The following is a 55,509-nucleotide window of genomic DNA, read 5'->3' as shown; positions in this document are numbered from 1 at the left end:
CCTCGGCGAGATCATCGGCCCGGCCGGCAACTTCGGCCCCCTGCCCGACGCCGCCAAGTGGCTGTTGTGCATCGGCATGCTGATGGGCCGCCTGGAGATCCTCACGGTGCTGGTGCTGTTTACCCCGATGTTCTGGCGCAAGTAGCAAAGCCGGTGCAAGCGCCCGCGGCGGGTTTGGCCCGCCGGCGGGCTTCGTGGATAATCGAGCCTTCACCCTTCAAACTCGAGCGTCCATGACCGACTCCCAGGACACCGCGACCGTCGATCGCGAGCAGGCCGCCGGCGGCGGTCCGCGCCGCACTCTCCAGGTGGGCGAGACCCGCTATACCCTGCTGGGCACCGCCCACGTCTCCGCCGAGAGCGCCACCGAGGTGCGCGCGCTGATCGACTCCGGCGAGTTCGACGCCGTGGCCATCGAGCTGTGCGACTCGCGTCATCAGAACCTCGCCAATCCCGATGCCCTGGGCGAGCAGGACCTGTTCCAGATCTTCCGCCAGGGCAAGGCCGGCATGGTCGCCGCCAGCCTGGCGCTGGGCGCCTTCCAGCAGCGCGTCGCCGAGCAGTCCGGTATCGAGCCCGGCGCCGAGATGCGCGCCGCCCTGGAGGCCAGCCGCGAGCGCCGGCTGCCGCTGCTGCTGATCGACCGCGACGTCGGCGTGACCCTCAAGCGCATCTACCACAACGTGCCCTGGTGGCAGCGCTTCTCGTTGTTCTCGGGGCTGCTCGGCGGCGTGCTGTCGCGACAGGACGTCTCCGCGGCCGACATCGAACGGCTCAAGGAAGGCGACGTGCTGGAGTCCACCTTCAGCGAGTTCGCCAGCGAGTCCGAGACCCTCTACACGCCGCTGATCAGCGAGCGCGACCGCTACATGACGCTGCGCCTGGCCGAGCAGTGCCCGCCGGGGCGCTATCGCCACGTGCTGGTGGTGATCGGCGCCGGCCACCTCAAGGGCATGGCCGAGCACCTCGAGCAGCCGCTGCCCGAAGCGCCGACGCCGGAGCGCGAGGCGCTCGAGGCCACGCCGCCGCCCTCGAAGGCGTGGAAGGCGCTGCCCTGGATCATCACCGCCCTGGTGCTGACCGGTTTCGCCATCGGCTTCTCGCGCAACACCGAGCTCGGCTGGCAGCTGGTGGCCGAGTGGTTTTTGATCAACGGCGTGCTCTCGGGCGCCGCCACCCTGGTGGCGCTGGCCCACCCGCTGACGGTGATCGCCACCGTGTTCGCCGCCCCGCTGACCTCGCTCAACCCCACCATCGGCGCCGGCTTCGTGGCCGCCGGGGTCGAGCTGGCCATGCGCAAGCCCAAGGTGCGCGACTTCTCCACCCTGCGCCACGACGTCACCGAGGTGAAGGGCTGGTGGCGCAACCGGGTCTCGCGCACCCTGCTGGTGTTCTTGACCGCGACCCTGGGTTCCGCCGCCGGGACCTGGATCGCCGGCTTCCGCATCGCCGGCGCCCTCTTCGGCGGCTGACGCCGCTGCCACGCCGGCAATGACAAGGGCCCCGGACATCGCTGTCCGGGGCCCTTTTGCTGTCCTATCGCTGTGGCCGGCGAGGTGCGGCCGGCGAGGCGCGACTCAGCGCGACGCCAGTGCCGACGCCGCCTCCTCCTCGGCCGGGCGACGCTTCCAGGCGCCCGCCAGCAGCGAGCCGGAGACGTTGTGCCACACCGAGAACAGCGCACCCGGCAACGCCGCGGTGGCGCTGAAGAACTGGTTGGCCAGGGCCACGGCGAGCCCGGAGTTCTGCAACCCCACCTCGAAGGCGATGGTGCGTGCGGTGCGCTCGTCGAAGCGCAGCGCCCGAGCCAGGCCGTAGCCGCCGGCCAGGCCGATGGCGTTATGGGCGATCACTGCCAGCGCCACGACCGGCCCCAGGGTCGCCAGGCGCCCGGCGTTGAGCGCCACCACGATGGCGATGATCACCACGATGGCCAGCATCGCCAGGCTCGCCAGCGCCGGCTCGACCCGGGCGATGCGCTCGCCCAGCCAGTGATTGACGATCACCCCGATCAGGATCGGTGCCACCACGAGTTGGGCGATGCTGGTCAGCATGCCCGCCACCGGCACGTCGACGCTCTCGCCGACCAACAGCAGGGTCAGCAGCGGCGTGGCCACCACCGAGAGCAGGGTCGAGACCATGGTCATCGACACCGACAGCGCCACCCGGCCACCGGCCAGCCAGGTCATGACGTTGGAGGAGGTGCCGCCGGCGGTGGCGCCGACCAGTACCATGCCGATGGTCAGGGCATCGGAGAGCCCCAGCAGGCGTGAGATCGCCAGCGCCGCCACCGGCATGATCAGAAACTGCAGCACCACGCCCAAGGCGATCGGCGCCGGCGACTTCACCACCCGGGCGAAGTCGGCCTTGGACAGCGTCAGGCCCATGGCGAACATGATGACCACCAGCAGCGTCTTGATGCTGCCGGCCAGACCGTTGAAGAGCTGCGGCTGGAGGGCGGCCACCACGGCCAGCAGCACCGCCCAGACGGGGAAGAGACGATTGAAGCGCTCGAAGAAGTGCATGACGTGTCCTTGCATGGGGAGTTAGTTATTGGCGATCCATGGTGATGGGATCGCGCGGCCCCGTCGGCGTCTCGGGCGCCGTCGACCGCGGCCCTATGGTCGTCGGTCGCCGGGGCGTGGGCAATGGCCACCTTCGGATGACGGCAAAAGCGTGGCCGCGGGTGGGGAAAGCGTGATACGTTCGAGATCAATAATTAGCAACGAAACATTGACACCATGACTGCATCCAACGCCCGAGAGCGCTTCGGCATCCGGCTCTCCACCGTCTCGCGCCGCTGGCGGCGCGCCCTCGATCATCACATGGCCATGGCCGGCCACACCGACACCAGCTGGGCGCCGCTGGTCCATCTCGGGGCCGGCGGCGACGGCCTCAGCCAGAAGGCGCTGGCCAAGCGCGTCGGCATGGAGGGCTCCAGCCTGGTGCGCCACCTGGACCGCCTCGAGGCCAAGGGCCAGGTCCAGCGCGTGAGCGACGAGCAGGACCGCCGCACCAAGCGGGTGTTCCTGACCCCGGTGGGGCGCGAGGCCGTGGCCACCCTGCAGCAGGAGCTGCTCGGCGCCGAGCGGGAACTGCTCAGCGACCTCAGCGACGACCAGCTCGAGACGCTGCTGGCGGCTATCGACCTGATCGACCAGCGTCTGCAGCGGGAGCCCGGCGCCCTGGAAGAGCCTCCCGCCTCCACCTGATCGCTACGCACCGCCTTCCCGGGCCGCCCGCAGCCGCCGCATGGCCGGCGTCGGCGTCTCGATCTTGCCGTGGCGCCGGCTGGCGGCGTAGCTGTCGTTGAACACGTCGAAGTAGTCGTCGAGCCGCTCGGCGGCCTCCCCGTCACCGGCCTGGCGCAGCAGCTCCGCGGCCACCTCGGCGGTGCACAGGTGGGCCTCGGAGGCCGGCTTGCGCAGCCGGTAGCGGGTCAGCCGCTCGGTGGCGAGCGGCAGCACCGGCAGATCGGCCAGATAGGGGCTCTTGCGGAAGATGCGCCGCGCCTGGCGCCAGGTGCCGTCGAGGATCACGAACACCGGAATCCGCCCCTCCTCCTGCCGCGCCGCCACGCGCTCCATGCCGACGACCCGGTGGGCGTAGTCCGCCTGATCGTCGGGGAAGATCACGAAGGGCGCGTAGCGCTCGTCCTCGAGCATCGCCAGCAACCGTTCGTCCGGCTCGGTGCGATACCAGGTAAAAACCTCGGTGGTCGGCAGGACATCGCGGATCAACCGCCCGGTGTTGGTGGGCTTGTAGTGCTCCAGCGGATGGGTGATCAGCCACACCCGGGTGCGGCTGTCCGCCGTCACCTTGTAGGGGCACAGGCAGTTCAGCGCCGGCAGGTTGCAGGTCTCGCAGCGGCGCACGAAGCTGCCGCGGGCCTTGAACTCGCGCCGCGGCGGCCGCGAATGTCCGGTGGCGGGGTCCACGTCGGCGTGGTCGGGGCGTTGGGGGTCGTCCTGCATGGGTCGTCGGGCCGGAGGTGAGGAAGCAGAAAAAGGGCCGGCATTCTATCACGCCCGGCCACCGCTCCCTCAGTCGAGCGGAGCCTCCGGCATCGCAAGCCGCCGCGACTCGCGCCAGTGGCGCACCAGCGCCGGCACGCCCTCGCCGGCGGGCCGAGCGATCTTCGTCACCCCGCGCGGCGCCAGGGCCTCGGCCTCGGGGTCGACCAGCGCGCAGGGCGCGCCGAACGGCGCCTCGTCGAGCAGCATCGCGGCCGGCATCACCGCCAGCGAGGTGCCCACCACCAGCAGCAGGTCGGCCTCGGCGACGATGTCGCAGGCCACGGGATAGGCCGGCACGGCCTCGCCGAACCACACCACGTCGGGACGCAGCTGGCCGCCCTTGTCGCACATATCCCCCAGGCGGATGCCGCCCCGGGGCAGCGGATAGCGCAGCGCCGGGTCGACGCTGGAGCGCGCCATCAGGATCTCGCCGTGCAGGTGCAGCACGTGGCGCGAACCGGCCCGCTCGTGAAGGTCGTCGATGTTCTGGGTGACGACGCTGACCCGGAAACCGTCCGCCTCGAGCTCGGCCAGGGCGAGGTGGGCGGCATTGGGGCGCGCCCGCCGCACCCGCTCGCGGCGCGCGTCGTAGAAGCGCAGCACCCGCGCCGGGTCCCGGGCCCAGCCCTCCGGCGTGGCGACCGCCTCGACGGGCTCGTCGGCCCACAGGCCGTCGGCGGCGCGGAAGGTCTGGATGCCGCTCTCGGCGCTGATGCCGGCGCCGGTCAGCACCACCAGATGGGGGCGGGAGTCGTCGCTCATGATGGTCTCGCGAGTCGGGGAACTCGCCTCAGCTTGCCATATTTCGCCGCGCCGGAGCAGAGGGCGACGGATGACATCCGCCCGCCGCGCGGCGACAATGGGCGCCCTCGCCGCATCCCCGAGCCGCCCGATGACCGAACCGCTGCCCATCCTCCATCACGACGAGCACCTGGTCGCCGTGCACAAGCCGGCCGGGCTGCTGGTGCATCGCAGCGCCCTGGCCCGGGGCGAGCGTCATTTCCTGCTGCAGACCCTGCGCGACCAGCTGGGCCAGCGGGTCTATCCGGTGCACCGCCTGGACCGCCCCACCTCGGGGCTGATGGTGTTCGCGCTGTCGTCCGAGGTCGCCCGCCGCCTGGGCGAGGCCTTCGAACAGCATCGCGTGGCCAAGCGCTACCTGGCCGTGGTGCGCGGCACCGGCCCGGACGCCGAACGCCTGGAGTACGCCCTGCGCGAGGAGGACGGCCGTCGCCCCAAGGCCGAGATGCCGGCCATGGAGGCCGTCACCGAGGTGCGGCGCCTGGACAGCGTCGAGCTGCCGGTGCGGGTCGACCGCTACCCCACCAGCCGCTACTCGCTGATGGAGGCGCGCCCGCTGACCGGGCGGCGCCATCAGATCCGTCGCCATCTGTCCCAGCGCGGCTACCCGATCATCGGCGACGCCAAGCACGGCAAGGGCGTGCACAACCGCTTCTTCGCCGACCGACTCGACTGCCCGCGGCTGCTGCTGGCCGCCGTGGGCCTGAGCTTCGACCACCCGGTGGACGGCCGGCGCCTGGACCTGGGCTGCGCCCTGGATGCGCCCATGACCGCGCTGTTCCGGCGCTTCGGCTGGGCGGGCCACCTGCCCACCAACCGCCGCGCGCCCTCCGCCGAGCCATGTGAACTGCCATGAACGATTTTCCGAGCCCCGCCTCCCTCGAGACCGACGACCACGAGCTGCGCTTCGGCGGCATCCGCCGCCTCTACGGCGCCCGCGCCCTGGAACGCTTCCGCCACGCCCACGTGGCGGTGATCGGCGTCGGCGGCGTCGGCAGCTGGGCCGTGGAGGCCCTGGCCCGCTCCGGCATCGGCAAGCTGACGCTGATCGACCTCGACGACGTCTGCGTGTCCAACGTCAACCGCCAGCTGCACGCCCTGGACGGCACCGTCGGCCGGCCCAAGGTCGAGGTGCTGGCCGAGCGCTGCCGGGCCATCCAGCCCGGCATCGAGGTGGTGGCGGACACCGCCTTCGTGACCCCGACCAACCTGGCCGAGCGGCTGCCCGAGGACCTGGACCACGTGATCGACGCCATCGACAGCGTGGTCGCCAAGGCGGCGCTGATCGCCTGGTGCAAGCGCCGCAAGCTGCCGATCACCGTGACCGGCGCGGCGGGCGGCCAGACCGACCCGACGCGCATCCGGGTGGCCGACCTGACGCGCACCGAGCACGACCCGCTGCTGGCCAAGGTGCGCTCGCGGCTGCGGCGCGACCACGGCTTCTCGCGCAACCCGAAGCGACGCTTCTCGGTGGAGTGCGTCTACTCCGACGAGCAGCTCGTCTATCCCGGTGCCGATGGCGAGGTCTGCCACGCCAAGCCCGCCGCCGGCGAGGCCACCCGCCTCGACTGCGCCTCGGGCTTCGGCGCGGCGACCTTCGTCACCGGCAGTTTCGGCTTCGTGGCCGCCTCGCGCACCCTGGCGCGGCTGGCCCGCGACGCCGCCTCATCCCGCTGAATTCCCTGGAGAGACTCATGGACGTTTCGCATCCCGTGCCCGGCATCTACCGCCACTACAAGGGCCCGCTCTACGAGGTGATCGGCGTGGCCCGTCACAGCGAGACCGAGGAGACGCTGGTGACCTACCGCGCGCTCTACGGCGAGTACGGCCTGTGGGTGCGCCCGCTGGGCATGTTCATGGAAACGGTCGAGGTGGACGGGCAGGTGACGCCGCGCTTCGCGCTGGAGAAGGCCTTCTCCTGAGCCCGCCGAACGCAAGAAGGCGCCCCGTGGGGCGCCTTCTTTGCATTCGCTCGATGAACGGAGCGAGAGATTATTCCGCGTCGTGCATCTGCTTCTGCAGGTAGTTCTCGATGCCGACCTTGTCGATCAGCGAGAGCTCGGTCTCGAGCTTGTCGATGTGCTCTTCCTCGTCGGCGAGGATGTCGCGCAGCAGGTCGCGGGTGACGTAGTCCTGCACCGACTCGCAGTAGGCGATCGCCTCGATGTAGTCCTTGCGGCCCTGGTGCTCGAGCCTGAGGTCGCACTCGAGCATTTCCCTGGTGTCCTCGCCGATCAGCAGCTTGCCGTAGTCCTGCAGATTGGGCACGCCCTCGAGGAACAGGATCCGCTCGATCAGCTTGTCGGCGTGCTTCATCTCCTCGATGGATTCTTCGTACTCGAACTTGCCGAGCGCCGCCAGCCCCCAGTCCTGGTACATCTTGGCGTGCAGGTAGTACTGGTTGATCGCCACCAGCTCATTGCCGAGCGCGGTATTGAGGTACTCGAGAACCTTCTTGTCGCCTTTCATGACACCACCTCATTGCTGTCGTCGGGGTCGTCCTTCAGCTTGGCACGCGCGTCATCGCACCGCCATAGGTGCCGGACAGTCTAGGTGATATCGGGAAAAACTCAAATAAATCAGAACGTTGAAAACGCCAAGAGAAACGATAGCGATTGCCATCAAACGGCGTAGGCGAGCCCTTCGGTGGCCATGCTCATCTCTTCCTTGATCGTCTCGCGGGTGATGGCCTTGCCCATGCAGGCGCACTTGCCGCACTGGGTGCCGCAACCCGTCTCGCGCTGGACCTCGCGCCAGCTGCGCGCGCCCTCTTCCACACTGCGGCGGATCGCCTTGTCACTCACACCCTTGCACAGACATACGTACATACATCACCTCGCGTCGATCATGACCCGAATGTAAATGATTCGCATGGGCTATCGCAAGCATAGAGGATGACAATTCTCACCCGAGTCGCCTCAGGTGACGTCAGCGCCGCCCCGGGAGTACCACCAGCCGGGTGCCGGACGCCAGGTCCGACCAGCTGCGCCGTTCGCCGTCGAACAGCACCCAGAGGTGGCCGAGCCCCAGCGGCAGCCAGCCGAGCGCGCCGACCAGGCAGCGCACCAGGCTCTGGCGGCGGTCGATGGCGTGGCCGTCGAGTGTCTGCACCCGCAGCCGCCAGGCCTGCATGCCCAGCGTCATGCCGCCGCGGGTCCAGAAGTAGGTGAAGAAGGCCAGCGCGGCGATCGCCAGCAGGACGCGCAGCGACCACACCTGGCCGGCGCCGAGCCCGATCCGTTCGGGGGGAATGCCCCACAGCAGGCGGCTGACCGCCACGTGGGCGGCACCGATCACGATCCACAGCGCCAGCACCAGCAGCGCATCGTAGAGCATGGCGCCGAGCCGCCGGCCGAGGCCGGCGGGCCAGACATCGTCGAGGCGATCGAAGCGGCGCGACATGAGGCCTCCGGATCAGCCGGTGCGACGCAGCAGGTAGAGCCCCAGGCCGGCGCAGAGCAGCGTCGGCACCAGCACGGCCCAGGCCGGGGAGAAGCCGAACAGCGTGGAGGCCGGGCCCAGCAGGTCCTGCAGGTACTTGAACACCAACCCGGTGACCACGCCGTAGAACACGCGGGTGCCGGCGGCGACGGTGCGCAGCGGGCCGAACACGAACGACGCCGCCACCAGCACCAGCGAGGCCATGGTCAGCGGCATCAGCATCTTCTGCCAGAAGTAGATCAGCGGCTGGGTGGCGTCCTGCCCCTGCGACTGAAGATCGCGGGCGTAGGCCCACAGCTCGCTGGGGGCCTGGGTCTCCACGTCGCGCAGCAGGCGGTCGAGGGTCTGGGGCGTCAGGTCGGTCTCCCAGGCCCGGGTCGCCTGGTGAGAGGTCTCGGTGCGGCCATCGACGAAGCGGGTCTCGTCGACGTCCTGGAGCTCCCAGCCGTCGCCCTGCCACACCGCGCGACGGGCGCTGAGCGCCTCGCGCAGCTGCTGGCCCTCGAAGCGGTAGCGGGTCAGGTCCAGCACCACCTCGTCGGCGCGGATCGCCCCGAAGCGGTAGAAGTCGTCGCCCTCGCGCTGCCAGCCGCCGCTCTCGGTCAGCACCGCGCCCTCGCCCTGCATCTGCTCGAGCCGCCAGGCGCTGGCGAACTGCTCGGTCCTGGGGCTGACGAACTCGGCGACGAACAGCACCACCGCGATCACCAGGATGATCGGCTTCATCACCCCCCACAGGATACGCACCAGCGAACGCCCGGACGCGCGCATCACGGTGAGTTCGTTGCTCGAGGCCATGCCGCCGAGCCCGATCAGTGCACCGATCAGCACCCCCACCGGGGCGTACTGATAGAAGCGCCAGGGCAGCCGGAAGACCAGGTAGAAGAGCACCTGCAGGGCGCCGTAGTCGCCCTCCACGTCGCCCAGGTCGTTGATGTAGGTGATCACCAGGTCGAGGCCCAGCAGCACCACCTGCACCACCAGGATCGCGCCGAGGATCTGGCGGGCGATGTAACGGTCGAGACGGTCGGCGATCATCCGCTCACTCCCTTGCGTTGCGCCTGCAGCGTCATCACCAGGCCGATGGCCAGGAAGGCACCGTGGATCGGCCACATGCCGAGCCAGGCCGGCCAGCTGCCGCGACCGATGGCATCCAGCGACGCCAGCAGCAGGCTCAGGTAGGCCACGTAGAGAAAGATCGCCGGCAGCAGCTTGGCGAAGCGCCCCTGGCGCGGATTGACCCGCGACAGCGGCATCGCCATCAGGGTCAGGATGAAGACCATCAGCGGCAGCCCCAGACGCCACTGCAACTGGGCCGCGGCGGGCAGCGAATCGGCGGCAAACAGCGCCGGGGTGGAGGCGAACTCGGGCTCGTCGAGGTCGAGGCTCTGCTCATCCCGGGACAGTCGCACCGCGTAGGTGCCGAACTCCAGCCGCTCGGCCTGGGCCCGGCCGGGATCGACGCTGTAGCGCTCGCCGTCGGTCAGCACCAGATAGCGGCTGCCGGTGTCCTCGTCGACGGCCTGGTAGCCGCCGGTGGCGCGGGTCACCACGGTGCCGGGGGTGCCGTCGGAGCGGCGCTGGCGCTCGCTGATGAAGACCTCGTCCATGCGGCTCTCGTCATCGGTCAGCGCCTCGGTATAGGCGGTGCGGCCGTCGCCGAAGTCCTGGAAACGCCCCGGATTCAGCACCGAGAAGTCCAGCTGGCTGCGCTGCTTCTCGAGCATCACCTCGTTGTGCAGCGCGCCGGCCGGGCTCAGCCACAGGCTGCACAGCCCCACCATCACCGCCACCACGGTGGCCGGTATCAGGCTCACCTGCAGCAGCTTGTTGGGACTGGTGCCGCAGGCCACCAGCACGGTGATCTCGCTGTTCAGGTAGAGCTGACCATAGGCCAGCAGGATGCCGAGAAAGAAGGCCAGCGGCAGGATCAGTTCGAGGAAGCCCGGCAGGTGGAACAGCATCAGGGTGCCGAGGATGTTCAGCGGGATCTCGCCGTCCGCCGCGTTGGCGAAGTAGCGGATGAAGCGGCTGCCCATGATCACCAGCAGCAGCACCCCGGCCACGGCGGCCATGGTCTGCAGGATCTCGCGGGTCAGATAGCGGAATATGATCAAGGTTGTCTCCCGGTCCGGGTCCGTCCGGCCCGGCCCTCTTCCATGCAATGAGACGCAGGCCCGGGGGAGTGTCGGGCGCCACAGATCGGTGTGAAGTCCGGCAGGCTCCTGGGGTACACTGGGACGACTCGGCAATATGCCGGCATTATCCAGAATCCCCCACCGCTTGTCTTGTGGAGACACCATGGAATTCCCAGTTCAGACGGCCAATCCCGCCAAGGTCGAGACGGCCTGCCTCGTGGTACCGGTGTTCAAGGATGGCGACCTGCTGCCCGCCGCTGCCAAGCTCGACGATGCCAGCGAGCGGCTGATCGGCCAGCTGATCGAGCGCGAAGACTTCGATGCCAAGCTGGGCAACGTGCAGATGATTCCCTTCGCCCCCGGCCTGAACGCCGACCGCCTGCTGCTGGTCGGCCTGGGAAGCCGTGACAAGTGCCAGGAAGGCGCCTTCCGCAAGGCCGTGGACGCGGCCTTCACCGCCCTGGCGACGCTGCCCGCCGACGACGCCGCGGTGACCTTCACCGACGTGCCGGTCCCCGACCGCGACAGCGGCTGGAAGGCGCGCACGGTCGCCGAGGCCGCCCACCGCGCGGTCTATCGCTTCACCGAATTCAAGTCCGAGCCCGGCCCGGCGCCGAAGCTCGAGCGCGTGTCCCTGCTGGTCAGCGAGGGCGACGACGCCGATGCGGCCCGCGAGGGCGCCCGGGTCGGCGACGGCATCGGCCAGGGCATCAACGCCGCCCGCACCCTGGGCAACCTGCCCGGCAACGTGTGCACGCCGCGCTACCTGGCCGAACGCGCCGAGCAGCTGGCCGCCGGCTCCGACGGCGCGCTGAGCGCCGAGATCCTCGACGAGGAAGCGCTGGAGGCGCTGGGCGCCCACTCGCTGCTCTCCGTGGGCCACGGCAGCGACGAGCCCTCGCGCCTGATCGTGATGAAGTACCAGGGCGCCGAGGACCCCGACGAGGCGCCCCACGTGCTGGTCGGCAAGGGCATCACCTTCGACTCCGGCGGCATCTCGCTGAAGCCCGGCGCCGGCATGGACGAGATGAAGTTCGACATGTGCGGCGCCGCCAGCGTGTTCGGCGCCGTCACCTCGGTGCTCGCCGTACGGCCGAAGATCAACCTGGTGGCCATCGTCGCCAGCGCCGAGAACATGCCCAGCGGCCGCGCCACCAAGCCCGGCGACATCATCAAGACCCTCAAGGGCCTGTCGGTGGAAGTGCTCAACACCGACGCCGAGGGCCGCCTGGTGCTGTGCGACGCCCTGACCTACGCCGAGCGTTTCGAGCCTGCCAGCGTGGTCGACATCGCCACCCTCACCGGTGCCGCCATCATCGCCCTGGGCCACCACGCCACCGGCCTGATGGCCAACGACGACGACCTGGCGCTGGACCTGCTCGACGCCGGCGAGACCTCGTGGGACCGCGCCTGGCACCTGCCGCTGTGGGACGAGTACCAGGAGCAGCTGGACTCCAACTTCGCCGACCTGGCCAACATCGGCGGCCGCCCGGCGGGCACCATCACCGCCGGCTGCTTCCTCTCGCGCTTCGCCGACAAGTTCCCCTGGGCGCACCTGGACATCGCCGGCACCGCCTGGAACTCCGGCGCGCAGAAGGGCGCCACCGGCCGCCCGGTCAGCCTGCTGACCCAGTATCTACTGGACCGCGAGGCCGAGGGCCAGGTCGAAGCCGACGGCGAGGCCTGAGCGCCGCCGCCACGCCCGGGCTTGCCTTTTGGGCGTGGCGATCTTTTCATGTGAATGTCGACATTCCTTGACCGGGCGGCCTCTCGCCCGGTCACCCTGTTCAGCCTGCCGGGGCGCCGGCCGCGCCCCGAGAGAAGCGGAGACCAAGCCGTGTCCACCGAACGTTTTTCCATGCTGCCCACCGCCGATGCCACGGCGACCCCGATCCGTGAGGAGATCCTGAGCGACCCCGGCTTCGGGCGCTACTTCACCGATCACATGGCCCACGTCCGCTGGACCGTCGACGCCGGCTGGCACGGCCATGAGGTACGCCCCTACGGTCCGCTGACCCTGGACCCGGCCGCCGCGGTGCTGCACTACGGCCAGGAAATCTTCGAGGGCGTGAAGGCCTACCGCCATGCCGACGGCTCGGTGTGGACCTTCCGCCCCGAGAAGAACGCCGAGCGCTTCCGTCGCAGCGCGCGTCGCCTGGCCCTGCCGGAGCTCTCCGACGAGGACTTCATCGACTCGCTCAAGGGGCTGCTGGCCCAGGACCACGACTGGGTGCCGACCCCCGCCAGCGAGGCCGACGAGTCGAGCCTCTACCTGCGCCCGTTCATGATCGCCAGCGAGACCTTCCTCGGCGTGCGCCCGTCCCACGAGGTCGACTACTACGTCATCGCCTCGCCGGCCGCGGCCTACTTCAAGGGCGGCATCAAGCCGGTGTCGATCTGGCTGTCCTCGCACTACAAGCGCGCCGCCCCCGGCGGTACCGGCTTCGCCAAGTGCGGCGGCAACTACGCCGCCTCCCTGGCCGCCCAGAAGGAAGCCACCGACCACGAATGCAGCCAGGTCGCCTTCCTCGACGCCGCCGAGAACAAGTGGATCGAGGAGCTGGGCGGCATGAACCTGTTCTTCATCTACCGCGACGGCCGCATCGTCACCCCGCGCCTGACCGACACCATCCTCGAGGGCGTGACCCGCGACTCGGTGCTGACCCTGGCGCGCGACGAGGGCCTGACCCCGGAAGAGCGCCCGATCAGCATCGACGAGTGGCGCGAGGGCGCGGCCAGCGGCGAGATCGTCGAGGTCTTCGCCTGCGGCACCGCCGCCGTGATCACCCCGGTGGGCGAGCTGGTGACCGAGGACGACACTATCCGCCTGTCCGCCGAGGGCGACAACGAGATCGCCAAGCGCCTGCGCACCCGCCTGCTGGACCTGCAGTACGGCCGCAGCGAGGACAAGTACGGCTGGCTGACCCGCCTGGTGTAAGCCTCCCTCCCCGGGCCGGCGCCCGGGGAATCCGCCCCTTCCCGCAGGAGACATCGCATGAATTCCGTGATGCTGATCACCGGTGCCGGCCGCGGCATCGGTGCGGCCACCGCGCGGCTGGCGGCTCGCCGGGGGTATACGGTGGTGGTCAACTATCTCCGCGATCATCGGGCCGCCGAGGACGTGGTCGACGCCATCCGCGAGGCGGGCGGCCAGGCCATCGCCGCCCAGGCCGATGTCGCCAGCGAGGACGGCATCCGAGGGCTCTTCGCCACCGTCGATGCCGAGCTGGGCCGCCTGGACGTGCTGGTCAACAACGCCGGCGTGGTGGACGTCAACTGCCGCGTCGAGGACATGGACTTCGACCGCGTCGAGCGCATGATGCGCATCAACGTCGCGGGGCCGATGATCTGTGCCCGGGAGGCGGTGAAACGCATGTCGACTCGCCGCGGCGGCAACGGCGGCGCCATCGTCAACGTGTCGTCGGTGGCCGCCCGCCTGGGCGGGCCCGACGAGTACGTCGATTACGCCGCGTCCAAGGGCGCCGTCGACAGCCTGACCCGCGGGCTGGCGCGCGAGGTCGCCGGTGAAGGCATTCGCGTCAACGCCGTTCGCCCCGGCGTGATCCGCACCACGATCCACGCCAGCGCCGACAATGCGGGCAAGGTCGACACCGCCGGCCAGCACATCCCGCTGGGCCGCATCGGAGCGCCCGAAGAGATCGCCTCGGCCATCCTGTGGCTGATCGGCAGCGAGTTCTCCACCGGCTCGATCATCGACGTCGATGGCGGCGTGTAACGAGGAACCATGACCCGCATCGATTTCTATATCCTCCCCGAGACCACCCTGGAAGCGCGGCTGGCGTTCGCCTGCCGGCTGGCCGAGACCATCGCCCGCAAGGGCTACCGGCTGCATCTGCACGCCGAGGACGAGGCCATGGCCCGGGAGCTGGACGACACCCTGTGGACCTTCCGGCCCGACGCCTATCTGCCCCATGCGCTGCTCGGCAGCGAGCAGGCCGACAGCGTGCCGATGACCCTCGGCTGGCAGGAACCGCCGCCCGGCGAGGCCGGCGTGCAGGCGATGCTCAACCTGCATCCGGAGATTCCCGAGTGGTTCTCGCGCTTCGAGCGGGTCGCCGAGATCATCAACCAGCACCAGGCGGTGCTGACCGCCAAGCGGCGCTGCTGGCAGACCTACAAGAAGCGCGGCTACCCGGTCACCCCGCACCATCTGCGCGCCGGGGCCTGACGGCACCGATCAGCCACGGCGGGGCGCCGGGGACAGTTCGTAGCGGGGGTTTTTGCCATGGATGGCAAAGGGTAGCGCCCAGGGATGGGTTCACAGCGCCCCCGGAGGGCCGGCCCCGCTCGAAGACCTGTCGCCGGATCAGCCCCGGCCATCCATCTCGCAGACGGCAGCAGGTGGCGCCCTCTCCCGGCCCATGACGCCGCCCGGCCCCTCGGGCTATAATCGACCCCATTTTTCGCGTCCCGCACCGCCGGCCCGAGGGCCCGCCGTGCCGCGTCGTCGCCACCTCCTTCGACCCGGAAGACCCCATGGACAAGACCTACCAACCCGAGCAGATCGAATCCCGCTGGTACGAGCGCTGGGAAGCCGACAACCGCTTCGCCCCCTCCGGCGAGGGCGAGCCGTTCTCCATCATGATCCCGCCGCCCAACGTCACCGGCAGCCTGCACATGGGCCATGCCTTCCAGGACACCATCATGGATACCCTGACGCGCTGGAAGCGCATGCAGGGCAACAACACCCTGTGGCAGGTAGGCACCGACCACGCCGGCATCGCCACCCAGATGCTGGTGGAGCGCAAGGTCGCCGCCGAGGAAGGCAAGAGCCGCCACGATCTGGGCCGCGAGGCCTTCACCGACAAGATCTGGGAGTGGAAGCAGGAGTCCGGCGGGCACATCACCCGCCAGCTGCGTCGCATGGGTGCCAGCGTCGACTGGTCCCGCGAGCGCTTCACCATGGACGACGGCTTCTACAAGGCGGTGCAGGAAGTCTTCGTGCGCCTCTATGAAGAGGATCTGATCTACCGCGGCAAGCGGCTGGTCAACTGGGACCCGACCCTGCACACCGCGATCTCCGACCTCGAGGTCGAGAACAGGGACCAACAGGGCAGCTTCTGGCACTTCCGCTACCCGCTGGCCGACGGCGTGACCACCGACGACGGCAAGGATTACCTGGTCGTCGCCACCACCCGCCCCGAGACCCTGCTCGGCGACAGCGCCGTGGCGGTCAACCCGGAGGATCCGCGCTACGCCTCGCTGGTCGGCAAGTTCGTCGAACTGCCGCTGGTGGGACGCCGCATCCCGGTGGTGGCCGACGAGCACGCCGACATGGACAAGGGCTCCGGCTGCGTGAAGATCACCCCGGCCCACGACTTCAACGACTACGAGGTCGGCAAGCGCTGCGGGCTGCCGCTGATCAACGTCTTCTCCAAGGACGCCGCCGTGCTCGAGGCCGCCGAGGCGTTCGACCTCCAGGGCCGGCCGCTGGCCGACATCGACACCTCGCTGCCCGCCGCCTACGCCGGCCTCGGCCGCTTCGAGGCCCGCGAGCGCATCGTCGCCGACATGGACGCCGCCGGCCTGCTCGAGCGGGTCGAGACCGTCAACAACACCCTGCCCTATGGCGACCGCTCCGGCGACGTCATCGAGCCGCTGCTCACCGACCAGTGGTTCGTGGCCGTCGAGGAGCTGGCCAAGCCGGCCATCGCCGCGGTGGAGAACGGCGACATCGAGTTCGTGCCGAAGAACTACGAGAACATGTACTTCGCCTGGATGCGCGACCTCCAGGACTGGTGCATCTCGCGCCAGCTGTGGTGGGGCCACCGCATCCCGGCCTGGTACGACGCCGAGGGCCGCGTCTACGTCGGTCGCACCGAGGCCGAGGTCCGCGAGAAGCATGGCCTTTCCGCCGACGTCGCCCTTCACCAGGACGAGGACGTGCTGGACACCTGGTTCAGCTCCGGGCTGTGGACCTTCGGCACCCTCGGCTGGCCCGAGCAGACGCCGGAGCTGGCGACCTTCCACCCGTCCAGCGTGCTGGTCACCGGCTTCGACATCATCTTCTTCTGGGTCGCCCGGATGATCATGATGACCCTCAAGTTCACCGGCGAGGTGCCCTTCAAGCAGGTCTACGTGCACGGCCTGGTCCGCGACGGCCAGGGCCAGAAGATGTCCAAGTCCAAGGGCAACGTGCTCGACCCCATCGACCTGATCGACGGGATCGAGCTGGACGCCCTGGTCGAGAAGCGCACCGGCAACATGATGCAGCCGCAGAAGGCCAAGGCCATCGCCAAGGCCACCCGCGGCGAGTTCCCGGACGGCATCGAGCCCCACGGCACCGACGCCCTGCGCTACACCTTCCTGTCCCAGGCCACCACCGGCCGCGACATCAAGTTCGACATGGGCCGCCTCGACGGCTACCGCAACTTCTGCAACAAGCTGTGGAACGCCTCGCGCTACGTGCTGATGAACGCCGAAGGCGAGGACTGCGGCGCCTCTCTCGACGGCCAGGGCGGCGAGATCGAGCTGTCGCTGGCCGACCGCTGGATCCTCTCCCAGCTGCAGAAGACCGAGACCCAGGTCACCCGGGCGATGGAGGAGTTCCGCTTCGACCACGCCTCCCAGGCGCTCTACGACTTCGTCTGGAACGAGTACTGCGACTGGTACCTCGAGCTCTCCAAGCCGGTGTTGTGGGACGACGGCGCCTCCGAGGCCGCCAAGCGCGGCACCCGCCGCACCCTGGTGCGGGTGCTCGAGGCCGTGCTGCGCCTGGCCCACCCGATGATGCCCTACATCAGCGAGGAGATCTGGCAGCGAGTGGCCCCGCTGGCCGGCGTCGAGGGGCCGTCGGTGATGACCCAGCCGTGGCCGCAGGCCGACGAGGCGCTGATCGACGAGGAGGCCACCCGCGACATCGAGTGGCTCAAGGGCGTGATCGTGGCCATCCGCAACATCCGCGCCGAGATGAACATCGCCCCGGGCAAGCCGCTGGAGGCGCTGCTGACCAAGGGCACCGCCGGCGACAGCGAGCGCCTGGAGGCCAACCGGCTGTTCCTCTCCAAGCTGGCCAAGCTCGAGCGCGTCACCTGGCTCGACGACCCCGAGCAGGCGCCGCTGTCGGCCACCCAGCTGGTCGGCGAGATGGAGGTACTGGTGCCCATGGCCGGGCTGATCGACAAGGACGCGGAGCTCGCGCGCCTGGCCAAGGAGATCGAGAAGCAGGACAAGCTGATCGGCGGCATCGAGAAGAAGCTCGGCAACGACAGCTTCGTCGCCAAGGCCCCCGAGGCGGTGGTGCAGAAGGAGCGCGACAAGCTCGCGGACTTCGCCGCCGCCCGCCAGGTGCTGGTGGAGCAGCGCGACAAGATCGCCGCGCTCTAGAGCCACCACCCTGTGCAACGCGAAGGGCCCGCCTGAATCAGGCGGGCCCTTGTCGTATCGGCGCTCTCGACCGCGTCAGTTGGCGCGGCGGAAGCCGCCCAGCACATGCTGGTCGGGGCCGAAGAACACCAGCCGGTCGTGATCGATCAGATAGCGATAGGCCTCGTCCAGCATCTCGGTGACCTGGCGGGCGCCGGCCATGTTCGGGCAGGCGCGGCGGGTCGAGGTCAGCGAGGAGAACTCGATGCGGTTCTTCGCGTCCAGCGCGACGCTGCCGGTGAAGCGGTTGCAGCCGTCGCTGCCGGTGACGCTGCCGTCCGCCGCGACCTGGAACCAGGGCGTGGCCGGCATCTCGAGGCGGTCGCTGGTGCCCACCAGCAGCAGGTTCCAGCGCGGGCCGACCACCGGACCGGAAACGGTGTCGCCGGGCTGGCTGACCGGCGCGGGGCCGGAGGCACAGCCGGCCATCAGGGCGACCAGCAGCAGCGGCAGGGCGAGGCGTAACGTGGCGATCATGTGGCTCATCCTTGATCGTGGCAGGGGGTGGAAAGCAGGGGTGGAAACGTCCCCAAGCTTGCCCCAGGCCGGCCCTTCGGACAATGCTTGCCATGATCCCATCGACACGGAGAGGTCCCATGCTCAACGCCCTGCACAACGATCCCCTCGGCAAGCTGCTGCTGCGGCTCGCCGTGGGCGGCCTGATCCTGCTTCACGGCATCTCGAAGCTGCTCAATCCCGGTTCATTCGACTGGATCGGCGGCCTGCTGGAGGGCTACGGGCTGCCCGCCGTGCTGGCCTACGGCGTGCTGATCGGCGAGATCGTCGCTCCGGTGATGGCCATCCTCGGCTGGCAGACCCGGCTCGCCGGCCTGTTGATCGCCGGCAACATGCTGGTCGCCGTGCTGCTGGCCCACACCGGTCAGCTGTTCATGCTCAACGACAGCGGCGGCTGGCAGCTCGAGCTCCAGGGCATGTTCTTCGTCGGCGCCCTGGCGCTGGTCTTGCTCGGCAGCGGACGCATGGCGCTGCGGCCCGACTGAGCCCCCACCCGACTCACCAGCCACCCGGCGGATGACCCATACACCGAGGGCGCCTCACGGCGCCCTCGGTCATGCCCCTCGATGACGGCGAGTCTCGCCGCTATCCCGGGCGATCGGCACAGGCGCCCCGGGCAATCTCCCAGGACAGGCGAATATGCTCCTCGAGCAGGTCGCTGGCCTCCCGGGTACGCCGGTTCAGTACCAGCTGGGCCAGTTCGCCATGCTGGGCATCGAGACGGGTGCGAATGACCGTATCGCCGGGCGCCAGGCGCCGATAACGATCGAATTGATCGTGCAACTGGCCAATGAAGCGCAACAACCAGGGGGAACCGCAGGGGGCGAGCAGGGTGCGGTGAAAGCGCAGATGGGCCTGTTCCCAATGCTCCAGGTCCTGGGGCGCCTCATCGGCCTTCAGCAGCCGGTGCTGGGCGGCCAGCAACTGCGATTCCCACTCGGCGTCCCCGGCCTCGAAGGCCTGGCTCAGTGCCATGCACTCGAACTGCATGCGCAGCCGGGCGATATCCTCCAGTTCCTCCGCCGCCAAGGGCGGCACACGAAACCCGCGTTGATGGTGCTGCTCGAGCAGGCCGTGCGCGGCCAGACGGTTCAGGGCTTCGCGCAGGGGGCTCAGGCCCACCGCATAGTGATGCTTCAGGGTGCTGATCGCGAGCTTCTCGCCGGCCGCAAAGCGCCCGTTTATCAGGTCTCGCTTGAGGGCATCGAACACCTGACTGGCCGCGGTTTCCCCCGTGCCGGCACCAGGCATCGTTTCAGCCGCTTTCGGGATTGTCATAACGCCACTCTCAACTGTCAGCGTGCAGGGTACGTCGCCGATTGACGTCCGCCAAGCGGTGCGTCATAGTTCAAAAAATCGATTATTCTGTAATATATGTATTTACTGAATATAAATCGAGCGACTGTCACCCGTCGAGCGCGCGGGCACTCCGATTCCCTTGCCGCGCCAGGGGCGCCGTGCGGGCCGGAACATGACCACAATGACGCTATAAGGATCTCCCCGTGTCACAAGACGCCACCGTGGACTTCTTCCCCGACGCCATCCTCTGCTATGGCGCCATCGCTTTCTCGCGGTTGTATGTGGTCAGCGGCTGGCTCCTGAACCACGCCGGCACGCGCACCACGGAAGAGGCACGGCCCCAGGGCCATGCCCCCTAGCCCGACACGCCCGCTCCCGGCGCCTCGCTCGTCCCGCTCACGCCAGTGACCGACGCGGCCCGAGGGGCGGGCGCCCAGCCTCGGCTGGGCTGATACATCGCTCGCGATTCAACGCTCACTGCAGGAGAACGTCATGTCATCCCTGGGCCCCAAGTACTACCCGGACACCACGCCCTATTCGTCCCGTCGCAGCCCGACCTACGCACGCCATGGCATGGTCGCGGCATCACAGCCCCAGGCGGCGCAGATCGGCCGGGACATGCTGGCCCGCGGCGGCAACGCCGTGGATGCCGCCATCGCCACCGCAGCGGCGCTGACCGTGGTAGAGCCCACCGGCTGTGGCATCGGCGGCGACGCCTTCGCCCTGGTGTGGATCGCCAACGACGACCAGGGCAACGGCGAACTCCATGGGCTCAATGCCAGCGGCGTCGCGCCCCAGGCGCTGACGCGCGAGGCGCTCATCGAGGCGGGGCATGAGCAGGTCCCCCTCTACGGCTGGACGCCGGTGACCGTGCCCGGCACCCCCGCCGCCTGGTCGGAACTGTCGCGGCGCTTCGGCAAGCTCGACTTCGCTTCCCTGCTCGAGCCCGCCATTCGCCTCGCCCGCGAGGGCTTCCCGGTATCGCCGGTGATCGCCAGCCTGTGGCAACGCGACACCGCGACCTTCCACAAGCATCTCGAAGGCGAGGCCACCCGCCCCTGGTTCGACACCTTCACCTTCGATGGCCGCGCTCCCGAGGCCGGCGAGTGGTTTCGCAACGAGGACCAGGCTCGGACCCTGGAGGCCATCGCCGAGAGCCAGGCGGAGAGCTTCTACCGCGGCGAGCTGGCCGAGGCCATCGACGCCTTCTCGCGCCACACCGGCGGCTACCTGCACAAGGACGACCTGGCGGCTTACCGGCCCGAGTGGGTCACCCCCATCTCGGCCCGTTATCGCGATGTGGATGTGTGGGAGATCCCGCCCAACGGCCAGGGCCTGGTGGCGCTGATGGCGCTGCGCCTGCTCGACGGCTATCCAGCGTCCCACCGCGACGATCCAGAGCTGCTGCACCGCCAGCTCGAGGCGATGAAGCTCGCCTACACCGACGGCAAGACCCATATCAGCGAGCCCTCCGCCATGACCTACTCGGTCGAGGCGCTACTGTCCGATGCCTACACCGAGTCCCGTCGCGAGCTGATCGGCGACACCGCCATCGATCCGCAGCCGGGCACGCCCAGGGCCGGCGGCACCGTCTACCTGGCTACGGCCGACGCCGATGGCAACATGGTGTCCTTCATCCAGAGCAACTATCACGGCTTCGGCTCCGGCATCGTAGTGCCCGGCACCGGCATCGCGCTACAGAACCGCGGCCACGACTTCAGCCTCGATGAGCGCCACGACAATGTGCTCGTGCCCGGCAAGAAGACCTTCCACACCATCATCCCGGGCTTTCTCACCCGCGGCGGCAAGGCGCTCGGGCCCTTCGGCGTGATGGGTGGCTTCATGCAGCCCCAGGGCCATGTCCAGGTAGTGATGAACCTGGTGGATTTCGGCCTCAACCCCCAGTCGGCCCTGGACGCCCCGCGCTGGCAGTGGCTGGGCGACAGGACCATCGGCATCGAGCACGGCTATCCGGCGCCACTGGTGCGGGCGATGCTCGCCCGGGGCCACCAGATGAAGGTGGATACCGACAGCCGCAGCTACGGTCGCGGCCAGGTCATCCTGCGTGACCCCGACACAGGCATCTACTGCGGCGGCACCGAGCCCCGCACCGATGCCGCCATCGCGGTGCTGTAAACGATGAGTGTACAAGGCTCCCTGTTTGCCGCCTTCTTCCGCATCGGCATCTTCGGCTTCGGCGGTGGCCCGTCGATGATCCCGCTGGTCCATCAGGAAGTGGTCAAGCGCCACGACTGGATGGACGACGACGCCTTCGCCGACGTGCTGGCCATCGGCAACACCTTGCCTGGCCCCATCGCCACCAAGATGGCCGGCTACATCGGCTATCGGGTCGGCGGCACGTTCGGCGCCATCAACGCGGTCGTGGCGACCACCATCCCCGTGATCGTCGCCATGATCGCCCTGCTCGGCCTCTACGGCCGCTACGGCGACCAGCGCTGGGTGCAGGGCATGGGCATGGGCGTGGTGCCGGTGGTCATGGTGATGATGGCGCAGCTGACCTTCGACTTCTTGCAGAAGTCGCGGGCCGGGCTCGGCGTGATCGCCACCCTGATCCTGGGCGGAGTCGCCGGCGGGCTGATCTACGGGCTCGGCGTCCACCCGGGGCTGGTGATCGGCGCGCTGCTGATCGCCGCCCTGCTGCGCCCGGAAAAACCACGCCCCGTCGCCCAGGGAGAACGCGCGCGATGATCTACTGGCAACTGTTCCTGGCCTTCTTCGTGCCCAACATCGTCGGCTACGGCGGCGGCCCCGCGATCATTCCGCTGATCGAGAACGAGGTCGTCGGCACCTACGGCTGGATGACCCATCAGGGCTTCGCCGAGACCCTGGCGCTGGGCAACGCCCTGCCGAGCCCCATCGCCACCAAGATGGCCGGCTATATCGGCTATGACGTAGCCGGGGTCGGCGGCGCCATCGTCGCGGTGCTGGCCACCGTCGGGCCCTCGTTGCTGCTGATGCTGGCGGCCCTCGGCACCCTGTATCGCTATCGCGACTCGCTCAAGGTCAAGTCCATGAGCCAGTGGGTACGCCCGGTGGTGATGGTGCTGATGGCCTTCCTGACCATCAGCTTCCTGCGCGAGGGCATGGCCACCTCCGGCCTCGTGCATACCCTGATCATCGCCGCGGTGGCCGCGTTGCTGCTGATCCGCATCAAGGCGCATCCGGCCCTGGTGGTGTGCTTCGGGATCGCCTACGGCGGCCTGTTGCTGGGAGGCGCCTGACGCCCAGGCTCATCCCTCGGAGCGCCGGCCGGCGCCCCGGATGGCGACCCGGATGGCGACCCGGATGGCGACCCGTCATCCCCACGAGCCGCATCATCGAAGGCTCGATAACAATGACCGACAACCCCCTTGCAAAGGACATTTCCATGATGCGTTCCCAGATCTCCCTCGCTCTCGTGCTCGCCACGACCTCCCTGGCGGCTCCTGCCACCGCCCTGGCCGAGTCGGCCTTTCCCGACGAGCCGGTGGAGTTCATCGTGCCCTGGTCGCCGGGTGGCGGCAGCGACACCCTGATGCGCGTGGTGGCCAATCACGCCGAGGCCCATCTCGACCAGCCGCTGCCGGTCATCAACATGCCCGGCGTCAGCGGCACCACCGGCCTCAAGGAGCTGTCGCGTCGCGACGCCGATGGCTACACCATCGGCCAGGTTCACGAAGGCCTGCTGGTGGCCCACCACACCGGTCTCACGCCGCTCAACCATGACGACTTCGCGCCGGTGGCCGCGGTGACCCAGTCGCCGCAGTACCTGACCGTGCCGGCCGACGCCCCCTACGAGACCTTCGGGGAATTCGTCGACTACGCCACAGAACACCCCGGCGAGGTACGTTTCGGCGTCACCCTGGGCGGCGTGCCGCACATTCATGCCGCCATGATGGAAGAGGCCGAGAATCTGCAGTTCCGCTACGTAGGCTTCGAGGGCACCGGTCCCCGCATTCGCGCGCTGGTCGGGGGCCACATCGATGCCGCCATCGGTGACGTCTCTTCCGCCGGCGAGTTCGTCAAGAACGGCGACCTGCGCTTCTTGGCCGTGGGCAGCGAGGAGCGCCAGGCCGAGACGCCGGAGGTGCCGACCTTCGCCGAGCTCGGTCACCCGGAGCTGAAGCTCAACATCATCCGCGGCATCCTGGCCCCGGCGGGCACCCCCGAGGAGCGCATCGCGACGCTGGCCGACGCCTTCGAGGCCATGAGCCAGGATGAAAACTTCGCCGATGCCATCCGCAACGCCGGCGCCAGCGTCGTCTTCCAGGGCCCGCAGGCCTTCGGCGAGTACCTCGAGGCCAGCGACGCCACCATCGAACGCCTGTCAGGAAAGCTTGCACGATGAACCAGCCCCACACCGCCGGCTCCCCCCAGGGGGAGCCCACCGCGTCCGGCCGAGCCGGGCCGCTGGCTCACCTGATCGTCAACGGCGCCCTGGCGGCGCTGTTCACGGTCCTGTTCTTCCGCGCCCAGGCCCTGCCGGCGTCCATGTGGGAGCCGCTCGGCTCGGGCAGTTTCCCGCGCCTGGTGCTGGCCGTGCTGGTGGTGCTGAACCTGGCCATCATGGTCAAGGAATGCCGCGCCTTCATCGCCCAACCCGCCGGGGAGCGCGGCCAGGTGAGCGCCTGGGTCTGGCGTCACCGCCTGGCCTTCGGCGTGCTGGCGCTGTTCGCGGCCTACATCCTGCTGCTGCCCTGGCTCGGCTTCACCCTGGCCTCACTGGGGTTCCTGCTGGCCGGCCAGTGGCTGCTCGGTGCCCGCTCGTTCAAGGGGCTGGCCATCGCGCTGGTGGTCGCCCTGGTGTTTTCCCTCGGCGTGGACACCCTGTTCCGCGACGTCTTCATCATCAGCCTGCCCCGCGGCCTGTTCGGCTGAGGCGGCCATGACTCCTCGAGGAACCCGCTCATGATGGAAGCGCTGCTCTCCGGCATGGACCAACTCTTCACCGTCTCGACCATGATCGCCATGGCGCTGGGTGTGATCGCCGGGGTCGTCGCCTCGGCGATTCCCGGCTTCACCATCACCATGGCCATCGTCCTGACGCTGCCTCTGACCTTTACCATGGCGCCCCTGCAGGGCATCGCCACCATGCTGGCCGTCTACGTGGGCGGCTACACCGGCGGCCTGATCTCGGCGGCGCTGCTGGGCATCCCCGGCACCCCGTCATCGGTGGCCACCACCTTCGACGCCTTCCCCATGGCCCGCAAGGGCGAGCCAGGCCGCGCCCTGGCGCTGGGCATCTGGGCGTCGTTCTTCGGCGCCCTGGTCAGCGTGATCGTGCTGATCCTGGCGGCGCCCCCGCTGGCGATGATCGCCGTCAAGCTCGGCGCCTGGGAATACTTCTCACTGATCATCTTCGCCATGACCGTGGTGGCAAGCCTGGTCGGCAAGTCCATGCTCAAGGGCCTGATGACCGGTCTGCTGGGGCTGTTCATCGCCACCGTGGGCGCCGACCCGATGATGGGCGTCGCCCGTTTCACCTTCGACTCGGACCTGCTCGCCAACGGCTTCCCGTTCCTGGTGGTACTGATCGGCATCTTCGCCGTCAGCCAGCTGCTCTCCGAGGTCGAGGACGCCGCCGGTGTCAAGCAGGGCAAGGCGCTGATGCCCGACGACGTCAGCTTCGAGCCGCTTGCCGCCCTGAAGGAGACGCTGCGCTATCCGGTCAACCTGGTGCGCTCCTCGCTGGTGGGCGTGTTCATCGGCGCGGTGCCCGGCGCCGGCGGCAGCATCGCCAACCTGCTGGCCTACGACCAGGCCAAGCGCGCCTCGAAGACCCCGGAAGCCTTCGGCACCGGTACCCCGGAGGGCGTGATCGCCTCGGAGTCCGGCAACTCGGCCACCTCCGGCGGCGGCCTGATCCCGATGATCGCGCTGGGCATCCCCGGCAGCGCCGTGGACGCGGTGCTGATGGCCTCGCTGATGGTCCACGGTATCGGCGTCGGTCCGCGGCTGATCATGGATCACGGTGATCTGGTCTACGGCATGTTCATGGCGATGATGGTCGCGGCCATGATGGTGCTGGTGGTGTGCCTGTTCAGCATGCGGCTGTTCCTGCGAGTCACCGAGGTGCCGAAGTCCATCATCGTGCCGGTGGTGCTGGTGTGCTGCGTCATCGGCGCCTTCGCGCTGAACAATCGCGTCACCGACGTCTACCTGCTGCTCGGCATCGGCGTCTTCGGCTACATCCTCAGCAAGCTGGACTACCCGCTGGCGCCGCTGGTGCTGGGTGTGATCCTCGGCCCCATCGCCGAGACCAACCTGCGCCGCGCGCTGATGTCCGACGAGAACTGGACGCTGTTCTTCACCCGGCCGATCTCGCTGGCGCTGCTGGCGCTGGCCGCCCTGTCCATCGTCCTCGCCATCCGCCATCGTCGGCGCGCCGGACGCGCCACCACGGCCCGCGCCTGACCCACGGCGGGCTCGACGCCATTCCGAGCCCGCCTTCGTCCACTACCATCACGACACCGAAAAACAAGAGACTCCACCATGCCCGACCGACGCGCTTCCCTCCTCCGCCGCACGGCCTCTCTCGCCCTGCTGACCCTGGCCACCCTCGGCGTCGGCGGTGCCGGTGCCGACGAACCGCGCACGGTGCGCATCGCCGTGGACGTGCCCTATCCACCCTTCGAATACCGCACCGCCGACGGCGAGCTGGCCGGCTTCGAGATCGAACTCGGCAACGAGCTCTGCCGGCGCGCGGCGCTCGACTGCGAATGGGTGGTCCAGGGCTGGGACGGCATCATCCCCGGCCTGCTGGCCCGCAAGTACGACGCCATCCTGTCGTCCATGCGCATCACCGAGGCCCGCGAACGCCAGGTGCGCTTCACCGAGCCTTACGCCATGTCGCCCAAGGTCTGGGTCGCCCGCCGGGGCGAGGACCTCGATCCGACGACCCCCGAGGCCCTCGACGGCCTGACCGTGGGCATTCAGCGCGGCACGACCCAGGACACCTACGTCACCGATCGCTACGCGGACGTGCTCGACATTCGACGCTATGCCACGGCCGACGATATCGCCCTCGACATGGAGAGCGGGCGGCTCGACCTGGCCTTCATCAACTACCCGATGGCCATCGAAACCCTGGCGATCGATGAGCCGGACAGCGCCTTCACCCAGGTGGGCGAGCGCATCAACCGCCCCGAATCGATCTTCGGCCGCGGCAACGCCATCGCCGTCCGCCAGCGTGACGAGGCACTCGCCGAGCGCTTCAACCAGGCTCTCGACGAGGTCTACGCCGACGGCACCTTCGAGCGCCTGATGACGCACTACTTCGACTACGACCTGCGCCCCGCCAGCCGGCTCTGAGCCTCGCCTCGCCCCCGACGCAAGAGAGCCGCCCTTTGGGCGGCTCTCTCGTGAATATCCGGCGAGCGGGCGATCAGGCACCGATCGGCCATCCTCGGCCGGGGCCGGCCTCACCAGCTGCCGGTGTTCTCCATGGACGCCCAGGGCTCCTTCGGTGCCTGGGGCTCGCCGGCCTGCAGCAGCTCCACGGAGATGCCGTCGGGGCTCTTCACGAAGGCCATGTGACCATCGCGTGGCGGACGGTTGATGGTCACGCCGTTGGCCTGGAGGTGCTCGCACAGCGCGTAGATATCGTCCACGCGGTAGGCCAGGTGGCCGAAGTTGCGGCCGCCGGTGTAGGTCTCCGGGTCCCAGTTCCAGGTCAGCTCGAGCTCCGGCGCCTGCAGCTCCGTGGAGCGCGACTCGTCCGCCGGGGCGGCGAGGAACACCAGAGTGAAACGGCCCTTCTCGTTCTCCTTGCGGCGCACTTCCTGGAGCCCCAGCAGGTCACAGTAGAAGTGCAGCGAGGCGTCCAGATCGCTGACGCGGACCATGGTGTGCAGATATTGCATGTCTCTCTCCCTATTCACGGTTCGTTCGGGTTTCACAAGTCTGGGCAATGGGGGCATCCTGACGCATCCCCCCCGATTCCTTCATCGACGAGCAGGTGTCATGAGCCACTACTGTGACCTGGCCCCCGGCCATCCGTTTCACGGGCCCTATCACGACCACGAGTACGGGTTCCCCGTCGCCGATGACGACACGCTGTTCGAGCGTCTGGCCCTGGAGATCAACCAGGCGGGCCTATCCTGGCTGACGGTGCTCAAGAAGCGCGACGCCTTCCAGGCGGCCTTCGAGGGCTTCGCCGTCGACCGCGTGGCCGCCTACGGCGAGGAAGAGCGCGCCCGGCTGCTGGCCGACGCCGGCATCATTCGCAATCGCCTCAAGGTCGATGCCGTGATCCACAACGCCGGCGTGATCCAGACGCTGCGCGCCGAGCACGGCGGCTTCCGGGGCTGGCTGGAGGCGCATCATCCACGCCCCCACGCCGACTGGGTCAGGCTGTTCAAGCGCACCTTCCGCTTCACCGGCCCGGAGATCGTCGGCGAGTTCCTCATGAGCAGCGGCTACCTGCCCGGCGCCCATCGCGACGACTGCCCGGTCCAGGCCCGCGTCCTCGCCGCCGGCCCCGCCTGGGCCAGGGGCGATGCCTAGCCCGGCGCGCCCTTCTACTCTACCTCCTGACACCACGACGCCCCGAGGACTCTCCCGCCCATGGACTCCCTGACACAGGCCGCGCTGGGCGCGGCGATCGGCGGCACCGTACTGGGCCGACGGCTGGGCCGCAAGGCGGTGCTGATCGGCGCCGCCCTGGGCACCCTGCCCGACCTGGACGTGGCCATCGACTACGGCGACGCGATCGCCGACGTCACCCAGCATCGCGGCTTCAGCCACTCGCTGTTCGTGCTGGCCGGGCTGTCGGTCCTGCTCGCCGGGCTGTCGGCTCGCGTCGCCAGGGCGCGGGACATTTCCCCGGGCCGCTGGCTGGCCTTCTTCGGCCTGTGCCTGCTCACCCATCCGCTGCTGGATGCGCTGACCACCTACGGCACCCAGATCTGGTGGCCGCTGGACGTGCGCCCGGCGGCCTATCCGCTGCTGTTCATCATCGACCCGCTGTACTCGCTGCCGCTGCTGGCCGGCGTGCTGATCGCGCTGTTCGGCGGCCGAACCACCGCCACCCGCTGGGGGCTGGCGCTATCCTGCCTGTACATCGTGCTGTCGCTGGGCGCCCGCACCCTGGTCGAGCAGCGCGTCGAGCCGGTGCTCGCCGCACAGGGCCTCGATGATGCCCCGCGACTGATCCAGCCCACGCCCTTCAACATCCTGCTGTGGCGCGTCAGCGTGGCCGAGGAGGACCGCTACCACGAGACCCTGGTGAGCGTCTTCGACGGCGACCGGCCGCCCCGGCTGGAGAGCTTCTCCCGCGGCGCCGAGTGGGAGGCGATCGCCCTGGACGACGCCAGCGGGCGGCGCCTGGACTGGTTCGCCGGCCCCTTCCTGCGCTACGAGGTCGACGAGCGCCAGCATCCCGCCACCCTGGTGGCCACCGACCTGCGGCTGGGCTTCCCGGGCTTCCATGTCTTCCACTTCGCCCTCGCCGAGCGCAGCGACGACGGCTGGCGGCCGCTCGACGCGACCTACCGGCTCGAGGCGCCACGCCAGGGCGAGGCACCGGGCCAGGACCGCAACACGGCGCTGAGGCGGCTGGGCACGCGAATCCTCTCCACCGAGTCGCTGCTGTGCGTCGGTCAGTTCGTCGAGCCGCGCTGGCGGCTGTCGACGTCCGCCAGCTGCTGACCGGCTCCCCCGGAACGCGAACAGGGCGACCCGAGGGTCGCCCTGTTACGCGATGGTGGGGGCTCGGCCCGGCATCGCCGGCTCAGAGGCGCTCGACCAGGCCGGCGATGGCCTGGCGGGCCTCGCTCATGGCCGCGTCGTGCTTGGCCTGGCCCATGTTCAGGCCCTCGGCGAACACGGTGTCCACCTCGCCGATGCCCATCAGGCCCAGCATGTGGGTGAGGTGCGGGGTCTGGCTGTCGAGCTCGGAGCCGGCGTACTCGCCGCCGCGCGCCGCCAGCAGAATGGCCCGCTTGCCCTCGATCAGGCCCACCGGGCCGTTCTCGGTGTAGCGGAAGGTCATGCCGGCGCGTAGCACGCGGTCGAACCAGGCCTTCATCTGAGTCGGCAGGCCGAGGTTGTAGAGCGGCACGCCGAACACCACCACGTCATGCGCCAGCAGCTCCTCGATCAGGGCGTCGGAGCGGGCCGCCAGCTGGCGCTGTTCGGCGTCGCGCGCTTCCGGCGCCACCTGCCAGCTGGAAAGCTCGGCCAGCCCCAGGTGCGGCAGCTCGTCGGCCACCAGATCGCGGCGGGTGATCTCCACCCCGTCGCGCTCGCCGGCCAGGGCGCTGAAGTGATCGGCCAGCGCCTGGGAGTTGCCGCCGAGGATGGAAGAGGTCAGGACGAGGACGCGGGTCATGGCGATCTCCTTGGAGCTTCGTGAGCGGAAGAATGATCGCCATTATATATTCGTCTTTGGCCACGATAAGCGGGAAAAAACGCAGCTATCGTTCGACCATATCGAATACTGAAGCCCCCTAGGGGGCGATTCCCTGCCCGCAGCCCCGATAGGTCTCGCCGTTGAGCGACAGGGTCACCCGGGCCGGCCAGGGCTGGCCGCTCATGTCGTCGAAGCAGGCCTTGGCCTCGATGCGCAGCGTGAAGGGCCGCGCCGCCTGGCCGCTGGCCAGGATCACCCGGCCGGCGCCGTTGTCGAGGGTGGTCACCCGATAGGGCAGCGTCAGCTCGCGCTCGCCGTAGTCCAGGGTCAGGTCGAGCTCGGGCACGTCGTTGGCCAGCTCCACGTGCCAGCCAGGCTCGTTGCCGCGGCCGTGGAACATCACGCCCGGATGGCCCTCGCGGGTCAGGGCATCGAGGGTGATGTCGCGCCGGCAGTCCAGCCGCCCCCGCTGGCTCTCGACCAGCGCCTCATCGCCCTTCAGCCACACGCTCAGCCCGCCGTTCTGATAGCGGCTGCCGCTGGCCACCACGGACGGCGTGAGCCGGTTGGCCCCGAGGGCCGACCACAGCCGCAGCTCGTCCTCTCCCGCGGCGGTCACCAGGTCCTGGGCCGGCGTGCAGCGCCAGCCGACCAGCTCGTCGGCCTCGCCGGGAAACAGCGTCGAGGGCAGCAGCGGCGCCTTGGGTGCGGCGGCATCATCGGCCGCGGACACCGTGGGAGCGGGTTCGGGGGCAGGCTCGGTGGCCGGCGAGTTGACGTAGGTGATGCAGCCGGACAGGCCCAGCGACATCAGCAGCGGCAGGGCAACCCGGCAGGACGAGAGACGGGGCATGGCAATGACTCCTTGTGCGACGAAACTCCAGCGCTGCCAGCATACCAGCCACCGGCCGGGAGTGGCGCGACGCCGGGCGCGCACCGTTCCCGGCGACGGAAACGGAATCCGGCTGGCCCGAAAGACTGAATAAAACTAAACTTGCTCTTCATCATCATGAAGTTAGCTCAGAATCATGCTCGAACTCCGCCATCTCCGCACGCTCATCGCCCTGCGCGACGCCGGCTCCCTGGTCGAAGCCGCCGAGCGGGTGCACCTGACCCAGTCCGCCCTCTCCCACCAGATCAAGGATCTGGAGGAGCGGCTGGGCAACCCGCTGTTCCTGCGCAAGACCCGGCCGGTGGAGTTCACCCGCGCCGGGCTGCGGCTGCTGGCGCTGGCCGAGCAGGTGCTGCCCCAGGTGCGCCTGGCGGAGCGCGACCTGGCGCGACTGGCCGGCAACGAGCAGGGCCGGCTGCACATGGCCATCGAGTGCCACAGCTGCTTCCAGTGGCTGATGCCCACCGTCGACCACTTCCGCGACCACTGGCCCGAGGTCGAGATCGACATTCCCGGCGGCCATCACTTCGATCCGCTGCCGGCCCTGGCCAGGGAGCAGCTCGATCTGGTGATCACCGCCGATCCCCAACCGCTGCCCGGCGTCCACTACGAGCCGCTGTTCCGCTACGAGGGGCTGCTGGCCGTGGCCCGCCAGCACCGCCTGGCCGGCAGGCCGTTCGCGGTACCGGAGGACCTGGCCGACGAGACGCTGATCACCTATCCGGTGGAACACACCATGCTGGACGTCTTCACCCAGTTCCTCGATCCGGCCGGCTGCCGGCCGCGCGAGGTGCGCACCGCCGAACTGACGATCATGATGATGCAGCTGGTGGCCAGCGGGCGGGGGGTCTGTGCGCTGCCCAACTGGGCGCTGACCGAGTACCTGGAGCGGGACTACGTGAAGGCCGTGCCGCTGGGCGAGCACGGGGTGTGGAGCACGCTGTTCGCGGCGATCCGCGAGGAGACACGCGACGCGCCCTGGATGGAGGATTTCCTGCGTACCGCCCGGGAAACGTCATTCTCGGTGCTGACCGGCATCAAGCCGGCCTGAAGCGCGAACCTCAGCCGTCGCGAGCAGCGGCGCGCTGGGGCAGCAGCAGCGTGAAGCGCGCCCCGCCGAGCGTGGGGCTGGCGTCCACCATCACGCTGCCGCCGTGCCAGGCCATGACCTTCTGCACGATCGAGAGCCCCAGGCCGTAGCCGCCCGAGTGGCGGGCGCGGCTGTCGTCGAGCCGCGCGAAGGGCTTGAAGATCTCGCTGCGCTTGGCCACCGGCACGCCGGGGCCGTCGTCCTCGATGTCGATGCGTACCAGCCGCGGCTCGCCGTGGATGCGGATCACCACCCGGCTGCGGGCGTGGCGGCAGGCGTTGGCCACCAGGTTCTGCAGCGCCCGCTGCAGATAGCGCGACTCCGCCGCCGCCTCCACCTCGTCCCCCGGCAGCAGGCCGAGGCTCAGATGGCCGTGCAGGGGGTGCAGCGCCTCGATGACGCGCTCGGCCATGGCCCGGCACTCCACCAGCGAGGTCTCCATGGGCACGCCGTTGGCCGTCTCGCTGCCCAGGCGCGCGTAGGTGAGGATCTCGTCGACCAGGTCGTCGAGCTCGGTGATGTCGGCATCGATGCCCTGCAGGTGGCGCCGCACGCCCGGCTCGTCGGTCATGTCCTCGACCATCTGCACGGCGAAGCGGATACGCGCCACCGGGGTGCGCAGCTCGTGGGACACCGCGCGGATCATGTCCTGCTGACCACGCAGCAGCGACTGCACCTGGGCGGCCATGCCGTTCAGCGCCATGCCCAGCCGGCTCAGGAAGTCGTTGCCCTCGACCTTGACCCGGGTGTCCAGGCGCCCGGCGGCGATGCGCGTGGCGGCGAGCTCGAGCCGCGCCATGCGGGCCTCGACGCCGCGCACGATCAGATAGATGATCACCGCCAGCATGCCCAGCAGCATCAGCAACAGCAGCAACAGCAGCGAGGCCGGCAGCGGCTCGAAGGCATTGAGCGGGCCGACCTCGACCCACTGGGTGGCGCCCTGTTCGCCCGGCAGCTGGAGATAGAGCGACATCGCCCAGCGCTGGGGCAGCAGGCGCACCACCACCTCGGCATCGTTCAGCGTGACCAGCCGCGCCGGCGCCAGCCCCTCGGGCGGGGTGTCGGTGAGGCTCAGCTGGATCACGCCGCTGCGCAGCCGGTCGAGCCGCGTCGAGCGCCGCTCCGGCGGCACCGCCAGCAGCCACTGGCCAAGCTGACGGGCCAGGCCCATCAGCTGATGTTCGCCCAGCGAGGCCAGCTCCATCCGCAACAGCAGCGGCTCGTCGTCCAGCCGGCGGTGCAGCAGCCAGCCCATGTCCTCGGTCTGGCGCACCAGGGTCTGGCCGCTCTCGAGCCGCGCCCGCTCGAAGTAGCCGTGCGGCCCCTGGGCGATGTCATGCAGGGACAGCTCGATGCCGAGCCGAGCGCTCTGCTCGCGCAGCCAGGCATCACGCCGCTCGGGAGCGAGCGCCTCGAGCTGGGCACTGAACAGCGTCATCGGCGCCTCGGCGAGCTGCTCCTGGTAGTGCTGGCGGCGCACCTTGTCGACCACGGTGATGGCCAGCAGCGCCAGGGCAAAGCTCATCACCAGCGCCAGCGCCAGCAGCACGTAGACGCGCAGGAAGGTGCTGTCGGAGAGGGCGCGGGGCAGCAGGCGGAAGGACGCCATCAGCCGTCCTTGACGAACAGGTAGCCCTTGCTGCGCACGGTCTTGATCCGCTGCGGCTGGTTGGGATCGTCACCGATCTTGGGGCGAATCCGCGAGACGCGCACGTCGATGGAGCGATCCTGACCGTCGTACTTGATGCCGCGCAGCTGGGAGAAGATCTCCTCGCGGGTCAGCACCCGGCCGGCGTTGCTGGCCAGCAGCCACAGCAGGTCGAACTCGGCGCTGGTCAGGTCGACGCGCTCGCCGGCGAGGAAGGCCTCGCGGGTCGAGTTGTCGATCTCCAGCGGGCCGAAGGCCAGGCGGGGCTCCTCGCCGACCACGCCGCTCTCGCGGCGCCGCAGCAGCGCCCGCATGCGCGCCAGCAGCACCCGCGGCTGCACCGGCTTGGCCACGTAATCGTCGGCGCCCATCTCCAGGCCCAGCACCTGATCCATGTCATCGGTGCGGGCGGTGAGCATCAGGATTGGCCCGGGATACTCGGAGCGCACCCGGCGGCAGATCGAGAGGCCGTCCTCGCCGGGCAGCATCAGGTCGAGGACCACCAGGTCGGGCAGCAGGGCGAGGATCCGATCGACGCCGTTGGCCCCGTCGGGCTCGAGAGTCACGCGGAAGCCGTTGGCCTCCAGGTAATCGCGGGTCAACTCGGCCAGGCGCTCATCATCCTCGATGATCAGTACGTGATCCTGCTCGGAAGGGTCCAGGCTGTCGTCCATTTGTGCGTCATCTTCCTCAATGGGCGTGCGGGAAACGAGGGCGTCGGCGCCCGGCCGACCACCAATGGCTAAAGAATACCCGACAACGCTTCCCTTCGCTCGTCGATACTCGACGTGAATCGGCGCCAGCCGCTCAACCATGCGGTCTGCCGCCGGGCCCCGCAATCACCCCCTGAAATACCACAGTTCATCCACAAAGTTATCCACTTGATGATCGCGGTAAAGCACACTATCTTGTGCCCGCTTGGGGCTGGCACACCATATACTGTGCTCTTAGCAACCACTCCAGATTCTGTCAACCGTCGTACCACGGCGGCCTTCTTCAACCGACAAGGTAGGGACCCCGGCGCCATGGATACCACCGCTGCCCAGGACCACTCGTCCGTCTCCGTCACCGCACCGCAGACCCTGCGTGTCATCAAGCGCACCGGCGATGTCGTGCCCTTCGATGCCGGCAAGATCGCCGTGGCCCTGAGCAAGGCCTTCATCGCCGTGGAGGGCGACAACGCCGCCACCTCCTCGCGGGTCCGCGACCTCGTCCAGCAGGCCTCCGAGAGCATCGCCCAGGCCTTCCAGCGCCGCATGCCCGACGGTGGCACCGTGCACATCGAGGACATCCAGGACCAGGTCGAGCTGGCCCTGATGCGCGCCGGTGAGCAGAAGGTCGCCCGCGCCTACGTGCTGTACCGCGAGGAGCACGCCCGTGCCCGCGCCGAGGCCGGCGCCGACATCGAGAAGCCGCACCCGACGCTCAACGTCACCGCGCCGGACGGCAGCACCCGCCCGCTGGACCTGGGCCGGGTCGAGACGCTGGTCTTCGACGCCTGCGAGAATCTCACCAACGTCGATCCGCAGAAGATCGTCGAGGACTCGCTGAAGAACCTCTACGACGGCGTCAGCGTCGACGGCGTCTCCCAGGCGCTGATGATGACCGCGCGGACCCTGGTCGAGAAGGATCCCAACTACACCTACGTCACCGCCCGCCTGCTGCAGGACAACCTGCGCCGCGAGGCGCTGTCGTTCCTGGGCATCGCCGACGAGGCGACCTACCAGGAGATGGCCGACTTCTACAAGCCGGCCTTCCAGGCCTACATCGAGAAGGGCATCGAGTTCGAACAGCTCGACCCGCAGCTCGCCGAGTTCGACCTCGAGCGTCTGGGCGATGCCCTGGACCATACCCGCGACGCCCAGTTCACCTACCTCGGCCTGCAGACCCTCTACGACCGCTACTTCATCCACCGTGACGAGGTCCGCTACGAGCTGCCCCAGGTGATGTTCATGCGCGTCGCCATGGGCCTGTCGCTCAACGAGGACGACCGCGAGGCGCGGGCCATCGAGTTCTACGAGCTGCTCTCCAGCTTCGACTACATGGCCTCCACGCCGACCCTGTTCAACGCGGGCACCGTGCGCAGCCAGCTCTCCAGCTGCTACCTGACCACCGTGCCGGACGACCTGGACAGCATCTACAGCGCCATCCGCGACAACGCCCTGCTCTCCAAGTGGGCCGGCGGCCTCGGCAACGACTGGACCCCGGTGCGTGCGCTGGGCTCCTACATCAAGGGCACCAACGGCAAGTCCCAGGGCGTGGTGCCGTTCCTCAAGGTGGTCAACGACACCGCCGTGGCCGTGAACCAGGGCGGCAAGCGCAAGGGCGCCGTCTGCGCCTACCTCGAGAGCTGGCACCTCGACATCGAGGAGTTCCTCGAGCTGCGCAAGAACACCGGTGACGACCGTCGTCGTACCCACGACATGAACACCGCCAACTGGGTGCCGGACCTGTTCATGAAGCGCGTCTTCGACGACGAGGAGTGGACCCTGTTCTCGCCGGCCACCTGCCCGGACCTCCACGACCTGTACGGCGCCGCCTTCGAGAAGCGCTACAGCGAATACGAGGAGATGACCCGCAACGGCCAGCTCAAGCTGTTCAAGCGCGTCAAGGCCAAGGATCTGTGGCGCAAGATGCTCTCGATGCTGTTCGAGACCGGCCACCCGTGGATCACCTTCAAGGATCCGTGCAACCTGCGCAGCCCCCAGCAGCACGCCGGCGTGGTCCACAGCTCCAACCTGTGCACCGAGATCACCCTGAACACCTCGGTCGACGAGATCGCGGTGTGCAACCTGGGCTCCATCAACCTGGCCCAGCACGTGGTCGACGGCGAGTTCGACGGCGACAAGCTGAAGCAGACCGTCAAGACCGCGGTGCGGATGCTCGATAACGTCATCGACATCAACTACTACGCGGTGCCGCAGGCGAAGAACTCGAACTTCAAGCACCGTCCGGTGGGCCTCGGCATCATGGGCTTCCAGGATGCCCTCTACGCCCAGGACATCGCCTACGCCTCCGAGGACGCCGTGACCTTCGCCGACCGCTCCATGGAGCTGGTCAGCTATCACGCCATCGAGGCCTCCAGCGACCTGGCCGCCGAGCGCGGGCACTACCAGAGCTACGAGGGCTCGCTGTGGAGCCAGGGCGTGCTGCCGATCGATTCCATCGAGAAGCTGAAGGAAGAGCGCGGCGCCAAGTACATCGAGGTCGACACCTCCACGACCCAGGACTGGGACCGCATCCGCGACAAGGTCGCCGCCCAGGGCATGCGCAACTCCAACGTCATGGCCATCGCCCCGACCGCGACCATCTCGAACATCTGCGGCGTCTCGCAGTCGATCGAGCCGACCTATCAGAACCTGTTCGTGAAATCGAACCTGTCCGGCGAGTTCACCGTGGTCAACTCCTACATGGTCAACGACCTCAAGGAGCGCGGCCTGTGGGACGAGGTCATGATCAACGACCTCAAGTACTACGACGGCTCCGTGCAGCCCATCGACCGCGTGCCGGACGACCTGAAGGCCAAGTACGCCAGCGCCTTCGAGGTCGAGCCCAAGTGGCTGGTCGAGGCCGCCTCTCGTCGTCAGAAGTGGCTCGACCAGGCCCAGTCGCTGAACCTCTACATCAAGGGCGTCTCCGGCAAGAAGCTGGACGTGACCTACCGCATGGCGTGGTTCCGCGGCCTCAAGACCACCTACTACCTGCGCGCCCTGGGCGCCACCTCGGTGGAGAAGTCCACCGTGGACCGCGGCAACCTCAACGCGGTGAGCAACGCCTCGCCCGGTGCGGCCCCGGCCCCGACGCCGTCCGCCGCCCCGGAAGCCAAGCAGGAGCCGAAAGGCATCGACGACTTCCTGCAGGGCAAGAACGGCGGCGGCTCCCGCGCGCCCTCGGCCGGCGAGATCGACGAGCTCGGCTGCGAGGCCTGCCAGTAAGCCTCCGGCGCCCGACGCCAGCGCACGAGCCGGAGGGTCACCGCCCTCCGGCTTCGCCCCTTCTACCATCGCCGCAGCCGCTCACTCCGATGCGAACGCCTGCGGACCATCCGGGCAACCACCGGGAGAGACACAGATGATCGATTGGAACGAGTTCCACGAAGACGACACCGCCACCGCCGAAGCGCCCCAGCCGGCACCGCAGCCCGCGCCCAAGGCCGAGGCACCCGCCGAGGAAGTCCGCGACAGCGCCGGCAGCTACGCGGTCGCCGAGCAGGACCGCCTGGCCCGCGCCAAGCAGTCGCTCGAGGAGCTGGACGTGGCCCCCGGCCTCGAGGAACTCGAGATGGGCGCCAAGCGCATCGACGTCGAGCAGAAGCGGATGATCAATGCCCGCGCCGACCTCAACCAGCTGGTGCCCTTCAAGTACGAGTGGGCGTGGCAGAAGTACCTGGACGGCAGCGCCAACCACTGGATGCCCCAGGAAGTGAACATGAACGCCGACATCGCGCTGTGGAAGAGCGCGGACGGCCTCACCGCCGACGAGCGCCGCATCGTCGAGCGCAGCCTGGGCTACTTCTCCACTGCCGACTCGCTGGTCGCCAACAACCTGGTGCTGGCCGTCTATCGCCTGATCACCAACCCCGAGTGCCGCCAGTACCTGCTGCGCCAGGCCTTCGAGGAGGCGATCCACACCCACGCCTACCAGTATTGCGTGGAGTCGCTGGGCATGGACGAAGGCGAGGTCTTCAACATGTACCGCGAGGTGCCCTCCGTCTCGGCCAAGTCCGCCTGGAGCCTCAAGCACACCCAGTCGCTGTCGCGCCCCGACTTCAACACCGGCACCCCGGAGACCGACCAGGAACTGCTGCGCAACCTGATCGCCTTCTATTGCGTGACCGAGGGCATCTTCTTCTACTGCGGCTTCAGCCAGATCCTGTCCATGGGCCGTCGCAACAAGATGACCGGCGTCGCCGAGCAGTTCCAGTACATCCTGCGCGACGAGTCGATGCACCTGAACTTCGGCGTCGACATGATCAACCAGATCAAGATCGAGAACCCGCACCTGTGGACGCCCGAGTTCCAGGACGAGGTCACCCAGATGATTCTCGAGGGCACCGAGCTCGAGATCGCCTACGCCCGCGACACCATGCCCCGCGGCGTGCTGGGCATGAACGCGGCGATCATGGAGGAGTACCTGCACTTCATCTGCAACCGTCGCCTGGCGCAGATCGGCCTCAAGGAGCAGTTCCCGGGCGCCGAGAACCCCTTCCCGTGGATGAGCGAGATCATCGACCTGCGCAAGGAGAAGAACTTCTTCGAGACCCGCGTCACCGAATATCAGGTGGGCGGGGCACTGAGCTGGGACTGATCCCCCACGCCCTCATCTAGATGCGAGCGACACGCTCGGCGGGCCATGTCAGGCGACATGGCCCGCTTTGCGTCACGACGCCGCAATGGGTAGGCTTTGCCGCCGTCCCGCTCCCCCCATCCCGTATCATCGTCAGAGGAATCCCCATGCAACTCGGTATCATCGGACTCGGCCGAATGGGCGGCAACATCGCGCGCCGCCTGGTGCGCGACGGCCACGAAGTCGTCGCCTACGATCAGGACGCCGCCACCGCCACGGCCCTCGTCGACGACGGCATCGGCCACGCCGAGAGCCTCGCCGCGCTGGTCGCGAGCCTCGACGCGCCGCGCGCCATCTGGGTGATGCTGCCCGCCGGCGATCCGACCGAGGCCACCATCAACACCCTGTCCGAGCTGATGGCGCCGGGCGATACCATCATCGACGGCGGCAACACCTTCTACAAGGACGACATCCGCCGCGCCAAGGCGCTCGAGCCGAAGGGGCTGCACTACGTCGACGTCGGCACCTCCGGTGGCGTCTGGGGCCTGGAGCGCGGCTACTGCATGATGGTCGGCGCCGAGGACGCGATCTTCGACCGCCTGGAGCCGCTGTTCGACAGCCTGGCCCCCGGCTACGGCGACCTGGAACGCACCCGCGGCCGCAACGCCCCGGACGAACGCGCCGAGCGCGGCTACATCCACGCCGGCCCGGTCGGCGCGGGCCACTACGTCAAGATGGTCCACAACGGCATCGAGTATGGCCTGATGCAGGCCTACGCCGAGGGCTTCGAGCTGATGCAGAGCAAGGCCTCGCCGGAGCTGCCGGAAGACCAGCGCTTCGACCTGAACCTGGCCGACGTGGCCGAGGTCTGGCGCCGCGGCAGCGTGGTCTCCTCCTGGCTGCTCGACCTCACCGCGCAGGCGCTGGCGGGCGACCCGCGCCTCGACCACTACAGCGGGGCCGTCTCCGACAGCGGCGAAGGCCGCTGGACCGTCGACGCCGCCGTCGAGCAGGGGGTCTCCACCCCGGTGCTGGCCAACGCGCTGTTCTCGCGCTTCGCCTCGCGCCAGGAGAACACCTACGCCAACCGCCTGCTCTCGGCCATGCGCTTCGGCTTCGGCGGCCACGTCGAGCCGCCCAAGCAGTAAGCCGGAAGGCTCATGAGCGCCGGCGCCGAGCCAGGATCAGCGCCAGCCCCACCAGCATGCCCGCCAGGTGCGCGAAGTGCGCCACGCCCTGGCGGGTCCCGGCGACGCCCGACCACAGCTCCACCAGGGCGATGACGATCACGAAGTACCTGGCCTTCATCGGGATCGGCGGGATCAGCAGCAGGATGTCGCGGTTCGGATAGCGCAGGCCGAAGGCCAGCAGCAGCGCATGGACGCCGCCCGAGGCGCCCACCGTGGGCGCGAACGGGCCCGCCGACATCGAGACCACCAGCCGCTGCGCCGCCCCGACCCCAGCACGCACAATACGCAGTAGCAGGCGAAGCGCTGGCTGCCCCAGTCGCACTCCGCGCCCTCCCGGCTGCCGTCTTCTCGGGGTAGCCGCCGGGCGGTCATGTCGTCGTCGCGCCAGGCCATGGCCTGGCCGACGCCGAAGGTCCGGCCACTGCCGGACTTCGATTTGCCTGACACTCGTTAGAATGAGAACATTCGCGCCCTCATTTTCCGCCCCGGAGACTCGACGTCCCATGCCCCGACGGTCACTCGCCCCCACCCTGATGACGCCCCTGTTGCTGCTGCCCGCCGCCGGTCAGGCCGCCGAGCTCGCCCTCGAGCCGCTGACGGTCAGCGCATCGCGTCTCGAGCGTGAGCTCTATGCCACGCCCGCCGCCGTGTCCGTGGTGGACGACGAACCGATCGCCCGGGGCCAGTCCCGCGAGCGCCTCAACGAGTCGCTGGCCACCGTGCCGGGGCTGTATCTCCAGAACCGTCACAACTTCGTCCAGGGCGAGCGGGTGTCGATCCGCGGCTTCGGCGCCCGCACTCCCTGGGGCGTGCGCGGCATCACGGTGCGCGTCGACGGCATTCCCTACACCCTGCCCGACGGCCAGGCCCAGCTCGATGCCATCGATCTGGACGGCGCCCGGCGCATCGAGGTCATCCGCGGCCCGGCGGCGGTGCAGTACGGCAACGCCGCCGGCGGCGTGATCGATGTCACCACCGCCGACGGCGAGAGCGATCCGGGTACCCGGCTGCGCGTCGAGGGCGGCAGCGACGGCTACCGCAAGCTGGCCCTCAGCAACGGCGGCGTCGAGGGCCCCTGGTCGCATCACGTCAGCGTCTCGGCGCTGGGCATGGACGGCTATCGCGATCACAGCGAGGTCGAGAAGTACCAGCTCAACGCCAAGCTGCGCCGCGAGCTGGACGCCGACCGCTCGATCACCGCCATCGTCAACCTGCTCGACAATCCGCGCTCCGAGGATCCGGGCGGCCTGACCGCCGAGGCGGTCAACGAGGACCGTGAAGGCACGATCGACAGCAACTTCTATTCACCGACTCGCATCGATGCGGGACAGTCGGTCGACCAGCAGCTGCTCGGCCTCGAGTACGAGGACCGGGCCGCCGGCCCCGGCGAGCTGACCCTGCGCGGCTTCTACCTGCAACGCGACTTCGAGCAGCAGCTGGCCTACGCCGGCGACAGCTTCGTCGCCTACGACCGTGACTACTACGGCGGCAGCGCCGAGTATCGCCAGTCGCTGACCCTGGGCGGCCTGCCGCTGAGCTACGTGACCGGCGTCGACCTGGCGCGCCAGGAAGACGAGCGCTATCGCGATAACGTCACCATCGACGGCGACCACCAGGGCCGCGCCGCCGACGAGACCCAGACCGCCAGCTCGGTCGGCGCCTTCACCCAGGGCGACCTGGACCTGACCGACCGCTGGACCCTCTCCCTCGGCACCCGCTTCGACCACACCACGTTCGATATCGACGACCACTACCTCGCCGATGGCGACAACGGCGGTGATCGCAGCTTCGATCAGTGGAGCGGCAGCGCCGGGCTGAACTATCGCTACCTGCCCAGCCACCAGGCCTATCTCTCGACCGGTACCGCCTATGAGACGCCGACCTTCACCGAGTTCGCCAACCCGGCCCGTGTCGGCGGCTTCAATCCGGACATCGAAGCGCAGAAGGCCTGGAACCGCGAGATCGGCCTGCGCGGCACCTTCGTCGACGCCGGCCTCGACTACGACGTGGCGCTGTTCTCGACCCGGGTACGCGACTCGCTGATCGCCTATCGTGATAACGCCGGACGCGACTTCTATCGCAACGCCGGCCGCAGCCGCCAGGACGGCCTGGAAGTGGCCCTGGGCTGGCAGTTCGCCGAGGACTGGCGCCTCGACAGCGCCCTGACAATGGCGCGCTACGAGTTCCAGGACTACGAGGACGGCAACGGCAATGACTTCGCCAACAACCGCATCCCGGGCCTGCCCGAACGCACCTGGGTCAACCAGCTGACCTGGCAGGGCATCGGCGAGCGCTTCGCCACTCTGGAGACCCGCTACGTCGGCTCGATGTTCACCGACGACGCCAACCGCGTGGAGGTCGACGACGTCTGGCTGGCCAACCTGCGCGCCGGTGACGGCTGGCGCCTCGGCGACGACACCCTGCTCAAGGCCTACGTGGGCGTGCAGAACCTGTTCGACCGTGAGCACTACGACAACATCGTCATCAACGATCAGCGCGGACGCTACTTCAACACGGCGCCGGACCGCAGCGTGTACGCCGGCGTGGAGCTGGCCTTCTAGGCCGGCCTCGACCGCGTCTCTCGGGGCCGCCCTTTGCCGGGGTGGCCCCGCGTCGTTTTCACCCGAGGATGCCCCGATGCATGACACCCCCATCCTGCATATCGCCGCCGCCCTGATCGAGGACGCCGAGGGCCGCCTGCTGCTGGTGCGCAAGCGCGGCACCGAGGCCTTCATGCAGGCCGGCGGCAAGATCGAGCCCGACGAGTCTCCCGCCGAGGCCCTGGCCCGGGAGCTCGAGGAGGAACTCGGCCAGCCGCCGACGCGCCTCGCGCCGCTGGGCGAGTTCCACGCGCCCGCCGCCAACGAGCCCGGCCACGGGCTACGCGCCCATCTGTTCCGCGCCGAGCTCGAAGGCCCGTTGCAGGCCGCTGCCGAGATCGCCGAGCTGCGCTGGGTGACGCCGGCCGAGGCCCTGGTGCTGCCGCTGGCGCCGCTGACCCGCGACGAGGTGCTGCCCCGCGCCGGCCTGGCCGAGGCCTGAGATGGAACAGCCGATCGTCGGCTATCACCGCGACGACGAGGGCCACTGGGTCGCCGAGCTGGCCTGCGGTCACCATCGGCACGTGCGCCACCAGCCGCCCTGGGCCGAGCGCCCCTGGGTGACCACCGAGGCCGGCCGCCGCTCGCGGCTGGGCCTGGCGCTGCCCTGCGTCAAGTGCGACCGCGGCGAGCCGCGCGACGCACCGTCTCTCCACCCCCAAGCCAACGGGGCGCATGCGATAGGATAGAGAGACCGCCCTCCCACCATTCCGCCATCGAAGGAGCCCGACGTGGCCATCGCCCTGCTCTACAACGCCCTGATCTTCCTCGCCTCCGCGGTGCTGATCGTGCCGCTGGTCAAGCGGCTTGGCCTCGGCGAGGTGCTCGGCTATCTGGTCGCCGGCGTGGTGATCGGCCCCTCGGCGCTGGGCCTGGTGCCGGACGCCGACGCCGTGCTGCAGTTTTCCCAGGTCGGCATCGTGTTCCTGCTGTTCGTGATCGGCCTGGAACTCAAGCCGGCCCGCCTCAAGCTGATGCGCAAGGCGGTGTTCCACTTCGGCAGCCTGCAGGTGGCCGTGACCACGGCGCTGCTCACCGGCCTGGCCCTGCTGGCGGGCCTCTCGCCCGCCGCGGCGCTGGTGGTCGGCTTCAGCCTGGGGCTGTGCTCCACGCCGCTGGTGCTGCAGCTGCTGGGCGAGCGCGGCGAGCTGGGCAGCCGCCACGGCCGCTACGCCTTCGCCCTGCTGCTGTTTCAGGACATCGCCGCCATTCCGGTGCTGGCGGCCATTCCGCTGCTGGCCGGCGGCGCCTCCCTGGGCGGCGGCTGGACCCACCTGCTGGCCGAGGCGCTGATCGCCATCGGCGCCTTCGTCGGGCTGATCGTCGGCGGCCGCTACCTGCTGCGCCCGCTGTTCCGCTTCGCCGCCGGCACCCGCAGCCGCGAGGTGTTCGCCGGCACGGCGCTGCTGGTGGTGATCGGCGCCGCCCTGCTGATGGAGCTGGCCGGGCTGTCCATGGCCCTCGGCGCCTTCATCGCCGGGGTGCTGCTGGCCGACTCCGAGTACCGCCACAGCATCGAGGCCGACATCGAGCCCTTCCGCGGCCTGCTGCTGGGGCTGTTCTTCATGGCGGTGGGCATGACCGCCCAGATCGGTCTGCTGGCCGAGCGACCCGGCCTGGCGCTGGGCCTCGCCGCCGGCCTGCTGGCCGCCAAGTGGCTCTCCATGACGCTCGCCGCGAGGCTCTACCGCAGCGACTGGAAGACGGCGCTGAACCTCGGCGCGCTGCTCTCCCAGGGCGGCGAGTTCGGCTTCGTGCTGCTCACCGCGGCGGGCGCCGCCGGGCTGCTCGACGCCTCGCTGGTCGGCCTGCTGGTGCTGGTGGTGTCGCTGTCCATGGCCGCCACGCCGGTGCTGTTCCTGCTCCATGCGCGGCTGATCCGCCCGCTGCTGAAGGCCGACAAGCCGCGCCGCGACTACGATCGGCCGCCACCCACCGGGCCGCAGATCATCATCGCCGGCTTCGGGCGCTTCGGGCAGATCATGGGTCGCATCCTGCAGGGGTTGAAGATTCCCTACACGGTGCTCGACAGCAACGCCGAGCGCGTCGACGTGGTGCGCCGCTACGGCACCGAGATCTACTTCGGCGACGCCTCGCGCATCGACCTGCTGGAGGCCGCCGGCGCCGACAAGGCCCGGGTGATGGTGGTGGCGATCGGCGACATCGAGACCTCGATGCGCATCGTCCAGCGGGTCAAGCGGCGCTTCCCGCACCTGCGCGTCTACGCCCGGGCGCGGGACCGCTACCACGCCCAGCTGCTGATGCGCGCCGAGGTCACCCACATCATCCGCGAGCTGCTGCCGGCGAGCCTGGAGCTGACCCGCGAGGTGCTGGTCGGCGTCGGCATCTCCCGCGAGCAGGCCAGTCACACCGTGGAGACCTTCCGCCCCCACGACGAGCGGGCCCTGGAGCGCCAGCTCGAATCGTTCGGCAACAAGCGCGAGCAGATCCAGACCATCCAGCAGGCCGCCCGCGAGCTCGAGGAGCTGTTCGAGGCCGACGAGGACATCGCCACCACCGCGCCCGAGCGCCCGCCGGAGCGGCGCGGCACCACGTGACAGGAGACCCCATGAACCATCACAAGGGCACCCGGGAGACCGGCCGCGACCTGCTGGCCGACGTCAGCCTGCCCGCCGCGGTGATCCATGAGGCGCCGCTGGCCCACAACCTGGCCTGGATGCAGGCCTTCGCCGAGCGCCACGGCGCGCGGCTGGCGCCCCACGGCAAGACCACCATGACCCCGGCGCTGTTTCGCCACCAGCTCGAGGCCGGCGCCTGGGGCATCACGCTGGCCACCCTGCCCCAGTGCCGCGCCGCCTTCGCCGAGGGCGCCAACCGCCTGCTGCTGGCCAACCAGCTCATCGGCCGCGCCAACATGGCGATCGCCGTCGCGCTGATGCGCGCCGGGGCCGAGCTCTACGTGACCGTGGACGGCCACGATAACGTGGCCGAGCTGGGCGAGGTCTTCGCCGACGCCGGCCTGACGCTGCCGGTGCTGATCGAGGCGGGCGTGGCCGGGGGACGCTGCGGCTGCCGAGACGACGCGCAGGTCGCGGCGCTGGCCCGGGACATCGCCGCACGGCCGGGGCTGACGCTGGCCGGCCTGGAGGGCTACGAGGGCGTGGTCCACGGCGACGATCCGGCGGCGAGGATTCGCGCCTACGCCGAGCGGCTGGTGGAGAACCTTCACCGGCTGGCGGACGAGGGACTGTTCGGCGTCGCATCGCCGATCGTCACCGCCTCGGGCTCGGCCTGGTACGACCTGATCGCCGAGGCCTTCCGCGACGGCGGCCTCGAGGGCCGCTTCACCCCGGTGCTGCGCCCGGGCTGCTATGTGGTGCACGACCACGGCCTCTACCGCGAGGCCCAGCGCGGCGTGCTGGCGCGTCGCCCGGACCTGCACGAGGGCCTGCGCCCGGCGCTCACGGTCTACGCCCAGGTGCAGTCGCTGCCGGAGCCGGGGCTCGCCATCGTGGCACTCGGCAAGCGCGACATCGGCGGCGACCGCCTGTCCGAGCCGCTGGTGCGCTATCGGGAAGGCGGCCGCGTCGAGGCGCCGCTGTCGGTGGCGGGCTGGGACGTCACCAGGCAGATGGATCAGCACACCTTCGTCGCCCTGCCGGAAGATGCCGGCGACGTACGCGTGGGCGACGTGGTCGCCTTCGGCGCCTCCCACCCCTGCCTGACCTTCGACAAGTGGCGGCTGATCCACCTCGTCGACGACGGCCTGACCGTCGTCGACACCTGGGAGACGTACTTCTAGAGCCTTATCCAGGCTTTGTGCGAAAAGTCGACGAGCGAAGGCCAGACAAGGCAAAACTCGGTGAAAAGGCGGAGTTTACAAGCTGTAAATGAGTACTTTGAGCCGATTTTTAACGCCGTATGGGCGAGCGCAGGCACTTTTCGTAAAAGCCTAGGGCCGCCGGGTATCAAAGGCCACGCTGCGCACCAGGGCGATGACCGACATGCCTGGCTCGAGTCCCATCTCGTCGAGGGACTTGCGGGTCAGCCGCGCGCGCAGCCTCTGCTCCTCGGCCCCCTTCTCACCGAGTCGCAGGCGCAGCTCCACGGCGGCCTGCCCGGGCCGCGACGGCCCGATCTCCTCGACCGTCGCGCGCAGCCGGTTGCGATAGCTGATGGCGCCGGGCTCGTCCAGGGCCAGCGCCACCTCCCGCACCGGGATGCGCAGCCGCAGCCGCGTGCCGGGCGCGGCGTCCACCGCGGGCAGCGTCAGCCGCTGGCCGTCGGCCAGGCGCAGCCGGCTGAGCGCATAGTGCGGGTCGTGTTCCTCCACCGTCGCCGTGACCAGGGTCGCGGCATCGAAGCCGCCCAGCCGCTCGGTGAGCTCGAAGCGCTGCAGCAGCGCGTCCAGCGGGCCGTCGGCGACCACCCGGCCCTGCTCGAGCAGCACCAGGTGGTCGGCGATGGCGGTCAGCTCGTCGGGATCGTGGCTGACGTAGACGATGGGAATGTCGATGTCGCCGGCCAGCCGCGCGATGTAGTCCAGGAGCTCCTGCTTGCGGGCGCCGTCGAGGCCGGTCAGCGGCTCGTCCATCAGCAGCAGCCGCGGCTCGCTGAGCAGCGCCCGGCCGATCGCCACCCGGCGCGCCTCGCCGCCGGACAGCGTGGCCGGGAAGCGTTCCAGCAGCGCACCGATGCCGAGCAGCTCGACCACGGCATCGAAGCGCCCGCGCCCGGCGCCGCGCATGCCGTAGGCGAGATTGCCGCGCACCCGGTAGTGGGGAAACAGCCGCGGCTCCTGGAACACCACGCCCAGATGGCGCCGATGCGGCGGCACCCGAACGCCGCGCGCGGTGTCCACCAGCGTCTCGTCGCCGAGGCGGATCGCCCCGCGGTGCGGCGCATCGAGCCCGGCGATCATCCTGAGCAGGCTGGTCTTGCCGCTGCCGGAGGGGCCGAACAGCGCGGTCACGCCGCTCGCAGGCAGCGCCAGCGACGCCGACAGCGAGAAGTCGCCGAGGCGCTGCTCGACGTCCAGGGTCAGCGCCGAGCGCGCGCCGGCGGCGCCGTCATGGGCGGCGGTCACATATGACATGGCACTCCCTTGGGACTCATTCCAGGCACTCGAAGAAATCCTGCCGGGGCAAGGCGTCCCGAGGGCGCTATGAACCCATCCTTGGGCGCTACTTTGGCCCTGCAGCGCTCTCGCGTCCCGCTCCGCTTGCAGGACCAGTGCTGGCCATCCATGGCCAGCCCGTTCGGCGAGGGTCGCCTCACCCATGGCCAAAAACCCCTCGCTATGCCTTGCCCCGGCATCCCAGACTTACCCATCGCGCTGACGAAGCCGGCGCCGGGCCCGGCGCGCCAGCCACTCCGAGGCCACCAGCGAGACCATGGCGATGACCACCGACAGTGCGCACAGCCGCGCCGCCGCGCCCTCCTGACCGGGAGTCTGGATCAGCGTGTAGAGCGCCAGCGGCAGGGTGCGGGTCTCGCCCGGGATGTTGGCGGCGAAGGTGATGGTGGCGCCGAACTCCGACAGCGCCCGGGCGAAGGCCAGCACGGTGCCGGTCAGGAGCCCCGGCAGCGCCAGCGGCAGGGTGATGGTGAACAGCACCCGCAGGCGGCCGGCGCCCAGGGTGCTGGCCGCGGCCTCCAGGTCGACGTCCACCGCCTCCAGCGACAGGCGCACGGCCCGCACCAAGAGCGGGAAGGCCATCACCCCGCCGGCCACCGCCGCGCCCTGCCAGGTGAAGGGCAGGCTCACCGCGAACCACTCGTTCAGCCACCGGCCCAGCCAGCCCTGGCGGCCCAGCGACAGCAACAGCAGATAGCCGACCACCACCGGCGGCAGCACCAGCGGCAGGTGCAGCACGCCGTCGAGCAGCGCCTTGCCGCGGAAATCGCGGCGCGCCATCAGCCACGCCAGGGCGATGCCCGGCACCAGGATCCAGGCCACCGCGGTGCCCGCCACGCGCAGGCTGATCAGGATGGCCTCGACCTCCACCGGCGACAGCATCGACTAGCCCTCGGCGCCGTCGTCGGTGCTCTTGGAACCGGCGGCGTCGAAACCGAAGCGGGTGAAGATGGCCCGGGCCTCGTCGCCGCCCAGCCAGGCGCGGAAGGCCTCGGCGGCGTCATCGGCCGGCGGGTCGATCAGCGCCACCGGGTAGCGGATCGCCGGGTGGCTGTCGCGCGGGAACAGGCCCAGCTCGTGCACTTTCTCGCTGGCCAGGGCATCGGTGCGATAGACGATGCCCAGCGGCGCCTCGCCGCGCTCGACCAGCGCCAGGGCGGCGCGCACGTTGTCGGCCCGGGCCAGTCGCGGGGCCAGCGCGCCCCACTCCCCGAGGGACTCGAGCGCCTGGCGGGCGTAGAGGCCGGCCGGCACGTGGTCGGGGTCGCCCACCGACAGGCGTTCGCCGTCATCCAGCAGCGCGCCGAGCGGCATGCCCTCGCCGGGGGTGAAGGACGCCGGCTCGTCGGCGGCGGCGATCAGCGACAGGCGATTCTGCAGCAGGTCGGCCCGCTCGGCGAGTTCGATGCCCTGCTCGCCCAGCCAGTCCATCCACTGCTCGTTGGCGGAGAAATAGAGGTCGGCCGGTGCGCCACGGGCGACCTGGCGGGCCGCGGTGGACGAGGAGGCATAGACCGGCACCACGTCGACGTCGTGGCTCGCTTCGAAGCGCGCGATGGCGCTGTCCAGGGCATCGGTGAGCGAGGCGGCGGCGAAGATGTGCACCTTGGCGGCGGGCTCGGCCTGGGCCGGCACGACGGCGGCGCCCAGCGCCAGGGCGAGGCCGGCGCCGAGGACGGGCAGCGGATGACGAGCGGTGCACGGCGGCATGAAGACTCCCGTTATGTCTTGCCGGAAACAACGGAACGTTAGCGCTCCATGAGCGCCCGGGCAAGCACGAAGGCACGCGCACAGAAGGCCGGGGGACAGGTCGAACCGAGGGTCCTACGCCATGGGTGAGAAGCACTGCTTCGAACGGGCTGGCCATGGGTGGCCAGCACAGGTCCTGCAAGCGGAGCAGGACGCGTGAGCGAAGCAGGGCGTCGGTAGCGCCCAGGGAAGGGTTCACAGCGCCCTCCGAAGACCTGTCGACGGCCGTCTATGCCTCCCCCGCCATCAGCGCGAGCAGCGCCCGGGCATCGTCGCAGGCCTCGGGGTCGAGGCGGCGCTCGATCGCCCGGTAGCGCGCCAGCAGCTCCTCGCCCAGCGGCGTGAGCTCGGCCCCGCCGCGGGTGCTGCCGCCGGTGCTGGTGGCGATCACCTCGCTCGGGAAGTGGCGATTCATGGTCTCGATCAGCTGCCAGGCCTTCTTGTAGCTCATGTTCAGCGCGCGGCTGGCCGCGGTGATCGAGCCCTCCCGGGCGATCGCCGCCAACAGGTCGATCTTGCCGGGCCCCAGCACCACGTCGCGGTCGGCGACCAGCCGCAGCTGGAAGGTGGGGCGTTCATGGCGGGTTCGGGTCATCGGCGTGTCCTCGTCGGCAAGAGCGGCATAGCGAAAACGTGCGGCGCGGTTCAGATCGCCAGCTGCCACCAGTCGGGCAGCAGGGCGAGATTCTCGGCCCGGGCGAAGCGGTCGTCCATCAGCACCACCACACCGTGGTCCTCGGGGCCGCGGATCACCCGGCCGGCGGCCTGCACCACCTTGATCATGCCGGGCACCCGGTAGGCGTAGTCGAAGCCGCGGCCGAAGCGCGCCTCCAGCCGCGCCTCCAGCGCCGCATGGTAGGCGTCGAAGGGCGGCAGGCCGAGGCTCGCCACGAAGGCGCCCACCAGCCGCTCGCCGGGCAGGTCGATGCCCTCGGCGAAGGCGCCGCCGAGCACCGCGAAGGCGATGCCGGTCTCGCCGGGCACGAAGCCGGCCAGGAAGGCCTCGCGCTCGTCTTCCTTCATGCCGCGCCGCTGGGCGCGCACCGGGATCTCGGGGCAGGCCTCGCGGAAGCGCGAAAGCGCCGCCTCCAGGTAGGCGAAGCTGCTGAAGAAGGCCAGGTAGTGGCCGGGGCGGCGCCGGTACTGGCCGGCCAGCTCGGCGACGATGGGCGAGAGCGACGCCTCGCGATCTCGCAGCCGGGTCGAGACGTCGCGGCGCAGCCGCACCTCCAGCTGCTCGGCGACGAAGGGCGCGGGCACGCTGCGGATGACGGTATCGTCGGGCAGGCCCAGCAGGTCGCGATGATAGCCCGGCGGGCTCAGGGTCGCCGAGAACAGCACCGCACAGCGGGCGGCGCAAAAGCGCGGCGCCAGGAAGTCCGCCGGCACCAGGTTGCGGATCGCCAGCCTGGCCCGGCCGCGGCCGTGGCGCTCGAGCTCGCACAGCGAGTGCTCGCCGAAGGTCTCGGCGCGCCGGGCGAAGGCCAGCGCCTCGAACAGGAACTCCTGCAGCGCCGGATCGGCCCCGGCGGGATGCTCGCCCAGGTAGTCGGTGATCGCCGCCACCGCCTGCTGCAGGGCGCCGAGCAGCCCGCCCGGCACCTCGTCCAGCGCCTGCCACTCCCGCTCCTCGGCCTCGCGCAGCAGATCCTGCCATCGCCGCGCGAGCCGCGACAGCGGCCTCGACAGCGCCGGCGGCGCGCCCTTGCGCAGCCGGTTGAGCCGGCGCTGATCCAGCCCCGCGCTGTACATGCCGCGGGCTCGGTCGACCAGGTTATGGGCCTCGTCCACCAGCACGCCGAGGCGCGCGCCCTCGGCCTGGGCCAGGCCATGGATCAGGGCGCCGTCGTCGAAGTAGTGATTGACGTCGCCGACCAGCACGTCGGCCCAGCGGGCCAGCTCCTGGCCCAGATAGTAGGGGCAGACGCCGTGCTCGAGGGCCAGCGCGCGCAGCGACGCGCGATCCCAGAAGCCGCGGGCCACGGCGTCGCGGCGCGCCGCCGGCAGCCGATCAAAGAAGCCCTGGGCGAGCGGGCAGGATTCGCCGTGGCAGGCGCGATCGGGATGCTCGCAGGCCTTGTCGCGCGCCACCAGCTCGAGCACCCGCAGCGGCAGCCGCTCGCCGTCGCGGTCGGCGCCCAGGTCCGTCAGGGCGTCCAGCGCCAGCCGCCGCCCCGGGGTCTTCATGGTCAGAAACGCCAGCCGGTCGAGGCCCTGGCGGGGCATGGCGGCGAGCAGCGGATAGAGGGTCCCGAGCGTCTTGCCGATGCCGGTGGGCGCCTCGGCCAGCAGACAGCGGCCGGTGGCGGCGGCGCGGTAGGCGTCCTCGGCCAGGGTCCGCTGGCCGGGGCGAAAGTCACCGTGGGGGAAGGCCAGCGCGCCGAGGGCCGCGTCCCGCGCCGCGCGATGCCGGGCCTCCTGATCGGCCCAGGCCGCGTAGGCCCGGGCGTGGGCCTCGAGCCGCGCCCACAGCTCGGCGGCGCTGGCCTCCCGGGTCAGCACGGTCTCGCGGCCGGTGGCGATATCCAGGTAGACCAGCGCCAGGGTGATCGACTCAAGGCCGCGCTCGGCGCACAGCAGCGCCCCGTAGGCCTCCGCCTGGGCCCAGTGCAGGGCGCGCTGGTTGGCGGCCATGCGCTCGAGGCTGCCGCGATGGGTCTTGACCTCCTCCAGGCGCTTGGCCGCGGGGTCGAAGCCGTCGGCGCGGCCGCTCACGGTCAGGCCGGCGACGTCGGCGGACAGCGCCACCTCGGCCTCATAGCCGTCGCCGCGCCGGCTTTGCACCCGGGCGTGGCCCTCGATGCCCTCCCGGGCGCTCGGCGCCGGGGTGAAGCGATGGTCCAGATCGCCCTCGCGGGCGGTGAACTCGCACAGCGCCCGGACGGCGACGCGCCGGCCCGCCTCGCTCACGCGCCCTCCCATCTCACGTGGCAGACCGCCACCGGGATGTCATGGGCGTGGAAGCAGGCCAGCCAGCGGCGCTGGTTGTCCTGCAGCCGGTCGCCGGGGCCCTTGACCTCGATCAGCCGATAGCCGACGCCGCCTTCTCCTTGCTCATCCTCGGGGAAGAACTGGATCAGATCGGGCAGCCCGGCGCGATTGGCCCGCGGGTCGTCGAGCAGCCGCTCGAACAGGGCACGCAGATGCGCCGGCGGGATGGCGGCCAGGGCGCGCTGGAGGAGCGCCTCGTCGAGCGCCCCCCAGTGCACGAAGGGCGAGGCCAGGCCCTGCTTCTCGCCGAAGCGTGTGCGGACGGTCTCGCGATGGCGGCCGTCGTCGAGCTCGGCCAGGCAGGCGTCGAACAGGTCGCGGCGTCGGGCCACGAAGTCCTCGCGGTGGAGATCGGCGGGCCCGGTGTGGAAGGGGTGGAAGAAGGCGCCGGGCAGCGGCGCGAAGATCGCGTCCCAGCACAGCAGGCCGAACAGCCCGGTGATCAGGGCGTTCTCCACAAAGTGCACCGGCGCCTGGGGCGTGGCCAGGTGCTCGGCCACCGCGCGCTCGACGCCGCCGGGAGACGCTGAAAGCACCAGGTCGAGCCGTTCGGGCACGGGCTCCGGCTCGTGGTGCGGCGATGGCAGACCCAGCTTGCGGCACAGCCGCGGGTGCAGCCGGGCCAGCGCCTGGCGCTCGGCCTCGTCCACCGGCTCGGCCGCCTCGATCAGCCGATGGGCCAGGGCGAACTCGCCACGCCGCTCGAGCAGGCGCAGCCGGCGCACGCGCGCCTCGCCGAGGCCGGCGGCGGCATAGGCGTCGAGCGCCGCCTCGGCCTCGCCCCTTCGCTCGGCCTCGCGGCCCAGCTTCAGCAGCAGCCGCGAGCGGCGGGCGGCCAGCCAGGCGTTGTCGGGCGCCGGCGGCACCTCGGCGGCCAGCGCCGCCGGGCACTCGCCGTCGTCGAGGCGTTCGCGCAGCCGGTGCAGGGCCAGGTAGGCGTCGACCTCGTCGCGACGCTGGAAGGCGCGGGACTCCGGACCGAAGGGCACGCTCTCGAAGCGCTGCAGGCCGAGCTCGGCGAGCACGAACTCCGCCCAGTCCTGGCGCAGGTTGCCGAAGAACATCAGCCTGAGCCGGTCGCAGCGCTCCATCAGGGTCAGGCGCACCACGCGATCCGGGGCCGATGGCCACCAGTCCTCCAGTCGCCGGGGCTCGAGCCCGCGCTCGGCCAGGGCCGCGTGCAGCGCGCCCTTGGCCACGCTTTTCGGCAGGCCGGCCGCGGCGATCTCGTCGGCGAAGGCCCGCCTGAGCTCGGCCAGGCGCAGCTGGCGGAACAGCTCGCCGAGGGAAAGCGGAGGCGCGGCCTCGACCCAGCCGGCCTCGATCAGCGGTCCGAGGGCGGCATCGGCGTCGCCGATCTCGTCGTAGGCCAGTCGCGAGACGCGAAAGTGCTCGCCCTTGCGCATCACCATGCGCACCAGCAGCGCCCGGGAGGCCCGGGGCAGGGTCGGGAAGTCGGCGAGGAAGGCGCGCTCGGGCTCGGAGAGCAGGTCCGCGTGGCGCGCGGCCACCCAGTCCAGCACGCCCTGGAAGTTCGCCAGGTAGTAGAAGGGGTCGTCCAGGGAGGCCGTGAGCACGGCGGCGGACGTGGCGCTGTTCATAAGCGCCATGGTATCAGCCTCGCGCCGGCGGGTGAGCCCCGTCGGCACTCAGCCCTTGCCCTTCTCGGGCAGCCGAAGAGTCAGGGTGTCGCCGCGCATCTGCAGATCGAAGCGGCCGAGGAAGCTCATGCCCAAGAGCACCGTGTCGCCCTCGAGGCCCGGCACGACGGAGCCCTGGACGTCGCGGGCGACCAGCCCACCGAGGCGCACCTCGTCGAGGGCCGTCAGGTGGCCGCGCACCCGGCCGTTGGCGGTGGAGAAGCTGGCCGAGCCGTGCCGCGGCAGGTCGAGGCGCTCGGCCAGGTCGGCGGGCACGGCCACCTGGGTGGCGCCGGTGTCGAGCAGCATGGTCACCGGCTCGCCGTTGAGGCGCCCGGTGGCGACGAAGTGGCCGTTGGCGTTGCGCGCGAGCGTCAGCGGGCCGCCGTCCAGCGACTCGGCGAGGTTGGCGTTGGGGTTCTCCCGCGCCTCGAACCAGCCCTGGAACCACCAGGTGCCGAGCCCGATCAGCAGCGCCCAGAAGGCCAGCATCATGCCCAGCCCCGCACGCCTCACGCCACCGCCCTGCTCGCTCATTCACCGCCCTCCCGTCGTCCGGCGCCCATCATGACACTGGACGCCCGCCGGCGCCCATGCTGGGATGAGACCTTTCGTTCACCCTCAAGGAGCGATCATGAGCGACGCCTCTGCCGATGCCCAGCCCACCGACGCCCTGTCCGCCGAGGCCCTCGAGGCCGGCACGATCTACCGGCTGTTCTCCGGCGCCATCGCCCCGCGCCCCATCGCCTGGGTCGCCACCGTCGACGCCGAGGGGCGCGCCAACCTGGCGCCCTTCTCGTTCTTCAACGTGGCCAGCGTCAATCCGCCGGTGCTGGCCTTCTCGCCGCTGCTCAACGGCGAGGGCAAGGCCAAGGACACCCTTCAGAACCTCGACGAGGTCGGCGAATGCGTGATCCACGTCGGCAGCGAGGCGCTGGCCGAGGCGCTCAATGCCACCAGCGCCAGCCTGCCGCGCGGCGAAGACGAGTTCGACCACGCCGGGCTGGCCAAGGCGCCGATGGGCGAGCTCAGGGTGCCGCGCATCGCCGCGTCGCCGATCGCCTTCGGCTGCCGGCTGCGCGAAGTGATCCGCTTCGGCGACAGCCCGCTGGCCGGCAACCTGGTGCTCGCCGAGGTGGTCGCGGTGCACGCCGAGCCCGAGGTCTGGGACGGCCGCCACGTGGATATCGAGACGCTGCGCCCGGTCGGCCGCATGGCCGGCTCGGATTACAGCCGCACCACCGACCTGTTCGCCCTCGAACGCCCCGCCTGAAGACGAAGTACGGCTACAAGCAAGATCATCCTTGCCGGGGCAAGCTTGCGCGAGGGCGCTATGAACCCATCCTTGGGCGCTACTTTGGCCATCCATGGCCAAAA

General features: G+C 69.8%; 55 protein-coding genes (1 of these 55 cut by a window edge). 32 read left to right on the top strand and 23 right to left on the bottom strand.

The genetic code is table 11. From position 1 onward, the window contains the following. Both ACGTNF_RS07875 and ACGTNF_RS07870 read left to right on the top strand, forming a co-directional pair. Positions 1–145: the 3' end of a TrkH family potassium uptake protein gene (locus ACGTNF_RS07875; protein ID WP_394601545.1), read on the top strand. The gene continues 1,334 nt to the left of window position 1, outside the view; 145 of the gene's 1,479 nt are visible here — the last part of the coding sequence; its start codon lies off the left edge, out of view; it ends in the stop codon at positions 143–145. An 88-nt stretch (positions 146–233) separates the two neighbouring features. Beyond that, positions 234–1,472, top strand: coding sequence for a TraB/GumN family protein (locus ACGTNF_RS07870; protein WP_394601211.1), 1,239 nt, complete (start codon positions 234–236; stop codon positions 1,470–1,472). Between the two features lie 105 nt (positions 1,473–1,577). Here ACGTNF_RS07870 and ACGTNF_RS07865 read toward each other — a convergent pair whose 3' ends face one another. Then, entirely contained in the window at positions 1,578–2,525 is a 948-nt protein-coding gene (locus ACGTNF_RS07865) for a bile acid:sodium symporter family protein (protein WP_394601210.1), read from the bottom strand. A gap of 216 nt (positions 2,526–2,741) precedes the next feature. On the opposite strand from ACGTNF_RS07865, the gene ACGTNF_RS07860 reads away from it, so the two are divergent. After that, a complete protein-coding gene (locus ACGTNF_RS07860; protein WP_394601209.1) occupies positions 2,742–3,212 on the top strand; it encodes a MarR family winged helix-turn-helix transcriptional regulator in 471 nt (156 codons plus the stop codon). 3 nt (positions 3,213–3,215) lie between these two features. Here the strand turns inward: ACGTNF_RS07860 and ACGTNF_RS07855 are convergent, their stop codons facing one another. Both ACGTNF_RS07855 and ACGTNF_RS07850 read right to left on the bottom strand, forming a co-directional pair. Further along, a complete protein-coding gene (locus ACGTNF_RS07855) occupies positions 3,216–3,974 on the bottom strand; it encodes a tRNA-uridine aminocarboxypropyltransferase (protein ID WP_394601208.1) in 759 nt (252 codons plus the stop codon). Between the two features lie 69 nt (positions 3,975–4,043). Next, a complete protein-coding gene (locus tag ACGTNF_RS07850; RefSeq protein WP_394601207.1) occupies positions 4,044–4,778 on the bottom strand; it encodes an SIR2 family NAD-dependent protein deacylase in 735 nt (244 codons plus the stop codon). Between the two features lie 130 nt (positions 4,779–4,908). Between ACGTNF_RS07850 and ACGTNF_RS07845 the strand changes: the two genes are divergently transcribed. Genes ACGTNF_RS07845 through ACGTNF_RS07835 form a run of 3 tightly spaced genes read left to right on the top strand, consistent with a single transcriptional unit; the run spans position 4,909 to position 6,739 of the window. After that, the gene (locus tag ACGTNF_RS07845) at positions 4,909–5,673 is read left to right on the top strand and encodes a pseudouridine synthase (RefSeq protein WP_394601206.1); all 765 of its coding nucleotides are present in this window, start codon (positions 4,909–4,911) and stop codon (positions 5,671–5,673) included. Next, the gene (gene tcdA, locus ACGTNF_RS07840; protein ID WP_016855192.1) at positions 5,670–6,494 is read left to right on the top strand and encodes a tRNA cyclic N6-threonylcarbamoyladenosine(37) synthase TcdA; all 825 of its coding nucleotides are present in this window, start codon (positions 5,670–5,672) and stop codon (positions 6,492–6,494) included. The genes ACGTNF_RS07845 and tcdA overlap by 4 nt, the downstream gene beginning before the upstream one ends. Before the next feature lie 17 nt (positions 6,495–6,511). Beyond that, on the top strand, positions 6,512–6,739 hold the full coding sequence (locus ACGTNF_RS07835; RefSeq protein WP_394601205.1) for a DUF1653 domain-containing protein: 228 nt from the start codon (positions 6,512–6,514) through the stop codon (positions 6,737–6,739). A 70-nt stretch (positions 6,740–6,809) separates the two neighbouring features. Here the strand turns inward: ACGTNF_RS07835 and bfr are convergent, their stop codons facing one another. From bfr to lptF, 5 genes are all read right to left on the bottom strand, one after another. Next, positions 6,810–7,286, bottom strand: coding sequence for a bacterioferritin (gene bfr / locus ACGTNF_RS07830; protein WP_394601204.1), 477 nt, complete (start codon positions 7,284–7,286; stop codon positions 6,810–6,812). 152 nt (positions 7,287–7,438) lie between these two features. Further along, entirely contained in the window at positions 7,439–7,645 is a 207-nt protein-coding gene (locus tag ACGTNF_RS07825; protein ID WP_394601203.1) for a (2Fe-2S)-binding protein, read from the bottom strand. Positions 7,646–7,745: 100 nt separating this feature from the next. After that, positions 7,746–8,219 carry an RDD family protein gene (locus ACGTNF_RS07820; RefSeq protein ID WP_152477973.1) on the bottom strand — a complete coding sequence of 158 codons (474 nt, stop codon included), beginning with the start codon at positions 8,217–8,219 and terminating at the stop codon, positions 7,746–7,748. Between the two features lie 12 nt (positions 8,220–8,231). Continuing rightward, the gene (gene lptG, locus ACGTNF_RS07815; protein ID WP_394601202.1) at positions 8,232–9,296 is read right to left on the bottom strand and encodes an LPS export ABC transporter permease LptG; all 1,065 of its coding nucleotides are present in this window, start codon (positions 9,294–9,296) and stop codon (positions 8,232–8,234) included. Next, positions 9,293–10,375, bottom strand: a complete 1,083-nt coding sequence (gene lptF, locus ACGTNF_RS07810) for an LPS export ABC transporter permease LptF (protein ID WP_394601201.1) — start codon at positions 10,373–10,375, stop codon at positions 9,293–9,295. Before lptF ends, lptG begins: the two co-directional genes overlap by 4 nt. Before the next feature lie 184 nt (positions 10,376–10,559). Between lptF and ACGTNF_RS07805 the strand changes: the two genes are divergently transcribed. The 5 genes from ACGTNF_RS07805 (at position 10,560) to ACGTNF_RS07785 (ending at position 17,743) form a co-directional block, all read left to right on the top strand. Then, positions 10,560–12,083, top strand: a complete 1,524-nt coding sequence (locus ACGTNF_RS07805; RefSeq protein ID WP_394601200.1) for a leucyl aminopeptidase — start codon at positions 10,560–10,562, stop codon at positions 12,081–12,083. A 171-nt stretch (positions 12,084–12,254) separates the two neighbouring features. After that, entirely contained in the window at positions 12,255–13,334 is a 1,080-nt protein-coding gene (locus tag ACGTNF_RS07800; protein WP_394601544.1) for a branched-chain amino acid aminotransferase, read from the top strand. A gap of 57 nt (positions 13,335–13,391) precedes the next feature. Continuing rightward, positions 13,392–14,132: an SDR family oxidoreductase gene (locus ACGTNF_RS07795; protein WP_394601199.1), complete on the top strand. Its 741-nt coding sequence runs from the start codon at positions 13,392–13,394 to the stop codon at positions 14,130–14,132. 9 nt (positions 14,133–14,141) lie between these two features. Then, a complete protein-coding gene (locus tag ACGTNF_RS07790) occupies positions 14,142–14,585 on the top strand; it encodes a DNA polymerase III subunit chi (protein WP_394601198.1) in 444 nt (147 codons plus the stop codon). Positions 14,586–14,893: 308 nt separating this feature from the next. Beyond that, positions 14,894–17,743, top strand: coding sequence for a valine--tRNA ligase (locus ACGTNF_RS07785; protein ID WP_394601197.1), 2,850 nt, complete (start codon positions 14,894–14,896; stop codon positions 17,741–17,743). 75 nt (positions 17,744–17,818) lie between these two features. On the opposite strand, the gene ACGTNF_RS07780 is transcribed toward ACGTNF_RS07785, so the two are convergent. Continuing rightward, positions 17,819–18,259: an META domain-containing protein gene (locus ACGTNF_RS07780; RefSeq protein WP_394601196.1), complete on the bottom strand. Its 441-nt coding sequence runs from the start codon at positions 18,257–18,259 to the stop codon at positions 17,819–17,821. Positions 18,260–18,378: 119 nt separating this feature from the next. Between ACGTNF_RS07780 and ACGTNF_RS07775 the strand changes: the two genes are divergently transcribed. Beyond that, complete coding sequence (locus ACGTNF_RS07775; protein ID WP_394601195.1) at positions 18,379–18,783, top strand: DoxX family protein; 405 nt, start codon at positions 18,379–18,381, stop codon at positions 18,781–18,783. Between the two features lie 100 nt (positions 18,784–18,883). Here ACGTNF_RS07775 and ACGTNF_RS07770 read toward each other — a convergent pair whose 3' ends face one another. Continuing rightward, on the bottom strand, positions 18,884–19,576 hold the full coding sequence (locus ACGTNF_RS07770) for a GntR family transcriptional regulator (protein WP_394601194.1): 693 nt from the start codon (positions 19,574–19,576) through the stop codon (positions 18,884–18,886). A 224-nt stretch (positions 19,577–19,800) separates the two neighbouring features. Here ACGTNF_RS07770 and ACGTNF_RS07765 point away from each other — a divergent pair, with 224 nt between their 5' ends. From ACGTNF_RS07765 to ACGTNF_RS07730, 8 genes are all read left to right on the top strand, one after another. Beyond that, positions 19,801–19,956 carry a hypothetical protein gene (locus tag ACGTNF_RS07765; protein ID WP_394601193.1) on the top strand — a complete coding sequence of 52 codons (156 nt, stop codon included), beginning with the start codon at positions 19,801–19,803 and terminating at the stop codon, positions 19,954–19,956. Positions 19,957–20,089: 133 nt separating this feature from the next. Further along, a complete protein-coding gene (locus tag ACGTNF_RS07760; RefSeq protein WP_394601192.1) occupies positions 20,090–21,733 on the top strand; it encodes a gamma-glutamyltransferase family protein in 1,644 nt (547 codons plus the stop codon). 3 nt (positions 21,734–21,736) lie between these two features. Then, positions 21,737–22,306, top strand: coding sequence for a chromate transporter (locus ACGTNF_RS07755; RefSeq protein WP_394601191.1), 570 nt, complete (start codon positions 21,737–21,739; stop codon positions 22,304–22,306). After that, positions 22,303–22,839 carry a chromate transporter gene (locus ACGTNF_RS07750; protein WP_394601190.1) on the top strand — a complete coding sequence of 179 codons (537 nt, stop codon included), beginning with the start codon at positions 22,303–22,305 and terminating at the stop codon, positions 22,837–22,839. Before ACGTNF_RS07755 ends, ACGTNF_RS07750 begins: the two co-directional genes overlap by 4 nt. 146 nt (positions 22,840–22,985) lie before the next feature. Beyond that, on the top strand, positions 22,986–23,945 hold the full coding sequence (locus tag ACGTNF_RS07745; protein WP_394601189.1) for a Bug family tripartite tricarboxylate transporter substrate binding protein: 960 nt from the start codon (positions 22,986–22,988) through the stop codon (positions 23,943–23,945). Next, positions 23,942–24,475: a tripartite tricarboxylate transporter TctB family protein gene (locus tag ACGTNF_RS07740; protein ID WP_394601188.1), complete on the top strand. Its 534-nt coding sequence runs from the start codon at positions 23,942–23,944 to the stop codon at positions 24,473–24,475. Before ACGTNF_RS07745 ends, ACGTNF_RS07740 begins: the two co-directional genes overlap by 4 nt. A gap of 30 nt (positions 24,476–24,505) precedes the next feature. Beyond that, positions 24,506–26,011, top strand: a complete 1,506-nt coding sequence (locus tag ACGTNF_RS07735; RefSeq protein ID WP_394601187.1) for a tripartite tricarboxylate transporter permease — start codon at positions 24,506–24,508, stop codon at positions 26,009–26,011. Between the two features lie 78 nt (positions 26,012–26,089). Next, a complete protein-coding gene (locus tag ACGTNF_RS07730; protein WP_394601186.1) occupies positions 26,090–26,908 on the top strand; it encodes a transporter substrate-binding domain-containing protein in 819 nt (272 codons plus the stop codon). Between the two features lie 110 nt (positions 26,909–27,018). Here ACGTNF_RS07730 and ACGTNF_RS07725 read toward each other — a convergent pair whose 3' ends face one another. Then, positions 27,019–27,459 carry a VOC family protein gene (locus ACGTNF_RS07725; RefSeq protein ID WP_016855213.1) on the bottom strand — a complete coding sequence of 147 codons (441 nt, stop codon included), beginning with the start codon at positions 27,457–27,459 and terminating at the stop codon, positions 27,019–27,021. Between the two features lie 100 nt (positions 27,460–27,559). Between ACGTNF_RS07725 and ACGTNF_RS07720 the strand changes: the two genes are divergently transcribed. Further along, positions 27,560–28,102, top strand: coding sequence for a DNA-3-methyladenine glycosylase I (locus tag ACGTNF_RS07720; protein WP_394601185.1), 543 nt, complete (start codon positions 27,560–27,562; stop codon positions 28,100–28,102). A 60-nt stretch (positions 28,103–28,162) separates the two neighbouring features. Continuing rightward, positions 28,163–29,245, top strand: a complete 1,083-nt coding sequence (locus ACGTNF_RS07715) for a metal-dependent hydrolase (RefSeq protein WP_394601184.1) — start codon at positions 28,163–28,165, stop codon at positions 29,243–29,245. Positions 29,246–29,327: 82 nt separating this feature from the next. Here the strand turns inward: ACGTNF_RS07715 and ACGTNF_RS07710 are convergent, their stop codons facing one another. Both ACGTNF_RS07710 and ACGTNF_RS07705 read right to left on the bottom strand, forming a co-directional pair. Beyond that, a complete protein-coding gene (locus tag ACGTNF_RS07710; RefSeq protein ID WP_394601183.1) occupies positions 29,328–29,927 on the bottom strand; it encodes an FMN-dependent NADH-azoreductase in 600 nt (199 codons plus the stop codon). Between the two features lie 118 nt (positions 29,928–30,045). Beyond that, complete coding sequence (locus tag ACGTNF_RS07705) at positions 30,046–30,801, bottom strand: COG3650 family protein (protein WP_394601182.1); 756 nt, start codon at positions 30,799–30,801, stop codon at positions 30,046–30,048. Between the two features lie 175 nt (positions 30,802–30,976). On the opposite strand from ACGTNF_RS07705, the gene ACGTNF_RS07700 reads away from it, so the two are divergent. Further along, entirely contained in the window at positions 30,977–31,891 is a 915-nt protein-coding gene (locus ACGTNF_RS07700; protein ID WP_394601181.1) for a LysR family transcriptional regulator, read from the top strand. A 10-nt stretch (positions 31,892–31,901) separates the two neighbouring features. Here ACGTNF_RS07700 and ACGTNF_RS07695 read toward each other — a convergent pair whose 3' ends face one another. Then, the gene (locus ACGTNF_RS07695) at positions 31,902–33,539 is read right to left on the bottom strand and encodes an ATP-binding protein (protein WP_394601180.1); all 1,638 of its coding nucleotides are present in this window, start codon (positions 33,537–33,539) and stop codon (positions 31,902–31,904) included. Then, positions 33,539–34,252 carry a winged helix-turn-helix domain-containing protein gene (locus ACGTNF_RS07690; RefSeq protein ID WP_152477963.1) on the bottom strand — a complete coding sequence of 238 codons (714 nt, stop codon included), beginning with the start codon at positions 34,250–34,252 and terminating at the stop codon, positions 33,539–33,541. Before ACGTNF_RS07690 ends, ACGTNF_RS07695 begins: the two co-directional genes overlap by 1 nt. A 351-nt stretch (positions 34,253–34,603) precedes the next feature. Here ACGTNF_RS07690 and ACGTNF_RS07685 point away from each other — a divergent pair, with 351 nt between their 5' ends. From ACGTNF_RS07685 to gnd, 3 genes are all read left to right on the top strand, one after another. After that, the gene (locus tag ACGTNF_RS07685) at positions 34,604–37,513 is read left to right on the top strand and encodes a ribonucleoside-diphosphate reductase subunit alpha (protein WP_394601179.1); all 2,910 of its coding nucleotides are present in this window, start codon (positions 34,604–34,606) and stop codon (positions 37,511–37,513) included. Between the two features lie 136 nt (positions 37,514–37,649). Beyond that, on the top strand, positions 37,650–38,885 hold the full coding sequence (locus ACGTNF_RS07680) for a ribonucleotide-diphosphate reductase subunit beta (protein ID WP_394601178.1): 1,236 nt from the start codon (positions 37,650–37,652) through the stop codon (positions 38,883–38,885). A 146-nt stretch (positions 38,886–39,031) separates the two neighbouring features. Beyond that, positions 39,032–40,012, top strand: a complete 981-nt coding sequence (gene gnd, locus ACGTNF_RS07675; RefSeq protein ID WP_394601177.1) for a phosphogluconate dehydrogenase (NAD(+)-dependent, decarboxylating) — start codon at positions 39,032–39,034, stop codon at positions 40,010–40,012. A 10-nt stretch (positions 40,013–40,022) separates the two neighbouring features. Here the strand turns inward: gnd and ACGTNF_RS07670 are convergent, their stop codons facing one another. Continuing rightward, positions 40,023–40,559, bottom strand: coding sequence for a rhomboid family intramembrane serine protease (locus ACGTNF_RS07670; protein ID WP_394601176.1), 537 nt, complete (start codon positions 40,557–40,559; stop codon positions 40,023–40,025). Here ACGTNF_RS07670 and ACGTNF_RS07665 point away from each other — a divergent pair. The 5 genes from ACGTNF_RS07665 to ACGTNF_RS07645 all read left to right on the top strand — a co-directional run bounded on the left by ACGTNF_RS07665 (position 40,558) and on the right by ACGTNF_RS07645 (position 46,417). Continuing rightward, on the top strand, positions 40,558–42,615 hold the full coding sequence (locus ACGTNF_RS07665) for a TonB-dependent receptor family protein (RefSeq protein WP_394601175.1): 2,058 nt from the start codon (positions 40,558–40,560) through the stop codon (positions 42,613–42,615). The genes ACGTNF_RS07670 and ACGTNF_RS07665 overlap by 2 nt on opposite strands. Before the next feature lie 76 nt (positions 42,616–42,691). Next, positions 42,692–43,096, top strand: coding sequence for an NUDIX hydrolase (locus ACGTNF_RS07660; protein WP_394601174.1), 405 nt, complete (start codon positions 42,692–42,694; stop codon positions 43,094–43,096). 1 nt (position 43,097) lies between these two features. Further along, entirely contained in the window at positions 43,098–43,343 is a 246-nt protein-coding gene (locus ACGTNF_RS07655) for a DUF3565 domain-containing protein (protein WP_394601173.1), read from the top strand. A gap of 42 nt (positions 43,344–43,385) precedes the next feature. Further along, a complete protein-coding gene (locus ACGTNF_RS07650) occupies positions 43,386–45,212 on the top strand; it encodes a monovalent cation:proton antiporter-2 (CPA2) family protein (protein ID WP_394601172.1) in 1,827 nt (608 codons plus the stop codon). Between the two features lie 11 nt (positions 45,213–45,223). Next, positions 45,224–46,417, top strand: a complete 1,194-nt coding sequence (locus ACGTNF_RS07645; RefSeq protein ID WP_394601171.1) for an amino acid deaminase — start codon at positions 45,224–45,226, stop codon at positions 46,415–46,417. A gap of 150 nt (positions 46,418–46,567) precedes the next feature. Here the strand turns inward: ACGTNF_RS07645 and modC are convergent, their stop codons facing one another. From modC to ACGTNF_RS07610, 7 genes are all read right to left on the bottom strand, one after another. Continuing rightward, on the bottom strand, positions 46,568–47,710 hold the full coding sequence (gene modC, locus ACGTNF_RS07640) for a molybdenum ABC transporter ATP-binding protein (RefSeq protein ID WP_394601170.1): 1,143 nt from the start codon (positions 47,708–47,710) through the stop codon (positions 46,568–46,570). 228 nt (positions 47,711–47,938) lie between these two features. Beyond that, positions 47,939–48,634 (bottom strand): molybdate ABC transporter permease subunit, encoded by a 696-nt coding sequence (modB, locus tag ACGTNF_RS07635; RefSeq protein ID WP_394601169.1) that lies wholly within the window; start codon positions 48,632–48,634, stop codon positions 47,939–47,941. Positions 48,635–48,637: 3 nt separating this feature from the next. Then, positions 48,638–49,462, bottom strand: a complete 825-nt coding sequence (gene modA / locus ACGTNF_RS07630; protein ID WP_394601168.1) for a molybdate ABC transporter substrate-binding protein — start codon at positions 49,460–49,462, stop codon at positions 48,638–48,640. Between the two features lie 268 nt (positions 49,463–49,730). Further along, positions 49,731–50,096 carry a winged helix-turn-helix domain-containing protein gene (locus tag ACGTNF_RS07625; protein WP_394601167.1) on the bottom strand — a complete coding sequence of 122 codons (366 nt, stop codon included), beginning with the start codon at positions 50,094–50,096 and terminating at the stop codon, positions 49,731–49,733. 50 nt (positions 50,097–50,146) lie between these two features. Further along, positions 50,147–52,411, bottom strand: coding sequence for an ATP-dependent DNA helicase (locus ACGTNF_RS07620; RefSeq protein WP_394601166.1), 2,265 nt, complete (start codon positions 52,409–52,411; stop codon positions 50,147–50,149). After that, complete coding sequence (locus ACGTNF_RS07615) at positions 52,408–54,093, bottom strand: VRR-NUC domain-containing protein (protein WP_394601543.1); 1,686 nt, start codon at positions 54,091–54,093, stop codon at positions 52,408–52,410. The genes ACGTNF_RS07620 and ACGTNF_RS07615 overlap by 4 nt, the downstream gene beginning before the upstream one ends. Positions 54,094–54,141: 48 nt before the next feature. After that, on the bottom strand, positions 54,142–54,669 hold the full coding sequence (locus tag ACGTNF_RS07610) for a retropepsin-like aspartic protease family protein (protein WP_016855235.1): 528 nt from the start codon (positions 54,667–54,669) through the stop codon (positions 54,142–54,144). Positions 54,670–54,766: 97 nt separating this feature from the next. On the opposite strand from ACGTNF_RS07610, the gene ACGTNF_RS07605 reads away from it, so the two are divergent. After that, positions 54,767–55,405: a flavin reductase family protein gene (locus ACGTNF_RS07605; RefSeq protein WP_172977636.1), complete on the top strand. Its 639-nt coding sequence runs from the start codon at positions 54,767–54,769 to the stop codon at positions 55,403–55,405. The last annotated feature ends 104 nt before the right edge of the window (positions 55,406–55,509 follow it).

The sequence above is a fragment of the Halomonas sp. B23F22_10 genome (assembly GCF_043496975.1).
Classification (GTDB): Bacteria; Pseudomonadota; Gammaproteobacteria; order Pseudomonadales; family Halomonadaceae; genus Halomonas; species Halomonas smyrnensis.
The sequence above is the reverse complement of the archived record's forward strand: the minus strand, read 5'-3'. Positions and strand labels throughout refer to the sequence as shown.

Coding starts and splice junctions, on each gene's coding strand:
- ACGTNF_RS07870 (WP_394601211.1), top strand. CDS start 234: ATGACCGACTCCCAGGACACCGCGACCGTCGATCGCGAGCAGGCCGCC.
- ACGTNF_RS07865 (WP_394601210.1), bottom strand. CDS start 2,525: ATGCACTTCTTCGAGCGCTTCAATCGTCTCTTCCCCGTCTGGGCGGTG.
- ACGTNF_RS07860 (WP_394601209.1), top strand. CDS start 2,742: ATGACTGCATCCAACGCCCGAGAGCGCTTCGGCATCCGGCTCTCCACC.
- ACGTNF_RS07855 (WP_394601208.1), bottom strand. CDS start 3,974: ATGCAGGACGACCCCCAACGCCCCGACCACGCCGACGTGGACCCCGCC.
- ACGTNF_RS07850 (WP_394601207.1), bottom strand. CDS start 4,778: ATGAGCGACGACTCCCGCCCCCATCTGGTGGTGCTGACCGGCGCCGGC.
- ACGTNF_RS07845 (WP_394601206.1), top strand. CDS start 4,909: ATGACCGAACCGCTGCCCATCCTCCATCACGACGAGCACCTGGTCGCC.
- tcdA (WP_016855192.1), top strand. CDS start 5,670: ATGAACGATTTTCCGAGCCCCGCCTCCCTCGAGACCGACGACCACGAG.
- ACGTNF_RS07835 (WP_394601205.1), top strand. CDS start 6,512: ATGGACGTTTCGCATCCCGTGCCCGGCATCTACCGCCACTACAAGGGC.
- bfr (WP_394601204.1), bottom strand. CDS start 7,286: ATGAAAGGCGACAAGAAGGTTCTCGAGTACCTCAATACCGCGCTCGGC.
- ACGTNF_RS07825 (WP_394601203.1), bottom strand. CDS start 7,645: ATGTACGTATGTCTGTGCAAGGGTGTGAGTGACAAGGCGATCCGCCGC.
- ACGTNF_RS07820 (WP_152477973.1), bottom strand. CDS start 8,219: ATGTCGCGCCGCTTCGATCGCCTCGACGATGTCTGGCCCGCCGGCCTC.
- lptG (WP_394601202.1), bottom strand. CDS start 9,296: ATGATCGCCGACCGTCTCGACCGTTACATCGCCCGCCAGATCCTCGGC.
- ACGTNF_RS07805 (WP_394601200.1), top strand. CDS start 10,560: ATGGAATTCCCAGTTCAGACGGCCAATCCCGCCAAGGTCGAGACGGCC.
- ACGTNF_RS07800 (WP_394601544.1), top strand. CDS start 12,255: ATGCTGCCCACCGCCGATGCCACGGCGACCCCGATCCGTGAGGAGATC.
- ACGTNF_RS07795 (WP_394601199.1), top strand. CDS start 13,392: ATGAATTCCGTGATGCTGATCACCGGTGCCGGCCGCGGCATCGGTGCG.
- ACGTNF_RS07790 (WP_394601198.1), top strand. CDS start 14,142: ATGACCCGCATCGATTTCTATATCCTCCCCGAGACCACCCTGGAAGCG.
- ACGTNF_RS07785 (WP_394601197.1), top strand. CDS start 14,894: ATGGACAAGACCTACCAACCCGAGCAGATCGAATCCCGCTGGTACGAG.
- ACGTNF_RS07780 (WP_394601196.1), bottom strand. CDS start 18,259: ATGATCGCCACGTTACGCCTCGCCCTGCCGCTGCTGCTGGTCGCCCTG.
- ACGTNF_RS07775 (WP_394601195.1), top strand. CDS start 18,379: ATGCTCAACGCCCTGCACAACGATCCCCTCGGCAAGCTGCTGCTGCGG.
- ACGTNF_RS07770 (WP_394601194.1), bottom strand. CDS start 19,576: ATGACAATCCCGAAAGCGGCTGAAACGATGCCTGGTGCCGGCACGGGG.
- ACGTNF_RS07760 (WP_394601192.1), top strand. CDS start 20,090: ATGTCATCCCTGGGCCCCAAGTACTACCCGGACACCACGCCCTATTCG.
- ACGTNF_RS07755 (WP_394601191.1), top strand. CDS start 21,737: ATGAGTGTACAAGGCTCCCTGTTTGCCGCCTTCTTCCGCATCGGCATC.
- ACGTNF_RS07750 (WP_394601190.1), top strand. CDS start 22,303: ATGATCTACTGGCAACTGTTCCTGGCCTTCTTCGTGCCCAACATCGTC.
- ACGTNF_RS07745 (WP_394601189.1), top strand. CDS start 22,986: ATGATGCGTTCCCAGATCTCCCTCGCTCTCGTGCTCGCCACGACCTCC.
- ACGTNF_RS07740 (WP_394601188.1), top strand. CDS start 23,942: ATGAACCAGCCCCACACCGCCGGCTCCCCCCAGGGGGAGCCCACCGCG.
- ACGTNF_RS07735 (WP_394601187.1), top strand. CDS start 24,506: ATGATGGAAGCGCTGCTCTCCGGCATGGACCAACTCTTCACCGTCTCG.
- ACGTNF_RS07730 (WP_394601186.1), top strand. CDS start 26,090: ATGCCCGACCGACGCGCTTCCCTCCTCCGCCGCACGGCCTCTCTCGCC.
- ACGTNF_RS07725 (WP_016855213.1), bottom strand. CDS start 27,459: ATGCAATATCTGCACACCATGGTCCGCGTCAGCGATCTGGACGCCTCG.
- ACGTNF_RS07720 (WP_394601185.1), top strand. CDS start 27,560: ATGAGCCACTACTGTGACCTGGCCCCCGGCCATCCGTTTCACGGGCCC.
- ACGTNF_RS07715 (WP_394601184.1), top strand. CDS start 28,163: ATGGACTCCCTGACACAGGCCGCGCTGGGCGCGGCGATCGGCGGCACC.
- ACGTNF_RS07710 (WP_394601183.1), bottom strand. CDS start 29,927: ATGACCCGCGTCCTCGTCCTGACCTCTTCCATCCTCGGCGGCAACTCC.
- ACGTNF_RS07705 (WP_394601182.1), bottom strand. CDS start 30,801: ATGCCCCGTCTCTCGTCCTGCCGGGTTGCCCTGCCGCTGCTGATGTCG.
- ACGTNF_RS07700 (WP_394601181.1), top strand. CDS start 30,977: ATGCTCGAACTCCGCCATCTCCGCACGCTCATCGCCCTGCGCGACGCC.
- ACGTNF_RS07695 (WP_394601180.1), bottom strand. CDS start 33,539: ATGGCGTCCTTCCGCCTGCTGCCCCGCGCCCTCTCCGACAGCACCTTC.
- ACGTNF_RS07690 (WP_152477963.1), bottom strand. CDS start 34,252: ATGGACGACAGCCTGGACCCTTCCGAGCAGGATCACGTACTGATCATC.
- ACGTNF_RS07685 (WP_394601179.1), top strand. CDS start 34,604: ATGGATACCACCGCTGCCCAGGACCACTCGTCCGTCTCCGTCACCGCA.
- ACGTNF_RS07680 (WP_394601178.1), top strand. CDS start 37,650: ATGATCGATTGGAACGAGTTCCACGAAGACGACACCGCCACCGCCGAA.
- gnd (WP_394601177.1), top strand. CDS start 39,032: ATGCAACTCGGTATCATCGGACTCGGCCGAATGGGCGGCAACATCGCG.
- ACGTNF_RS07665 (WP_394601175.1), top strand. CDS start 40,558: ATGCCCCGACGGTCACTCGCCCCCACCCTGATGACGCCCCTGTTGCTG.
- ACGTNF_RS07670 (WP_394601176.1), bottom strand. CDS start 40,559: ATGGGACGTCGAGTCTCCGGGGCGGAAAATGAGGGCGCGAATGTTCTC.
- ACGTNF_RS07660 (WP_394601174.1), top strand. CDS start 42,692: ATGCATGACACCCCCATCCTGCATATCGCCGCCGCCCTGATCGAGGAC.
- ACGTNF_RS07655 (WP_394601173.1), top strand. CDS start 43,098: ATGGAACAGCCGATCGTCGGCTATCACCGCGACGACGAGGGCCACTGG.
- ACGTNF_RS07645 (WP_394601171.1), top strand. CDS start 45,224: ATGAACCATCACAAGGGCACCCGGGAGACCGGCCGCGACCTGCTGGCC.
- modC (WP_394601170.1), bottom strand. CDS start 47,710: ATGTCATATGTGACCGCCGCCCATGACGGCGCCGCCGGCGCGCGCTCG.
- modB (WP_394601169.1), bottom strand. CDS start 48,634: ATGCTGTCGCCGGTGGAGGTCGAGGCCATCCTGATCAGCCTGCGCGTG.
- modA (WP_394601168.1), bottom strand. CDS start 49,462: ATGCCGCCGTGCACCGCTCGTCATCCGCTGCCCGTCCTCGGCGCCGGC.
- ACGTNF_RS07625 (WP_394601167.1), bottom strand. CDS start 50,096: ATGACCCGAACCCGCCATGAACGCCCCACCTTCCAGCTGCGGCTGGTC.
- ACGTNF_RS07615 (WP_394601543.1), bottom strand. CDS start 54,093: ATGAACAGCGCCACGTCCGCCGCCGTGCTCACGGCCTCCCTGGACGAC.
- ACGTNF_RS07610 (WP_016855235.1), bottom strand. CDS start 54,669: ATGAGCGAGCAGGGCGGTGGCGTGAGGCGTGCGGGGCTGGGCATGATG.
- ACGTNF_RS07605 (WP_172977636.1), top strand. CDS start 54,767: ATGAGCGACGCCTCTGCCGATGCCCAGCCCACCGACGCCCTGTCCGCC.